Source organism: Phenylobacterium kunshanense (genome assembly GCF_003254525.1).
In the GTDB taxonomy this organism is placed as follows: Bacteria; Pseudomonadota; Alphaproteobacteria; order Caulobacterales; family Caulobacteraceae; genus Phenylobacterium; species Phenylobacterium kunshanense.
Genome location: NZ_QFYS01000002.1, coordinates 1 through 56,438, shown reverse-complemented (window position 1 = coordinate 56,438; position 56,438 = coordinate 1). Strand labels below are relative to the sequence as shown.

The window sequence follows — 56,438 nt, the reverse complement described above, 5'->3', positions numbered from 1 at the left end:
GCGAACGCCACCTTGGCGCCTGGGGCGATGGCCACGCGGTCCTGGCGCTTCATGGAGGCCATGCCGCCGGACATCGTCGTCTGGTGGATCTGGGTCTCCCGCGCCCAGGGCGTCTCGGCGGCCACGAGCGCGTCGGCGGTCTTGTCCGGATTGGACAGGGTCATGAAGCCGCCGCCGGTCGCGCCCTGGGCGGCGGGGCGGCTCCAGGCGCCCTGGACGGCCGGCGCGGCCTGGGCGGCGCCGGCGATGGAGAGGGCCGCGAGGGCGGCGAATGCGAGTCTCATGGTTGGCATCCTAGTGATGATCGTGGCCGCCTTCGGGCGGCGGCGCGGGGATGAGGGTGACGACGGGCGCGGGCTGTCGGGGCCGCGGCCCGCCGGGTGGCGTGGGCTCGCCCCACAAGGTGTCCCTGGCGCCGCAGGTCTGCAACGCCGGGAAGGCCAGGGGCCCGGCGCGCTCCGGCAAGTGGACCAGCATGACGAACTCCTCGAACTGGTCGGCGGGCAGCGGGCCGCCGCGCCACCGGATCGCGCGCACGACATCGCCCTCGCGATCGACCTCCAACGTCCAGCCCGGTTTCGGCTGGGGCCGGGCGGCGAGCGTCCCGGGCGGGATGCGGATGGTGACGGCGGTGGTGGCGTCGCCGCTGCAGCCGTGACCGACGCCGAACCGCAACACCTGATAGGCGCCTGGCGCGGCCGTCGTAGGCTGGATGCTCACATGGGCCTGCGTGGCCCCGGCGGTGAAGGTCGCCAGGGCGAAGGCGATCGGCCTCAGAAGGTCCATGTGACGCCTCCGAAGACGCTGCGGCCGTCGCCGGGCCAGTAGGCGGCGCTGGCCGCGGTGGCCCGGATCTGGGCCTGGACGTTCGAGATGTAGGCCTTGTCGGCCAGGTTCCGGGCGTCGACGAACAGGGCGACCCGCTCGTTCACCCGATAGCCCGCGCCAAGGCCCCAGATGGCATAGGACGGCGCCTTGGTGGTGTTGGCGAAATCGACCCAGACGTCCGACGCCGACCACTCCACCGTCGGAGCGACCCACCAGCCGGCCGGGTGCTCGTAGCGCAGCTCGGCCCGATAGACGTGCTCGGGCACGATCGGCAGGCGGTTGTCGAAATACTGGCTGTCGTTCCGGAAGCGGAAGTCGGACCAGGTCCAGGCCTGGCGCAGGCGCAAGCCCTGGCCGACCTGCCAGTCCAGCGCCGCCTCGACCCCCTGGTGGATCGTCTCGTCGGCGTTGAAGGTCGAGGCAGGACGGTCGGCGGACACCGTGTACTGGAGCAGCTCCCGGTCGAGCCACGCCCGATAGAAGGTGATGTCCCATAGGAAGGGGCCGTGGCGGCCGCGCGTGCCGACCTCGGCGGTCCAGGCCTGTTGCGCCTTCACGGGAGCGAACCCGGTTCCGGTCGGCGAGAGCGAGCCGTTGTTCGGAGGCTCCACGGACTTCGTCAGGTTAGCGAAGACCTGGATGCCGTCCTCGCCTTCCCAGAGCACGCCGATGCGGGGCGCGAGCCAGTCGTAGTCCTTCGAGGCTTTGAGGTTGAACGTCGAGCCGACGCCGGGGATGGCGTACTGCTGGTAGTCGCGGGTGGCTCTGCCCCAGGTGGCGCCGCCGACCAGGGCGAGCCGGTCGGCGACGAACAGGCGGCCTTCGGCGAAGGCGTCGATGGCCTCGGCGTTCTGGCGGGTCCGGGAGGTCGGCGCGCCGCGGGCGCCCTTCACATTGACATAGAAGTTGGAGTCCAGGTCGCCGGCCCGGAGCCAGAGCCCCGCGTAGGCGTCGGCGCGCCGCCCGCCGAGCTCGCCTTGCCAATCGAGGCGACCGAAGGCGCCGTAGTTGCGGCTCTCCTGGTCGATCACCTGGAAGATCGGATGGTCCAGGTCCTTCCAGACGCCATAAACGGCGCCCTCGAAGACGGTGGTTTCGTTCAGGCGCCAGGTGCTCCTGAGCGAGGTGCGCACCCCGCGCTGGTTGCGACCCTGGTCGTTGGCGTAGTTGCCGGCCGTGGCCTGGCGGGGATTGGCGTCGAACTGGGCGCGGGTCAGGGCGCCGGGGATTTCCTGTGCGATGTTGGAGCCGTTGACGACCAGGCGGAACTCCCGGTCATCCCCGAAGGCGCGGCCGATGTTGAGCGTGCCGAACTGGATGTTCTGCTGGCTCTGCGGGCGCCAGCCCTGGCCGGTCTGGTTGGTGGCGGCCGCGTAGAGGTCCCAGTCGCCATGCTGGCGCGCGACCGCCAGGTGCTCCCGCAGCAAGCCGAAGCTGCCGCCGTCGATGCGCAGGCGATTCTCGAAGCCCGCGGTGCGGCCGGTCGGCGCGACCATGTTGATCGCCCCGCCCAGCAGGGCGCCGCCGAAGCGCAGGGCGTTGCCGCCGCGGTAGACCTCGGTGAAACGGGTGTTCAGCGGGTCGGCGATCTGGCTGTCGCCGTAGCCGTCGGCCTCGTTCAGCGGCACTCCGTCCTGGGCGATCAGGAGCCCGCGGTTGTGGTTGGCGTTGCCGATGCCCGACCCTCGGATCGAGATGCGCAGGTCGCCGCCCCACTTCTTCTGGACGTAGACGCCTGGCGCATCCCGCAGGACGTCGTCCAGCGCGACGGCGAAGCGCCGCTCGTAGGATTCCTGGGAGATGACCGAGACGGCGCCGGGGGTTTCGGACAGGCGCTGGCGGGCGTCCTGGACGACCGGCGGGTCTTCGGGGTTGCGGACGCCGGTGACGATCACCGAGTCGACGGTGTTGGCGGCCTCGTCGGCCGCGAGCGCGCCCGTGGGCGCGGCGCAGGCTGCAAGCAGCAGCGCGCGAAGGGTGGTTCGCATGGGAGATGATTTCCAGACACGTGAAGACAGGCGCGCACAGGCGGCGCGCCGGCGAGGTCGTCAGGCGTCGGAGGAGGGAGGGCCCTGGCCCGGCGGGCGCGGTGGTGCGCGGGCCGGCGGGGTGAGGAAGCGCGGCGGCGTCGCAGGATCCGCCGCCTGGGCCGAATAGGCCACGCGCTGGACCGTGGCGGTCGGCGCGGGCGCGATGGCCGAGGCGGGGCAGACGCAGTGGTCGCAGCTGTGATCGCCGTCATCCGCGGGGGTGGGCGCGCCCGAGGGCGCCATTCCGCCGTCAGCGCAGATCAGCAGCGACCCGTCGGGCAGGCGGGGGCCCGACGCGGCGAAGGCCGGGGCCAGCATCTGGACCAGCAGGATGAACGCCGCGCATAGCGCGATCATCCCGCGCCGCTCGGCGCGCCCGGCCCTGGTCCCCGCGTGTCCCACGCACGGCCTCCTAAACCGATCCCGGGATTCCGCAAGCCGGCGGCGCAGGCCATAGTGGCGGCGACAGCGAAATCGGAGACCTGATGGAAGGCCACGTCGAAACCGGCGCGTACAAGGATGTCGTCCTGTTTCTCGCGACGGCCGGGGTCGTGGTGCCGCTCTTCCGCCGGTGGAAGATCAGTCCAATCCTGGGCTTCCTCGGCGCCGGGGTCGTGCTGGGCCCCTATGGGCTGGGCAGCCTGTCGCATGATGTGACGTGGCTGGAAGCCTTCACGATCGACAATCCCGACGAGCTGTCGCAGCTCGCCGAACTCGGGGTCGTCTTCCTGCTGTTCATGATCGGGCTCGAGCTGTCGTGGGAGCGTCTCCGTGCGATGCGACGCTATGTGTTCGGCCTGGGCGCGCTGCAGGTGGGCCTGTGCCTGTCGGTGATCGCCGGCGCCGCGGTCGCCATCGGCCAGCCGCCGTCCGCGGCGCTCGCCCTGGGGGCGGCGCTGGCCCTTTCGTCCACCGCCATCGTCATGCCCATCCTGGCCGAACAGAAGCGCCAGCATGCCCAGGCGGGGCGCGCGACCTTCTCGGTGCTGCTGTTCCAGGATCTGGCCGTCGCGCCCATCCTCGTGACCCTGACGCTCCTGGGGCGCACCAGCGGCGACGCGCCGTTGCTGAACTTCGCGCTGTCCCTGGCGCCGGCGATCGTCGGGCTTGGCGTCCTGTTCGTGCTGGGGCGGGTGCTCCTGCGACCCATGCTGCGCTCGGTCGCCCGGGCGCGCAGCGAGGAGCTGTTCCTGGCCGCGTCCCTCCTGGTCGTCGTCGGCGCCGGCCTGGTCAGCGCCCTGGCGGGGCTCTCGATGGCGCTCGGCGCCTTCGTCGCCGGCCTGCTCCTGGCCGAGACCGAGTTCCGACACGAGGTCGAGGTCCGCGTCGAGCCGTTCAAGGGGCTCCTGCTCGGCCTGTTCTTCATCTCCGTCGGCATCGGCCTCAACGTGCCGCTGCTGCTCGAACGTCCGTGGGCGATCGTGGGCATCGCCGCGGGGCTGCTCGTGTTGAACACGGCGGTGGTCTTCGGCCTTGCTCGTGTATTCGGCCTCAAGACCCGAAGCGCCATCGAGGCCGCCCTGCTGCTCGCCGGCGCAGGCGAGTTCGCCTTCGTGATCCTCGGCCAGGCGATGACCGAGCGCCTGGTGGAACGGTCCGTCGGCGAGACCGTACTCGTGGCCGCGACGCTGACGATGTTCACCATCCCCCTCCTGTCCCAGCTCAGCCTGCGCCTGAGCGGGCGCCAGGTGACGCCAGCCGAACTGCCCCCGGAGCCTCCGGGGGGCGAAGCCGCGACCGACCCTGGCGTGCTGGTGATCGGCTATGGTCGCGTGGGCCGGCTCGTGGGCGACATGCTGCGGCGGCACGAGATCGCCTGGGTCGGGGCCGACCTCGACGCCAAGCTGGTCGAGCAGGGTCGTCGCGCCGGCGAAAGCATCTACTTCGGCGACGCCTCACGGGCGGAATTCCTGCTGCGGTGCGGCCTGGCCGAGGCGCGGGCGCTGGTGGTCACCATGGACAACCCCGAGGGGGTCGAGGCCATCGTGGCCGTCGCGCGAGAACTGCGTCCCGACCTGACCATCGTCGCCCGGGCCCGGGACGCCCGTCACGCCCAGCGGCTCTATGACCTCGGCGCCACGGACGCCGTACCCGAGACCGTCGAAGCCAGCCTGCAGCTATCCGAGGCCGTTCTGGTCGAGATCGGCGTGCCGATGGGCCTCGTCATCGCCTCGATCCACGAGCGGCGTGACGAATTCCGCGCCGCGCTGAACCGCCCGGACTCGCTCGGCGGGCGTTCACGCCGATTCCAGCGTGACCGAAGCGGCTGAACGGCGCCGGAAACGGGGCGGCGAAGAAAAATTTCATCGGCGGTTCATGCGGGCGGAACCAAGCGTGACCTTGCTGCGTTGGGCAGCCAGACGTCGGGCGGCCGAGGGTCGGGGAATTGCGCATGTCACGAAGCGAGCAACCGTTGGGGGCCGGTTCCGGCTCCCCCGGACACTCCGGGCAGGCTGCGTCACCCGGCCGTCTATTCAAGAATTGCCAAGGGCTTGCGTCAGAATACGACGGACGCGGCGCCAGCGGCGCTGCAGAATCGGCAATGTCTTCGCTATGACGGCGAGGCTGGCGCACACGACGCCAGACGGGGCGATCCGGGCCACTGTGCCTGCGCATCGTTCGCAAACGGCGTCGTTTGCGGGCGAGGCGCCGGGCGGCGTCCTGGCTAAGCTTGGGAAGGCAGGCGAATTTGCGCTGCGAGTGTGGCTCTGGCGACACTTTCGCAACGGGTCGGCCTTGTTATAACGGCGGCTGGGTCAAACGGCCGCACCACCTGAGGGCAACGAGAGGGCTCTGATTATGAAGTTGAAACTCCTGGCAGGGGCCGCAATGGCAGCGGCGTTCGCCGCCTCCGGCGCGTCCGCGCAAGAAGGCTGGTACGGCGCAGTCGACCTCGGATATCACTGGCCGCAGGAATTCGAGCTCAAGTCGGCGAACAACGCGCCGAACGGCGTCCCCTATGACTGGGAATTCAACCAGGAAGAGGACTGGGCCGGCTTCGCTCGCCTTGGCTACCAGCTCAACAGCAACTGGCGCGTCGAGCTCGAGCTCGGCTACCGCGGCGGCGACATCGAGTCGATCCGCGGCGGCGGCAACCAGGCTGTCGTCGGCCTGTGCACCCCCGGCGTGACCCGCACGGCCGCGTCGCCGGCCTGCGGTTCGCCCGACGGTGACGTGACGTCGTGGAGCCTGATGGGCAACATCATCTACGACATCCTGCCCGACTCGACGATCAACCCGTTCATCGGCGCGGGCATCGGCGTCAATCACGTCAAGGTGGACGTGACCGGCCAGTTCTCGAACGTGCCCGGCGCCACCGCCGCCACGGCGATCCAGAACCTGACCGTCGACGACGACGACACGGCTTTCGCCTACCAGTTCATCGCCGGCCTCGCCTGGAAGGCGACCGAGCAGCTGAGCGTCGACCTGACCTATCGCTATCTGTCGGGGTCTGATCTGGACTTCGCGTCCTCGAACAGCCTGGCGACGGGCCTGCAGCCCGGCGTGTTCTCGGGCGCCTATGAAGACCAGGCGGTGACGCTGGGTCTGCGGTACCTGTTCGCGGCTCCCCCGCCGCCCCCGCCGCCGCCCCCGCCGCCTCCGCCGCCTCCCCCGCCGCCTCCGCCTCCTCCGCCGCCGCCTCCGCCGCCGGCCTATGAGGCGAAGCAGTTCATCGTCTACTTCCCGTTCGATCAGTACGTGATCACGCCGGAAGCCCAGGCGGTGATCACCGACGCGGCGAACTACGCCAAGGCCGGCAACGCCACCCGCGTGGTGGTCGTGGGCCACGCCGACACCTCCGGTTCGGACGCCTACAACGTCCGCCTGTCCGAGCGCCGTGCGAAGGCCGTGGCCGACGCCCTGGTGGGTTCTGGCGTGGGCGCCGGCGCGCTGTCGGTCGACTGGAAGGGCGAGTCCATGCCCGCGGTCGCCACCGGCGACGGCGTGAAGGAACCGCTGAACCGCCGTTCGACGATCGACATCAACTTCTAAGTCGATCCACGACTGCGAATGAGATCGGGGCCCGGTGGAAACGCCGGGCCCTTTTCTTTTCCCTCCCCATCAGAGGCGGGATTCAGATCGGCAGCTGCGTCGTCGACTTGACCTCTTCCAGCACGGCGTAGGTCCGCGTCTCGCGCACGCCGGGGATCCGCACCAGGACCTCTTCCAGGAACACCCTCCAGGCGGGCAGGTCGCGCACTCGCGCCTTGATCAGATAGTCGAAGCCGCCCGCCACCATGTGGCACTCCAGGACGTCGGGCGAGCGACGGGCCGCCGCCGCGAAGGTCTCGAAGACGTCGGGCGTGGTGCGGTCCAGCAGCACCTCCACGAAGATCAGCACGCCGCGCTCCACCAGCGCCGGATCCACCAGCGCCGCGAAGCCGGTGATGTAGCCGCTATCGCGCAGCCGGCGGACCCGATCGGAGCAGGCCGAGGGCGACAGGTGGCAGCGCTCGGCCAACTCGGCGTTGCTGATGCGGCCGTCGGCCTGCAGCACCCGCAGCAATCGCCGATCGGTGTCGTCCAGCCGCAGGATATTCGCCATAGTGTCTGTCCGCAGGAGAAGCTTCGGCTGAAGGCCCGTTCTTACGTAGCACATTCGCCGAAATCTGCCCTACGCCGAATGCTTACGGATGTGGAGGCGTGGATGTCGTTCGATCACCTGGATGCGGCGAAGTTCGCCGATGAACGTACGGCCATTGCGGCCCTGCTCGCCGCCAAGCCCCTGTCGCAGCAGGACCGCGACGCCGTGCAGGGCGAAGCCGAGGCCCTGGTCCGGGCCGCCCGCCAGAGCGCCCGCCGCCAGGGCGTGGTCGAAAGCTTCCTGCAGGAGTTCAGCCTCTCCACCCGCGAGGGCCTGGCGCTGATGTGCCTGGCCGAGGCGCTGCTCCGCACGCCCGACGAGGAGACCCGCGACCGCCTGATCGCCGAGAAGATCGCCTCCGCCGACTGGGCCAGCCACGCCGGCCGCTCCGACAGCCTGCTGGTCAACGCCTCCACCTGGAGCCTGATGCTCACCGGCAAGATCATCGACCCGGACGAGGAGGCGCGGAGCGATCTGCCGGGCTTCGTCCGGCGGCTGGCCGGGCGGCTCGGTGAGCCGGTCATCCGCAAGGCCGTGGGCGCCGCCGTCCGCATCATGGGCGAACAGTTCGTATTGGGCGCCACCATCGAGAAGGCCATCAAGCGCGCGGGCGGCGACGGCTTCGTCTGCTCGTTCGACATGCTGGGCGAGGGCGCCCGCACCGACGCCGACGCCGATCGCTATGAGACCGCCTACGCCCGCGCCATCCAGATCGTCGGCGGACACGCCAAGGGCCAGGGCCCCGAGCGCGGCCACGGCGTCTCGGTGAAGCTGTCGGCCCTCTCGCCGCGGTACGAGGCGCGCCAGGCCGAGCGGGTGTTCGCCGACCTGTACCCTCGCATCCTGCGCCTCGCGGTCATGGCCGCCGAGGCCGATATCAACCTGACCCTCGACGCCGAGGAGGCCGACCGCCTCGTCATCTCCCTGGAGCTGCTGGACCGGCTGGCGCGTGAGCCGGCGCTGGGCGCCTGGCGCGGCCTCGGCCTCGCGGTGCAGGCCTACCAGAAGCGCGGGCCTCAGGTGATCGACGCCGTCGCCGGCATCGCCCGCGCGTCCGGCCGCCGGCTGATGGTGCGCCTGGTGAAGGGCGCCTACTGGGACTCGGAGATCAAGCGCGCCCAGGTCGCCGGCCTGCCCGGCTATCCGGTCTACACGACCAAGGCGGCCACCGACGTCAGCTACCTGGTCTGCGCCCGCGCCCTGCTGGCGGCCGCGCCGGCGCTGTACGGCCAGTTCGCGACCCACAACGCCCACACCCTCGCCGCCGTCCGGGTGATGGCGAGCCAGATGGGCCTAAGCCCCGAGTTCCAGCGCCTGCACGGCATGGGCGAGGCGCTCTATGGCGGCGCCAAGGACCGCTACGGCGACTTCCCGCTCCGGGTCTACGCCCCGGTGGGCAGCCACGAGGACCTCCTGCCCTACCTCGTCCGTCGCCTGCTGGAGAACGGCGCCAACACCTCGTTCGTCCACGCCCTGCTCGACGAGAAGACCCCGGTGTCGAAGGTCGTCGTCGACCCGATCACCGCCGTCGAGGCCGCAGGCGCCGGCCCGCACCCGCGCATCCCGCTGCCGCGCGACGTCTACGGGCCCGGCCGGAAGAATTCCGAGGGCCTGGACCTCTCCATCAAGGCGGTGCGCGACCAGCTCACGGCGGCGGTCGCCAAGCTGGATAGGGAGGAACTGGAAGCCGGGCCGATCATCTCGGGTCGACTGGAAAAGGCGGGCGCCTTCAAGCCGGCGCTGTCGCCGTCCCACCTCTCCCGCACGCTCGGCCGCGCCTGGCAGGCGACGCCCGCCCAGGCCGATACGGCGTTCGCCGCCGCCCACGCCGCCCAGCCGGGCTGGGACCGCCGCGGCGGGGAGGGCCGCGCCAAGGTGCTGCGGGCTATGGGCGACGCGCTGGAAACCGACCGCGAGCGCCTGATCTCCATCTGCGTCCGCGAAGCCGGCAAGAGCTACGCCGACGCCATCGCCGAGGTGCGCGAGGCCGTGGACTTCTGCCGCTACTACGCCCTGCTGGCCGAGCGGCAGTTCGCCAGCCCGGAGACCCTGCGCGGCCCGGTGGGCGAGACCAACCAGCTGTCCTTGCGCGGCCGCGGCGTGTTCGTCTGCATCAGCCCGTGGAATTTCCCCCTGGCCATCTTCACCGGCCAGGTGGCCGCGGCCCTGGCCGCCGGCAACGGCGTGCTGGCCAAGCCGGCGGAGCAGACCCCGATCATCGCCAGCGAGGCGGTGAAGCTGTTCCATGCCGCCGGCGTGCCGGAGGGCCTGCTGCACCTGCTGCCCGGCGACGGCGCGACGGTCGGCCAGGCCCTGGTCTCGCACCCCGGCTGCGACGGCGTGGCCTTCACCGGCGGGACCGACACGGCCTGGGCGATCAACCGGACGCTCGCCGCGCGTCAGGGGCCCATCGTGCCCTTCATCGCCGAGACCGGCGGGCTGAACGCCATGTTCGTCGACACGACCGCCCTGCGCGAACAGGTGATCGACGATGTGCTCGCCTCGGCCTTTGGATCGGCCGGCCAGCGCTGCTCGGCCCTGCGGATCCTGTTCGCGCCGCACGAGACCGCCGACGCGCTGATCGACGGCCTTAAGGGCGCCATGGACACCCTTGTGGTCGGCGATCCGGCCGATCCGCGCACCGACATCGGACCGGTGATCGATACCGACGCCAAGGCCGTGCTCGACGCCCACGTGGAGCGGCTGGCGGCCGAGGGCCGCGTGCTGCGAAGGCTGGAGGTTCCGGCCGGCGGCCATTTCTTCGCCCCGACCCTGGCCGAGATCCCCGACGCCGCCTTCCTGCAGAAGGAGGTCTTCGGCCCGGTCCTGCACGTGGTCCGCTACGACCCGGCCAAGCTGGCCGAGGCCGCCGCGCCGCTGGTGGCCGCGCGCTACGGCCTGACCCTCGGCGTTCACAGCCGCATCGAGGCCTTCGCCGACGAAGTCCGTGAGGCCGTCCCCGCCGGCAACGCCTATGTGAACCGCTCGATGATCGGCGCGGTGGTCGGCGTGCAGCCGTTCGGCGGCGAGGGGCTGTCGGGCACCGGTCCCAAGGCCGGCGGGCCGCATGCCCTGCTGCGGTATGCGGTGGAGCGGGCGGTCAGTGTCAACATCACCGCCCAGGGCGGCGATCCGGCGCTGCTGAACCTGGACGCCTGATCGGCCGCTCATCGCGCCAGCGGCGCCTTTGGCCGAGCGCCCTTTGACGCGCGCGGGCCAGACCCGTGTACCGGGCGCACCGGTGGCGGAAGACGACGCAATGCGGATCCTGGTGGGAACACCGACTTACAATGGCCAGCTGACGACCCACTACACCGGGTCGCTGCTGTCGCTGTGGGCGGAAATGGGCGACCGGCTGGACTGGAAGACCACCAGCGGCACGCTGCTGGCGTGGGCGCGCAACGCCCTGGCCAGCCATGTGCTGGAGTCCGGCCACTCCCACCTGCTCTTCATCGACAGCGATATCGACTACCCGCCCCACTTGATCCGTCGGATGCTCGACTTCGACTCGCCGGTCGTCTCGGCGGTCTGCCCGCACCGGGTTCTGGACGTGCCGCGTTTCCACGCCATGTCGCGGATGCACGACAACCCGGGCGGCGCCTGGGCCCGCTCGCTCAGCTTCGTGATGGAGCTGGAGACACCGCGCGTGGAGCGGAACGGCTTCTACAAGGCGCGCCGCACTGGGACGGGCCTCATGCTCATCAAGCGGCAGGTGTTCGAGACCCTGCGCGACGCCCATCCCGAGCTCTATCGCCCTGCCGCCGGCAGCTACTACGAGCACCAGGGCCTGAAGAACGTCCTGCAATGCTTCGACCCCGACTACGACGAAACCGGCGTCGCCATGGGCGAGGACGTCTCGTTCTGCCGGCGGTGGCAGGCCACGGGCGGCGACATCTGGGTCGTCTTCGACGAGGCCGTCGGCCACGTGGGGCCCTTCGTCTTTCGGGCCAGCCTCTGACGTCTTGCCCATAGCGCAGCCTGTTCGGCGCTCATGCGTTGATGCTCCCGGACGCCGGCCATGGGGTCGGTTCGAGGGACGACATGACACTGCAGCAGGCCCTGGCCTTCGGGCTGGTCGGCATGACCATCGCCGCCTTCATCTGGGGGCGCTGGCGATATGACGTGATCGCGCTCGTCGCGCTGGTCCTCGGGGTCGCCATCGGTGTCGTGCCGGCGAAGGCGGCGTTCTCCGGATTCGCCAACGACGTCACCGTGATCATCGCCTGCGCGCTCGTGGTCAGCGCCGCCTTCGCCCGCTCCGGAATCGTCGAGGCGGCGTTGCGGCCGGTGCTTCCTCGCCTGACGGACGCGCGGACCCAGGTCCCGCTGTTCACCGCCGCGGTGACCGTGCTGTCCATGGTGACCAAGAACGTCGGGGCGCTGGCCCTGATGATGCCGATCGCCCTGCAGGTCGCCCGGCGGACCGGCACGTCTCCCTCTCGCCTGCTGATGCCCATGAGTTTCGGCGCGCTCATCGGCGGAACGGTGACGATGGTCGGCACATCGCCGAACATCCTCGTCTCGGAGGTGCGTGAGCAGATCCTCGGGCGGCCCTTCGGCATGTACGACTACGCGCCGGTCGGGCTGGGCCTCACGGCGCTGGGACTCGTGTTCCTGGCGTTCGGCTACCGGCTGCTGCCCGAGCAGCGGGTCGCGGCGGAGACGCTCGACGCGGCGATCGAGACCGCGCCCTACCTCACCGAGGTGGCCGTTCCGCCGGACTGGTCGCTGGAGAAGCGCACACTGCGCCACCTGCAGACCCTCGGCGAGAACGAGGTGACCATCATGGCCCTTGTCCGCGATGGCCAGCGGCGAAAGGCGCCGCACCTCAACACCCGCGCCCGGCCTGGCGACATCCTGCTGGTGGAGGGCGACCACGAGGCGCTGGACCGGATGATCAGCCGCGCGCGCCTGCGGCTCACGCGCTCAGACCGGCCGATCGCCATGGACGAACCCACCGAGGAGGTGCGGGTGGTGGAAGCCGTGGTCAGCCAGGACTCCCTTCTGATCGGCCGCTCGGCCGGCCAGGCAGACCTCTACGGCCAACACGGGGTCAACCTGCTGGCGGTGAGCCGCGCCGGCTACCGCACCCCCGCCGCGCTCACCACCATGCGCCTGCGGTCGGGCGATATCGTCGTGGTGCAGGGCGCCGAGAGGACCCTGCCGGGCGCGTTGAAGACCCTGGGCCTGCTGCCGCTGGCCGAGCGCGAGGTGCGGTTGGGCGGCGTGCGACGGCGCGTCGTGCCGGCCCTGATCCTCGCCGCGGCCATGATCCTGGTGGCCGCCCAGGCCGTGCCCGTAGCCATGGCCTTCTTCGCCGCGGCCGTGGCGATGGTGGTGTCGGGCGCGATCCGGATGCGCGAGGCCTATTCGGCGTTCGATGGGCCCGTCCTGGTGCTGATCGCGGCGCTGATCCCCGTCAGCGACGCCATCCGCGCCACGGGCGGCGCAGACCTGATCGCGCAGACGCTGGCCTTCGTTTTCGAGGGGCAGGCGCCGATCCTGGCCCTGGGTGCGATCATGGCCGTCGCGATGGCGGCGACCCCTTTCCTCAACAACGCAGCCACCGTGCTGATCGTCGCCCCCGTCGGCGCCGCGCTAGCGAAGCTGTTGGGCCTCAACCCCGACCCGTTCCTGATGGCGGTGGCGGTCGGGGCGGCCTGCGACTTTCTGACGCCGGTGGGCCACCAGTGCAACACGCTGGTCATGGCGCCGGGCGGCTATCGCTTCTCGGACTACCCGCGTCTGGGCGCGCCGCTGACTCTGCTGGTTCTCCTCGTGGGGACGCCGTTGATCGCCGCCGTCTGGCCGCTCGGATGAGTGTTCACATGGTCGTGAGCGCGACGCCCGGTTAACCCCCGGCGTCGAGTGCGCCATCCTCGGCGTTAAGACCTCGTTAGCGAAAAAGTTTGGGGACGGACAGGCCGCCTCATTGACGACTCCCGGGGGCTCATGTGTCCATATGTGGGTTGGTTCGGGGGCTGGACCACAACATATGGGGCTGAAGGCCAAGGGGCCTTCTTCGAGGGGCAAGGCAGGGACATGAGCGAAGCGGCGAAGGTTGGGATTGCCGAGACTTCTGAACGTGTTGCGCCGGCGCAGGCCCGGCCGCAGCTGCAGCTGGTGCGCAAGGTCGAGGTCGACCGCGAGCGGGACGCGCTGCTGACCGATTTCGGCAAGACCACGCTGGAGGACCGTTACCTCCTGCCGGGCGAGAGCTACCAGGACATGTTCGCCCGCGTCGCCACGGCCTATGCCGACGACGCCGAGCACGCCCAGCGGATCTACGACTACATCTCGCGCCTGTGGTTCATGCCGGCAACGCCGGTGCTCTCGAACGGCGGTGCAGGCCGCGGCCTGCCCATCTCCTGCTTCCTCAACGCCGTGCCCGACAACCTGGAAGGCATCCAGGGCGTCTGGAACGAGAACGTGGCCCTGGCGTCGAACGGCGGCGGCATCGGCACCTACTGGGGCGGCGTGCGCTCCATCGGCGAGAAGGTGAAGGGCGCCGGGCAGACCAGCGGCATCATCCCCTTCATCCGCGTGATGGACAGCCTGACCCTGGCGATCAGCCAGGGTTCGCTGCGCCGCGGCTCGGCGGCCGTCTACCTCGATGTCCACCACCCCGAGATCGAGGAGTTCCTCGAGATTCGGAAGCCGTCGGGCGACTTCAACCGCAAGAGCCTCAACCTCCACCACGGCCTGTCGATCACCGACGAGTTTATGGAGGCCGTCCGCGACGGCGCCATGTTCAGCCTGCGCTCGCCGAAGACGGGCGAGGTGATCCGCGAGGTCGACGCCCGCTCGCTCTGGCAGAAGATCCTCGAGATCCGTCTGCAGACCGGCGAGCCCTACCTGATCTTCTCCGACACGGTGAACCGCGCCATGCCGCAGCACCAGCGTGAGCTGGGCCTGTCGGTGCGCCAGTCGAACCTGTGCTCAGAGATCATGCTGCACACCGGCAAGGACCACCTGGGCCTGGAGCGGACCGCGGTCTGCTGCCTCAGCTCGGTCAACGCCGAGACCTTCCTGGAGTGGCGCGACCACCCGACGTTCATCGAGGACGTCATGCGCTTCCTCGACAACGTGCTGGAGGACTTTATCAACCGGGCCCCGCCCGAGATGAAGCACGCGGTCTACGCGGCCCGGCGCGAGCGTTCGGTGGGCCTCGGCCTGATGGGCTTCCACTCGTTCCTGCAGGCCCAGAACGTGCCGTTCGAGAGCGCCATGGCCAAGTCCTGGAACATGCGCCTCTTCAAGACCCTGCGCCGCCAGTGCGACGCGGCCTCCCGCAAGCTGGCCGCCGAGCGCGGCCCCTGCCCGGACGCGGCCGAGCGCGGCGTGATGGAGCGGTTCAGCCACAAGCTGGCCATCGCCCCGACCGCCTCGATCTCGATCATCTGCGGCGGCACCTCGGCGGGCATCGAGCCGATCCCGGCCAACATCTACACCCACAAGACCCTCTCCGGGACCTTCGCGGTGAAGAACCCCTACCTGGAACGGTTGCTAGACGAGAAGGGCCAGAACACCGCCGCGGTCTGGGACTCGATCCTGGCCAACGAGGGCTCGGTCCAGCATCTGGACTTCCTCAGCCAGGACGAGAAGGACGTCTACAAGACCGCCTTCGAGATCGACCAGCGCTGGGTCGTCGAGCTGGCGGCCGACCGTACGCCCGACATCTGCCAGTCCCAGTCGGTGAACCTGTTCCTGCCCGGCGACGTCAACAAGTGGGACCTGCACATGCTGCACTGGCAGGCGTGGGAGCGGGGCTGCAAGTCGCTCTACTACCTCCGCTCCAAGTCGGTGCAGCGGGCGGCCCATGCCGGGGGCGAGGAGATCGCCGCCCAGATCCAGGTCGAGGGCAAGACCGACTACGAGGAATGCCTGGCCTGCCAGTAGGCCATCGTCGCTACGTCAGGAGCGGACGCACGTCCCAGCCGGGCTCGAACGGATAGCGTTCGGCCCACAGGGCGGCCAGGCGCGGTTCGGTGTCCACGCGGCGGGCCACCTCGCCAAGGCGAGGGGCGACGGCCGCGAACGCCTGCCGGCGGGGGCGGAAGCGGCTGACCACCGCGACGTAGAGGTCGAGCACGGTCAGGGCCTCGCCCAGGATGTAGCGGCCGACCGGCGCGGCGCCCGCCTCCATCACCGCCCAGCACTCCAGGATCCGCGCCTCGATGCGGCGGTCCACGTCGGCCCACAGCGAGGCGTCGGCCACCAGGCGCGACGGGTCGTCCTTCAGCCAGTAGTGGGCGTAGATCGCCGAGCTCACGAAGCTCATCCACCGCAGGAAGGCCGCGCGCCGAGGATCGTCCAGCCGGGGCGCGAGGCCGGCTTCCGGGTGCAGCTCCCCCAGCCGCACCAGGATCGCCGCGCTCTCGGTCATCACCTCGCCCGACGGCAGCACCAGCGCCGGGACCTGCCGGAGCGGATTGGCGGCCAGCACCCGGTCGCCCGCCTCCGGGGCGTCGAAGGCGAAGGTGGGCGCCTCCACCAGCGCGTACGGCTGGCCCATGAGCGTCAGGGCCGCCTCCACGGCCACCCCGCCCGATCCGACGGCGGAATACAAGATGTAGCGGTCAGTCATTGGTCATCCACAACCGATAGCGAATTCATCCCCCGCCGCGACGAAAGTTCCCGGTGCGCGAAACGCGCTTCAGGCTTACCTTTCCCTTAACAGGAAGCGTCCGCTCCCGATTCGTCCGAAGGGTAAGTCCGTGACCACGTCCACCGTCCGCCAGCTTCCCGGCCTGCTCACCCCGTCCTTCGCCTACAAGCCGTTCCGCTACCCGTGGGCCTACGACTACTGGAAGAAGCAGCAGCAGGTGCACTGGATGCCGGAGGAGGTCCCGCTGGGCGAGGACCTGAAGGACTGGGCCACCAAGCTCAACGACCGCGAGCGCAACCTGCTCACCCAGATCTTCCGCTTCTTCACCCAGTCGGACGTCGAGGTGAACGACAACTACATGGAGCGGTACGCCAGAGTCTTCAAACCCACCGAGGTGAAGATGATGCTCTCGGCGTTCTCCAACATGGAGACGATCCACATCGCCGCCTACGCGCTGCTGCTCGAGACGATCGGCATGCCCGACAGCGAGTTCACGGCCTTCCTCGACTACCAGGCCATGCGCGACAAGCACGACTACATGCAGCAGTTCGGCGTCGACACCGACGCCGACATCTGCCGCACCCTGGCCATGTTCGGCGGCTTCACCGAGGGGCTGCAGCTGTTCGCCAGCTTCGCGATGCTGATGAACTTCCCGCGCCACAACAAGATGAAGGGCATGGGCCAGATCGTCTCGTGGTCGGTGCGCGACGAGAGCCTGCACTGCGAGGGGATCATCAAGCTGTACCACGCCTTCAACAAGGAGACGGGCGCGGTGACCAAGGCGGTGGCCGACGACATCGTCGACTGCTGCAAGACGGTGGTGGGCCTGGAGGACAAGTTCATCGACCTGGCCTTCGAGGCCGGCGAGGTCCAGGGCATGACCCCGGACGACATCAAGAAATACATCCGCTTCATCGCCGACTGGCGCCTGAAGCAGCTGGGCCTGCCCCAGGTCTACGAGATCGGCGCCGAAAACCCGCTGCCCTGGCTGCAGTCGATGCTGAGCGGCGTCGAACACGCCAACTTCTTCGAGGCCCGCAGCACCGAATACTCCAAGGCCGCGACCAAGGGTCAATGGCACGGCGACCAGGGCGTCTGGGCCGACTTCGACCGGATGATGGCCAAGCGGGCGGAGACGCTGCCGGCGGAGTGAGGGGGCCGGGGCCGTTGGCGGATGCCCAGCCTCGGCCTTAACGCGAAGTGGTGATTCCAAGCCGAAGTTCGGAAGGTTCGGTGGTCAGCGCCAGGCCAAGCGGCTGCGGTCAACGCGAAGAACTGGCGCATCGCTGCCCCTCCTCCACCGGAGAGAGGAAGGCTTCGATCTCATGGGCGGAGGGGAGCCCTGCGGGGCCGGACACTCAAGGACGGCCCGGGGGCCGCCGCGGGGCGGCCGGCCAGGGGCCGGTGTCGGCGGACTGACCGGACCCGAAGGGCAGGCTCGTCGCCACGAGATTGAAGCGCGAGCGCCGCCGCCGCTGATCCCCCCGCGTCCGCCGATGGATGGCTGGGGGAGGCGGACCTTACCGCGTCGCGAGACGTCCCTGACGCTCCAGGTCGGCGTAGATGCAGTCGCTCTTGGGCCCGTGCCCGAAATCCTCGCCCGGGACGTAGGCCGCCCAGCCGCCGCCAACCTTGGTCGGCTGGACGTTCGGGACCCCGCAGCGGGATGCGGCCTCCACAATCTGGCGTGGGGTCGCCCACCGGTCCGCGTTCTCATCGCCGACAAAGCACGCTGACATGCCGAGGCCCGCGAGCGCCGCGGCGACGGGCGCGACCGCCCTGCGGCATAGGTGGGATGCCATTCGCATGAGTTCCTCGGAGCCTGTCCGTCGCACCTTGGTCTCGGCGCGCTGAACAGTCCGTCAAGGGCGGCGCATCCCCTCCGGTGTCATCCCGGTTTCGCCGCAGGCGAAGACCGGGACCCAACCCGCCGAACGCTGCATGGACTGTCTGCGGTCTCCGCGCCGACGCTCCGTTCGGCGCCCCCAGGCGCGTGGAGCGGCGTTGGGTCCCGGTCTTGGGCGTTCGCCCAAACCGGGATGACAGCCGAGAGGGGGGCGGAAAAGGGTCCGGCCTTGCACGACCAGGCTCACCGACGGCATCCTGCCCGCGGGGGCGCGTGTGGCGGACCACGAGAAGATCGGTACGGTCTGGACCGACGATGAGCTCGATCTCATCGTCGCCGACCATTTCGCCATGCTGGAGGCCGAGCAGGCTGGCCGCAGCTATGTGAAGTCTCGCCATGCGGCCGAGCTGATGGCGCGGATCGGGCGGACTCATCGCTCGGTCGAGTTCAAGCACATGAACATCTCGGCGGTGCTGGAGGAACTGGGGCACCCCACGATCCGCGGCTACAAGCCGAAGCCCAACTATCAGCGCACGATCCTGGACGCGATCGAACGCTATCTGTCGTCCCGGCCGGTCACGCTCTGGCGGCCGGAGGCGGTGGAACTGGCCGAGCCGGGCGGTCTCTTCGTGGAGCCGCCACCGCCGTTGCAGCCGGCACGCGACCGTCCCAAGGAGCTGGAGCGCCTGGTCCGGAAGTTCGACGCCGGCGAAAGGGACTTCCGCAACCGGCAGCTCGGTAAGGCAGGTGAGCGGGCGGTGTTCGAGTTCGAACAGCATCGATTGCGCGCCGAGGATCGGCCGGACCTGGCTCGCAAGGTGCGCTGGGTGGCGGAGGAGGATGGTGACGGCGCCGGCTATGACATCCGCTCGTTCGACCGATCGGGGCGGGAGCGCCTGCTGGAGGTCAAGACCACGCTGGGCGGGCGCACCACGCCCTTCTACCTGACGCGCAATGAGTGTGCGCTCGCCGACGAGCGGGCGGACGCCTTCAGGCTGCTACGGCTCTACTCGTTCGCCCGCGAGCCGCGGATGTTCGAACTGGAGCCGCCGCTGGCCGACGCCGTGCGGCTATCGCCGCACACCTATCAGGCGAGCTTCGCGTAGTGTTGGCGGTGAGTGGCCAGGGTTCAGTTCTCGCTACTGAGTTGACTGACGTAGAGGTTGTCGCCGAGGGCCGTGGAGCGGCCCTTGGCTGTGTCGCCGCTTAGGGTCTTGCCCTCGAGCGTCACGATCCAGGGCAATTGGCGCTTGAGGCCTCGCGTGGGGGCGTGCCGCGTCACTTCGACTGTGATGGACTTGAGCGCGACGCCGGGTCCGAAATGCGGTTGCAGATCATCCGGATCGACCTCCGTCACCGATTGCGGATCCTGCGGATCGCGAAACGTGACGAGGAGCGGAAATTCCGCAGGGGTCAGTTCGACGGGGCGCCCGGGTTTCCTCCGCCAGGATGCGCGGTCGGCGCCAAACACGCGGCGAAACGCGGCGTCGGGAGTCCAGACGTCGCTCTCCACGTACCAAGCTTGAAGGTCACGGTTGAAAGTCTTGTAGGCCAGGGTCGCGAGCAAAGGACCTTTCTCGAGAGCGACAAGCGTGGCTTCGCCCCGCGTCCGGTACGAAGACACGTCCATGAAGCCGAGTTGCTCGATGCCTTGATGCCAGCGCAGGCGGCGCACGTTGGACCCGACAATGGTCTCGCCGCCCCGGCGCACGGAAACGGTGACCCTGTAGTTGAACGCCACATCGCCCGCGCATCCGCCCAGGGGCAGGGCGCCAGCGAGGCCTGCGGCCACAAAACCCCGTCGGCTCCAAGGCTCGACGAGGCCGGGTGGGCCTGGCCTCATTGGCTGGCGCCTCGACGGTCCGAGCATTCGGGCATCTCATTCTCCGCACACGCCCTGCGCGCATTGCAGCGAAACAAGATCAACGTCCAGTAGATGTGTTGGTGGGTTGCGGCGTGATCAGGAGGTGAACGGTGTCCGCCTTCCGGCCGGCAGCCAAGCGCCGCTTGCGGCGCATAGGGGGCGGCGCATCCCCTCCGGTGTCATCCCGGTTTCGCCGCGGGCGAAGACCGGGACCCAACCCGCCGAAAGCTGCATGGACTGTCTGCGGTCTCCGCGCCGACGCTCCGTTCGGCGCCCCCAGGCGTGTGGAACGACGTTGGGTCCCGGTCTTGGGCGTTCGCCCAAACCGGGATGACAGCCGGTAGGGGGCGGAAAAGGGTGCGCGCTACCATGGGCGCCGCCAACCGCCTCACCGCCTTCAGCGGAGCTCCCTGGGGCCGTCGCTAGGCGTGGGCGACGCCGGTGCGGCGGGCTCTCAGGGCCGTGCCCGCCAGGCCGAAGCCGGCGATCATGATCAGCCAGACACTGGGTTCGGGAACCGGCGCGGCAGGGTTGAAGGAGGGCGCGAAAGCGAAGCCGTTGTAGGCGCTGGCCTTGAGCGGATCGGCGGGGGCCCCGCCAAAGGTGGTCGTGAGCGCAATCCCGTCCTCATAGAGTCCCGTGGTCAGGTTGTAGCGGTTCAGGAGGGCGTCGCCGCCGAACGTCTGCTGGCCGAGCCAGAGCGAGCCGTCGGGCGCGAAGGCGAAGCCGCTGTAGGCGCTGGCCTTGAGCGGATCGGCGGGGGCCCCGCCGAAGGTGGTCGTGAGCGCGATCCCGCCCTCATAGAGTCCCGTGGTCGGGTTGTAGCGGTTCAGGAGGGCGTCGCCGCCGAACGTCTGCTGACCGAGCCAGAGCGAGCCGTCGGGCGCGAAGGCGAAGCCGTTGTAGGCGCTGGCCTTGAGCGGATCGGCGGGGGCCCCGCCGAAGGTGGTCGTGAGCGCAATCCCGCCCTCATAGAGTCCCGTGGTCGGGTTGTAGCGGTTCAGGAGGGCGTCGCCGCCGAACGTCTGCTGAGCGAGCCAGAGCGAGCCGTCGGGCGCGAAGGCGAAGCCGTTGTAGGCGCTGGCCTTGAGCGGATCGGCGGGGGCCCCGCCGAAGGTGGTCGTGAGCGCAACCCCGTCCTCATAGAGTCCCGTGGTCGGGTTGTAGCGGTTCAGGAGGGCGTCGCCGCCGAACGTCTGCTGACCTAGCCAGAGCCCGGCCGCTGCGGGCGTGGAGAAGAAGACGATGGCGGCGGCCAAGGTCGCCCAAATTGCCCGCATGCCCGCTCTTCCTTTCCTGGCGTTCCCGTCCTGGATCGCGGCCCACATGGGGTTGGCGCGCGCCGGGACGGCGAAGGTCAGAAGACCGGCGATGGCGGCCACACCGGCCAGCCAGGTGCGAGCAGGCATTGATCTTTCCCCGTTCCGCGCGCCGGCAGGTCAGCCAGGCCGCGCTATCCCGATACCGGCCCCACGCCAGCAAGGGGCCGGGATACAGGGCATTCCGCCGCCGATCTCGTCGTTCCGCGAACTCGGAACGGGCATTTTGGGAACCGTCGCGACGGTCTTCCAGGCGACCTTTCCGGAAAACGGCGATCTCGTAGTAGAGCTGTCGGATCACGCTGTGGGGGCAGGATCAGATGGCGCTCGACGTCCTTCGGCTCTCGACGTCGTCCTTTCCGGAGGGGGACCGCGACGAGGTGATCCGCGAGTACTACGGCAAGATCGCCCAGCGGATGGAGATCGAGCCGGCCGCCGGCCGCCCGTTCCACATGGATGTCGCGGCCATGCGCCTGCCGGGGGTGATGGTGGGCCATGGAACGGTGAGCGCGCTGGCCGGCAGCCGCACCGCCGCCATGCGGTGCGACGGCGCGTCGGACATCATCCTGTCGTTCCAGAAGCAGGGGGCCGTACTGCGGGAGGGCGAGCGGGAAACGGTCGTCCGGCCGGGGGATGTCTCCCTGACCGCGCTGGATCGCCCGACCACGCTGTTCATGTCGGAGGAGCGGAACCGCTTCCTGACGGTGCAGATCTCCCGCGCGTCTCTCGCGCCGCTGCTCGCGAATGTCGACGATCTGCTCCGCGGGTCACTGCAGATCGGGCGGCCGGGTCTGCGCCTCCTCGAGGCCTATGCATCCAGCCTGTCCCCGGAGGACCTTCAGGACCCCGACGTGCAGATGCTCGCGGCCCGACACCTGGTCGAGCTGGCGGTGATCGCCCTCGCGTCGACGCCGGATGGCGTGCGGAAGGCCGGCGCCGGGGGGCTGCGGGCGGCGCGAAGAGAGGCCGCAAAGGCCATCGTCATGAAGGCCATCGACTCGCCGCACCTGTCGGCGGCTTGGGTGGCGGCCCGCCTGGGGGTCACGCCGCGATATCTTCACAAGCTGTTCGAGGATCAGCCGCAGACGTTCGCGCGGTTCGTCACCGACACGCGCCTCGCCCGCGCGATGCGGGCGCTGTCCGATCCGCTCCAGCGTGACCGCCGGATCGTCGATATCGCGCTGCAGGCGGGATTTGGGGACGTGACCACCTTCAACCGCGCCTTTCGGAGGCGGTTCGGCAAGTCGCCGTCGGAATGCCGGCCCTGAGGACGCGCGAGCCCGGCGTGGAGACGTGGCGCGGCCGGGCGCGTGAGCGCCCGGCCGGCTCCGATCAGAACGTGTAGCGCAGGGTCGCCGAGGCGGTCCGGCCGAGGTAGGCGCGACCCGCGACAACGCCGCTGGCCGGGATGGCCGCCTGTTCGACGTCGGAGAGGGCGAGCTTGTTGAACAGGTTGTTGACGTTGACCATCAACTGAACCCGCTCGGTCGGGCGAACCTGGACGAAGGCGTTGACCAGGGTGTAGCCGGGCAGCTTCAGCTGGTTCGTGTCCTGCGCGTAGCTGCTCGTGGTCCCGATGAAATTCGCGCCGAGGGTCGCGTACTCCAGCTCGACCTGCGGGGTGACCGAGAAGATCAGGTCGGCCTGGTGGCGCGGCTTGTTGCCGATGAACTCGGGATGGGCGGCGTCCTTGGAGATCTTGGCGTCGGTGTAGGTGGCGCCGCCGGTGACGCTGAACGGCCCATGGCGGACAGCCGCCTCGACCTCGACGCCCTTGGCCTTGTAGCCGCGGACGATGTTCTCGACCTGGATGTCGCCGGCCGCGTTGCTGTTGACCTGGGTGTTGCGCTCGCCGGTCTTCGCCGAGAAGGCGGTGACGTTGAACGTGACGCCCGAGATCCGGTACTTCAGGCCGAGCTCGATCTGCTTGACGGTGTCGTAGGCGCTCTTCGAGTCCACAAGCTTGCCGGTGCTGTAGTTGACCGCCGGGGTGAACAGGATCTTGTCGGCGGAGGCGCGGCCGCCGCGGCTGTAGCGGCCGAAGACGGCCAGCTGCTCGGCGATGCGGTAGTTCACGCCCGTCGAATAGCTGAGGTAGTCGTAGTCGTAGTCCACATTGCCGGGCTGGCCGAGCGGCAGCGAGGCGACCTGGGTCTCCGCCAGGGAGATCCGGCCATCGCCGTTCATGTCGACCGTCGTGACGCCGACCCGGCCGCCGCCGAGCTCGCCGCCGTAGAGCGTGCCGTTCACCTTGCCGAAGTCGTAGCGCAGGCTGCCGCCCACCGCGATCTTGCCCACGTGGTAGTTGATCGACGCATAGGGCGCATCGACGCCGTAGTTCATGTCGTAGGTGCGGTGGTAGAGCGCGCCGCCGATGCCGTAGGCGAGGTAGCCGTCCTGGGTGACCGGGACGCCGGCGGCGGTCCTGATGTCGACCAGCGCCGAGTCGCCGTCGCCGCGCACGTCGGTCAGGACGTTGAGGAACGACAGGTCCACGCCGTAGTCCTGCGAGGACTTGTAGTAGCCGACGGTCGTCGTCAGGTTGCCGTCGCCCACCTTCCAGACGCGGCTCGCGCGGATGTCGTTGGTCGCGTTATCGAGGCTGTTGAGCTTGGTGTAGAGGAACAGCGACGAGGTCAGCAGGCCGTTGCCGTTCAGGGCCGCGGCGCTGGGGATCGCCTGGCCCGCCTGCGGACCCGTGGCGAAGCTGAGGGTCCCGCCCGGCCCGCCGTAGACGAAGGCGAGCGCCGCCGCCGGCGCCACGGCGATCGGCCGGACGGTCATGTTGCTGCCGCCGATATCGGCGACGCGGAACTTCTCGGTGATGGTCCAGCCGCCCACGTCGAACTGGGCGTCGAGGCCGATCGACTTGACCACGGAGTGCTGCCCGCCGCGGACGTCGTCCCGCACGATGTTGTTGTCGCCATCGAGCGTCAGGATGTTGCTGTTGTAGGGCGACAGCAGCGAGTCGGTCTTCAGGTTGAAGTTGGTGGGGCCGGTGAACGTCGGGTCGGCGTTCGTGCCCGTGACCCGGATCGGAACGAACTGGTACGAGGGCGTGCGGTCGTCCAGCCACTTGCCGTGGATGCGCACGTAGCCGTTCTCGAACTGCTTGGTGATGTTGGCCTTGATCTGGCCGCCCTTGTAGGCGGTGAAGCCGACATCGCGCGGACCTTCGCCCTGGCGGTAGAAGCCGCCGATGTGCATGCGCAGGGTGTCGTTGATCTTGTAGCCGTAGTCGCCCTCGACGCGCTTCTCGCCGTAGCCCAGGCCGTAGGTCGCCTGGACGGCGCCGCCTTCGGTATCGCCGGTCTTGGAGATCAGGTTGATCACGCCGCCGGGCGAGTTCGAGGCGAAGGTCGAGGCCGAGCCGCCGCGGATGGTTTCGATCTGCGCCAGGTTGAGGTCGGCGCGCATGAACGTGTCGGAGCCGGCCAGCTGCATGTCGCCGAATTCCAGGACCGGCAGGCCGTCCTCCTGGAGCTGGACATACTTCGAGCCCGTACCCGACAGCGGCAGGCCGCGGATCGAGTAGTTGGCGTTGCCTTCGCCGCCGGCGTATTCGGCGCGGATGCCGGGGATGTTGCGCAGCACTTCGCCCAGCGCGCGCGCGCCCAGCACTTCGATCTCCGAGTCCCGCAGCGCGCTCGTCGAGGTGGCGCTGTCGAGGCGGTCGCGGCCCTTGGCGACACCGGTCGAGAAGACCGCTTCGCCCTTGGCGGGCTTCGCCGCGTCGGCGGTCTGCGCGGCCGCCGGCGTGATCAGCAGGAATGGCGCGATCGCCGCCGACATGTAGAGGTGCTTCATTGAATATATTCCCAATGTTCTTGTTCTAGAACGGTTATTGGTCGCCGTAATTTTGCCGCCCGAGTCTAACGAGAGTGTAAATTGCGAGGTCGCATGTAAGGCGCTGACATGCGACATATTGTACGGGTACCTGTGGTATATTGTATTCGCGTCATCGCAACTATCGCGCGACCGAGTTTTCGCGGAAATTGGGCGGCCGTTTTATTCTATCGGCGCTGAAAGGTGTTGAGGTTCAGGTCGGGAGGGGGCGGCAGGACGGCCTGAAGGCCGCCGAGCGGATCACGCCGCCGGCGGCCACGAGGCGCCCTTGGCCGTCACCGTCCGGCGGCTGCCCGCCTGGGCGCCATTTGAGCCATCGGCTCGTCCTCGTGCCGATCCATCGTGGCCGCGGAGCGCAGCCGGAACCGGGCCACCAGGGTGCTGAGCTCGTCGGCCTGGTCCGCCAGGCTCCGAGCCGCCGCCGTCGCCTCGTTGACCATCGCCGCATTCTGCTGCGTCATCCGGTCCATACTGGCCACGGCGCTGTTCACCTGCTTCAGATTCTCGGCCTGGGTCTCGGTGCTTTGCGCGATCTCGTTGATGAGGGCGTTGGTGTCCCCGATCTTCGCGCCGATGAGTGCGAGCACTTCTCCGGTGTGTCCGACGCGGCCCACGCCGCTGGCCACCTGCTCCGAGGACGCGTTGATCAGGGCCTTGATGTCGCGCGCCGCGTCGGCTGAGCGTTGAGCCAGCGCGCGGACTTCCGAGGCCACGACCGCGAAGCCCTTGCCCGCGTCACCCGCGCGCGCCGCCTCGACGCCCGCGTTCAGGGCCAGGAGGTTGGTCTGGAACGTGATGCTGTCGATCAGGTTGATGATCTGGCTGATCTCTTCCGAGCTCGCCTGGATGGCGTCCATCGCCGAAATCGCTTCGTTGACGATCGCGCCGCCTTCCGCTGCATTGCCGTTCGCCACCTCGATCGCGGTGCGGGCGTCGGCGGCCCGTTGCGCGGTCTCGCCGACCATGACGGTCACCTGCTGGGAGGCGGCCGTGGTCTCCTCGAGGCTCGCGGCCTGCTGCTCGGTCCGTCGCGAAAGATCCTCCGAGGCCGCATAGATCTCGGCGGCGCCCGAATGCACGCTCCGGGCGGACTGTACGACCCCCGAGATGCTCCGCTCGAGGCCTTCCACGGCGCTGTTGAACGACTGGCGCAGCCGTTCGTATTCGGGTTCGAACGGGCTGGTGATGACGTGGGTCAGATCGCCTGAGGCGAGGGCGGCCAGCGCCGTATCCAGCGTTTCCACCACGCGCCGCTGGGCCGCCTCGGCGACGACCCTGGCCCGGTCCGCCTCTTCCTTCGCGCGGTCGGCGTCGGCCTTGGCCCGATCCGCCTCGGCCTTGGCCAGGGCGGCGTCGCGGAAGACGAGCACGGCCCGCGCCATGTCGCCCAGTTCGTCGGCGCGGTCGGCGTCGACCGCGATGTCGTTGTCGCCCTCGGCAAGCTGGGTCATCGCCTGGGTGAGGGTGGTGATGGGGCGAGCGATCGTCCGGCTCAGCATGCGAGAAAGCGTCATGGCGATCGCGATCAGGGCGATGCCGCCGATGGCGAGCGCGACCATGGCGATCACGATGGCCATCTGCTGGCGCGCGCCGTTCTCGGCGATGTTCTTGGCTTCGGCGCTGCGCACGTCGCGAAGCGGCAGCACCGCCGCGCTCACCAGAACCTTGCTGCCCGCGTCACGCACTTCCTGCTGGGCCTCATCGCGGAGCCCGGACCCGACGACCTTGATCAGCCGGTCGCCCCAGTCCTTCCGCCACGCCACCGTCGCGGTGCGCGAGGCCTCGATCGCCTTCAGCATGGCGGGGTCGGTGAGCGTCGAGGTCAGCTTTTGCGCGACCTGATCGTACTCATCCCGGCCCTCGTAGTACGACTTGAGGTAGCTCTTGTCGCCCGTGACCAGGTAACCACGAAGCTGGCTGTTCTGCCGTAGAATCGCCGTCTCGAGCGCCAATGCGTCGGCGTGAATCGCCTGACTGCGGTTGCTGCTCTCTGTCGACGCTCGGATCATCAAGATGGTCGCGAGGAGCACGACCATCATCACTGCCGCCGAAACGCAGATGAAGACGAAAGACAAGCTGAGCTTCTTCGGGATGTTCATTTCGAATTTCATCATTCCACTACTGGCTGTGCGGGCCGCATACTCGAGACACTGGCGATTGTTCGAGCGTTCCGCCGCGCAAGGCCGCCGAATGAGCTCAAAAACGCCGTTTTGCAGATCGCCACACAGCTAGGCCGCAGTGCTTGCCCGGGCATTAACGGCGATTTCCGACCGTCACATTCGACCTGCGACATATAGTCCAGCAGAGATAAAGGGGCCGGTTTAGTCCGCCTTAACGGGCCCCATTGCTCAGTGGGGATCTCAGCGATGAGAAACGATCAAATCGCAGGATGCGCCCCCACTTGGCGTGACCGCCAGTGAACTAGTCGGTCCCCACCTATGCGGGACTCAATACGTGTGTAGGTTGTGATTTTCATGAAGATGCTAGCGGCCGCTGACGCAAGAGATGCATTTGCGCGTCAGGCCGAAAGCTGCCGTTCGTCCGGCTCGGCCTTCGTGGCGGCCGTGCTCGAGGCCGTGGATCGCCATCTCCCCCTTGCTCCGATAAGCAGCCGCATAGTCCAGGGGTGGACGGGAGATCCGGCCGCCGCGGCCGTCGCCCTGCGGGTCAACGGGGCGCTCCATGCGCTCGCGCGTCGGGGCAGTCCCCCCTATCTCGCGGCGCTTTACAATGGAGACCACGACGACTTCGACGGCGCTGTCGCGGCGGCGCTGTCGCAGGAGGATCAGTTCATCGCCGACTGGATCCGCCACCCCACCCAGACCAATGAAGTGGCGCGAGGGGCGGCGATCATGTCGGCGCTCATGGCGTTCGCGGCAGAGCGGCCCATGCCGTTCCAGATACTGGAGATGGGGTCGAGCTGCGGCCTTAACCTCAATCTGGCGCGTTACGCCTATCGGCTAGGCGGGGTGTCCGCCGGCGACCCCTCGTCCTCCGTTCGCATCGAGCCGCAATGGCGTGGCGCCGATCCGCCCGTCGCGCCCGTGACGATCGTGGCGGCGCATGGCGTGGATCTGAATCCGCTCAGCGCCCTCGACCCCGCTCATCGCGAACGGTTGCTGTCCTTCACCTGGGCCGATCAGCCTTCGCGATCCCGACGGCTCGAGGCCGCCCTGGATGTCGCCATTGCGCACCCGCCTCAGGTGCACCGGGGCGATGCAAAGCTGTGGCTCACCCAGCGCCTGGCCGAACGTCAGCCCGAGGGGGTCTGCCGCGTCGTCGTGCACACGATGTTCCTCCAGTACCTGAGCGACCGTGACCGGCAGGAGATCGCCGGAATGATAGCCGCGGCCGGCGCCGGCGCCACGGCGGATCGGCCCCTCATCGAGATCGGCCTCGAATGGACAACCGACCGGCGCGAGGTTCAACTGGGCTTCACGCGCTGGCCGGACGGCGAGAGCGCGGTGCTGGCGACTTGCCACCCCTATGGGGATTGGGTGTCGTGGCGCGGCTCCGTTCCCGGCGCCCGCCACGCTGACGCTCCATCGGACAGGCGAGGGGCCTCGGCGCTCGTTCAGGCGAGGTCGGCGGCCTCATAGAGGGGCCGGAGCTCGAGCTCGCTGGGGCCGGGCATGGGGTTGGGGCAGCGTCTGGCCCAGGCGAGGGCCTCGTCCATGTCGGCGACTTCCCACAGCCAGAAGCCGGCGACCAGTTCCGTGGGATTGGGGAAGGGGCCGTCGATGACCGTGCGGGCGGCGCCGTCGAAGGCGACGCGCTTGCCGGCGGACGAGGGCTTCAGGCCATCGCCGGCGATCAGGACGCCGGCTTCGGCGAGCGCATCGTTGAAGCGGCCCATGGCCTCCATCATCGCCGTGGCCTCCGGCGTCGGCCGGAAGCCCTGTTCGCTGTCGGGGGTGGCCTTCACGAGCACCATCACACGCATCGTCTCGCTCTCCTTCGCGGCGGTCATGGTAACGACGATCGAGGCGGGGCGTCTGCGACAGGACCGTAAGAATTTTCGCGGCGGGTGTGTCGGTCGCGGTGGGGACGGGTCGTCCTGGGGTCGGAGCCTGCGACCAGAGAGGGATGAATCCATGACCGATGCGCCAAGCGCCACGGGACCCGCCTCGTACTTCCCATCGATCGAGAAGACCTACGGCCGCCCGATCGCGGCGTGGCAGGCGCTGGTCCGCCAGCACTGTCCCGCAAAGCACATGGAGCTTGTGGCGATGCTCAAGCGCGAGCACGGGATGGGCCACGGGCATGCCAACGCCATCGTGGCCCACACCCTGGCGGAAGACCGCCTCTGAGCAGCCGGCGGGACGTGCTCTAGCCGGGGAAGGCGCCCCGGACTGTCTCGCCGCCCTTGTGGTCGCGGCGCTTGCTGAGCTCCTTGTCGAGCACGCGCGCCAGCTTGCCGAGGGCCGAGGTCACGGCCTCGTCGATGGACGCTCCGCGGTCGCTGGCGGCGAGGGGATCGGCGCCCCGGGGCCTGGCCTCGATGGAGCAGCGCTTGTCGCCGGGACCGGATTTTGCGGCGTTCTCGTCGGCGAGGAAGACCTCGACGTGGGTGATGTGACTCTCGAACCGGCGGAGGCCTTGTCGGACCGCCGCCTCGACCCGGCTGGCCACCGCCACGTTGCCGGGAAGGTGGTTGTCGGTGTTGACCAGCACCTGCACGCCACGCTCGGAGCCCGGGGGCCCGGACGGCTGGTCTGCGGCCGCCCGCTCTGGCGGGGTCGCCTCGAAACCCTGATGCCCAGCCGCCTCGGCGTCCGCGAGGTCTGACTTGTCGGCGGCGATCGCGCCCTCGGGGCTGGGGGACATGGGCTTGCTTGCGTCTTCGTGGCTGGCCCCGGGGCCGCCCCAGCGGACCGTGTTGGGATGCTTCTCGGGCATGTCTCTTCCTCTTCTGTCTTGGGGGTCCCCAATCGAACGCCTGGGCGTTGGCGGGGTTCTGCGAGATCGGCCGGGAAGGGGGCGCCGGCGCGCGCGCCGGTTTGATGACGCAGCGTCGCTCGGCTAAGGCCAGCGGATGTCACTGCTTACGACCACCGACTATTTCCCCGTGACGGCCGTCGGGCCCGGGCGCTGGACCCTGCAGGCCGGGCCGGAGTGGAAGAACCCCAACGGGCCGCTGTGGGGCGGGTTTCCGATCGGGCTGGCGCTGAGCGTGCTGGCGGCCGAGCCGGAGGCGGTGGGCGAGCCCCTGTCGATCACCCTGACCTATGTGGCGGCGCTGGTGGAGGGCGAGATCGACATCCGCACCCGGCGGCTGCGCCAGGGCGGGTCGATCGGGGTGTGGGAGGTGGACCTCCGGCCGGCCGGCGCCGAGGGGACCAGCGTGCACGCCATCGTCACCCTGGCGCGCCGGCCGGACACGCCGCCGTTCGCCTTCGCCAAGATGCCCGAGGCGCCCGATCCGGACAGCCTGCCCGAGCCGGCGAGCCCCGGCGGGGCGCGGCACTTCGGGGCGCGGGCGTTCGAGCGGCGGACGACCGAGAGGTTCCCGATCCAGCCGGCGGCGGACTCGCGATCGGTCGCCTGGGTGCGGCCGCGCGAATGCGCCTGGAGCAAGCCCCTGTTGGGCATGGTGACCGACAACTCGCCGCCTCGCGCCTTCTATGCGTTCGGCCACAACGTCATGACCACGACCCTGTCCCTGACGGTCTATCTGCACGCCTCCGCCGACGAGGTGGCCGCGGCGGGGCGCGACTTCCTGCTGGTGGAGTACGAGGGGCGTGTCGGCGGGGGCGGCGCCTCGGATGAGCGCTCCAGCTACTGGCGGCGGGACGGCAAGCTGCTGGCCACCAGCGAGCAGCTCGTCTGGTACCGGACGGTCCCGCGGCAGGTTCCGGAGTAGGGCGCGGATCGAGCGCCGCTACAGCTGGCGGCCGAGGCGTTTCTCCACTTGGCGACGTTCCCAGTCGGCGCCGAGGAAGGGGATGAACTCGAAAACGGCGGCGCCGTGGGCCGCCACGCCGAGGCCCCAGCCCAGGGCGGGCCAGACGAACCAGAGATACTGCGGGTAGCCGACCAGGTTGATGGCGGCCAGGATGGCGATGACCACCACGTACTGGGTCAGGTGGACGTAGAAGGCCTTGATCTTCCTGACATGGGCGAGGGCCAGGGCCTCGTCCGGGCGGACGGCGTCGGGCTGGGCGGCGTGGGGCATATCCATCGGGGGCTCCTTCAGGCGGTCGAGGTCGATCTCGAAAACCGCCGCCAGGGCGTTGAGGGATTCCAGGCTGCCGGGATGGCCGCGCTCGAGCCGCTGGATGGTGCGCACGCTGAGGCCCGAGATCTCGGCGAGCTGCTCCTGGGACCAGCCCCGTTGCAGCCGCATCTTCTGGATCAGAATGCTCACGTTCCTAGTCCTCACGTCCTTGCGGTGATCGCCACAAGCCTGGACGCGAGCGGCATTGGGACGCCACGACGCCGACCCGTCAACCGCCTGACACGGGGCCGCCAGGAGGCCGACGCCGAGCCGCCAGCGCCGCCGGCTATGCGGGGTGTGGCGTGGGTGGCGTCGGGCGGCCGCCCAGCCGGTCGGCCAGGGCGAAGACGAAGGGGTTGAGGCTGATCGACAGGAGCGCCGCGGCGAGGATCAGGTCGTGCGTCTCGCGGCTGAGCGCGCCCAGGGTGACGCCCAGGCCGGCCAGGATGAACGAGAACTCCCCCACCTGGGCCAGGCTGGCGGCGACGGTGACGCTGGTGGCGCGGTCGAGGCGGAAGAGGGTGGTGATCGCCAGGGCGGCGACGGACTTGCCGATGACTACGATGCCGAGCACGGCGGCCACGGCCAGCGGCTCGCGCAGCAGCACCGTGGGGTCGAACAGCATCCCCACCGACACGAAGAACAGCACCGCGAAGGCGTCGCGCAGGGGCAGGGAGCGCTCGGCGGCGTTGTGGCCCAGGGGCGAGCCGTTGAGCACCAGCCCGGCCACGAAGGCGCCAAGAGCGAAGCTGGCGCCGAAGACCTCGTAGGCGACCCAGGCGATGCCGAGGGCGATGGAGAGGACGCCCAGGGTGAACAGCTCGCGCGAGCGGGTGTGGGCGATGCGGACCAGCAGCCAGGGCAGCACCTTGCCGCCGACGATCAGCATCAGGGCGACGAAGGCCGCGACCTTGGCGAGGGTCCAGCCGATCTGGCCCCAGACGGCGGCGGGCTCGCCCGAGCCGGCGCCGATGAGCAGCGGCAGCAGCACCAGGGCGACCACGATCACCAGGTCCTCGACGATCAGCCAGCCGACGGCGATGCGGCCGATCTCGGTCTTGATCTGCTTGCGCTCCTCGAGGGCGCGGATCAGGACGACGGTGGAGGCGACCGAGAGGGCGAAGCCGAGCAGCGCGGCCTCCACGTGCGGCAGGCCCATGAGCCGGCCGAGACCCCAGCCGAGCGCGGTGGCGGCGGTGATCTGGGCGATGGCGCCCGGGACCGCGAGCTTGCGGGCCTGCATCAGGTCCTTGGGCGAGAAGTGCAGGCCGACGCCGAACATCAGCAGGATGACGCCGATCTCGGCGAGCTGGGGCGCGAGCTCGGTGTCGGCCACATAGCCGGGGGTGAAGGGGCCGACCACGACACCGGCCAGCAGGTAGCCCACCAGGGGCGACAGCTTCAGCCGGTTGGCCAGCATGCCGAGGACGAAGGCGAGGACGAATCCGCCGACGAGCGTGAGAATCAGGCTGTCGGCGTGCGGCATCCAGGCTCCGGTGCAGGTGAGGTGAAGTCCCTTAATTGGACTTCCCGGCCGGGCTTACAACCCACCTACGGGAACTTGATGCGGAAATTCGCCGGCCGGCCTCAGCGGCCGCGGCGAATCTGGGCCGACTCCTCCGCCAGGCTCTTGATCTCGCGCAGCGCCTCCTCGGCCCGTTCCATCAGGGCGTTGAAGGCCGCCTCGTTCAGGGGGCCGGAGGTCATGCTGAGGACGGTGTTGCTGTTGGCCGCGGTGATCTCGAAGGACTCGGAGAACGCGCAGCCGTCGGCGACCAGGGCGTGGGTGTAGTCGAACTTCAGCAGACGCTCGGGCTGGAAGGCGGCGACGGCGCCGCTGGCCCGCGTGCTGCCGTCGGGCGAGCGCCAGACGACGGCCTCGCCTTCGCGCCAGGAGGTGCGGATGGAGAGTCCGTCCTCGTAGGCGGCGGCCCACTCGCGGACCAGTTCGGGGTTGGTGAGAACGCGCCACACTTCCCGCGGCGGGGCGTCGATCTCGAGGGTCTTCTGCAGGGTGCGCATGGCGGCCTCGCGGACTGGGGGAGCGACCCCCGGAGAACCCTGGCCGGGGCCCTCCGGATCCGCGCCGACGCGCGCGGGGGTTGAGTCGCCAGCCTGATTACCCAACGGGTTGCGCCACTTGCGGGCTAACGAATTCAACCGTCGGGATCATGTGCAAGCGTTATGGGCGCCCCCTGCCCCCCGCGACCTGACACATTGTCGCAGTCAAGCTTAACGCGGCGGGCTAGGCCCAGGGCCCGGGCCGCCGCGCGCCGGTCACGGGGACCGCCGTGCCGCGCCGTTCCCGGTCGCGCGAGGCCATGTCGCGGGGCGCGGACGCGTTTCCGGCGAGCTGCATCAGGGCGGCGACCCGGTTGTGCGTGGCGGGGTGGGTGGAGAACAGGTTGTCGCCCTTGCCGCCGGCCAGCGGGTTGATGATGAACATGTGCGCGGTGGCCGGATTGCGCTCGGCGTCGGGGTTGAAGTAGCCGCCCCGGGCGTAGGCCTCGATCTTCTGCAGGGCCGAGGCCAGGGCCTGAGGGTCGCCCGACATCTCGGCGCCGGCGCGGTCGGCCTCGTACTCGCGGCCGCGGCTGATGGCCATCTGCACCAGCGAGGCGGCGATCGGGCCGACGATGGCGATGACGATGGCGCCGATCAGGCCGGTGGCCCGGCCCTCCTCGTCACGCCCGCCGAAGAAGAAGGCGAAGTTGGCCAGGGCGCCGATGGCGCCGGCGATGGTGGCGGTGACCGTCATGGTCAGGGTGTCGCGGTGCTTCACGTGCGCCAGTTCGTGGGCCATCACGCCGCGGATCTCGCGGCGGTCGAGCATGGCCAGCAGGCCGCGCGTGGCGGCGACCGCCGCGTGCTGCGGGTCGCGGCCGGTGGCGAAGGCGTTGGGCTGGGCCTGGTCGATCACGTAGATCTTCGGCGCCGGCATGCCCGCGCGGGCGGCGAGTTCCAGGGTGTCGTTGACGTAGTTGCGGATCAGCGGCTCGGGGTGCGAGGCGTCCACGGGCTGGGCCCGGTACATGGACAGCACGATCTTGTCGGCGTTCCAGTAGCTGATGAGGTTCATCGCGCCGGCGAGCACCAGCGCGACGACCATGCCGGTCGCGCCGCCGATCATGTAGCCCGCGCCGACGAACAGCGCCGTCAGGGCCGCGAGCAGGGTGAAGGTGCGAAGGTGGTTGCGCATGGTCCTCAGTGTGGTTCGAAACCGTGCGCGGAATATGGTGATGGTCGAGCGCGCCAGGAAGTGGCGCCCGCGCCGGCCCGGTCAGATCGCGACGGCGAGCCGCTCCTCGGGCGCGTTCATCTCGCGCAGCAGGCTTTCCATGTCGTCGGCGGGCATGGGCCGGGCGAAGTAGTAGCCCTGCATCCGGTCGCAGCCGGCCGAGCGCAGGAACAGGGCCTGGGCCTCGTGCTCCACACCCTCGGCGGTGATGCGCACGCCCAGGGCGCGGGCGGCGTGCAGCAGCGAGGCGACGAGCTTGGAGACGCGCGGGTCGCGGCCGACATCATCGATCAGCGAACGGTCCAGCTTCACCGTCTGGATCGGCAGGTGCATGAGCGCACGCAGGTTGGAATAGCCGGTGCCGAAGTCATCGAGGGCCACGTTCACGCCCTTGGCGGCCAGCCGCTCGATGTGTCGGCGGGCAAGGCCCAGGTCGCTGAGCAGGAAGGTCTCGGTGATCTCGACCGATAGCGCGGTCGCCGGCAGCGCGGTGCGGGCCAGCCGGCCGATCAGCTTGCGGGAGAAGCCGGGGTCCAGAAGGTCGCGCGGGCTGACGTTGCACGCCACCACGTCGATCAGGCCCTCGGAGACCCAGGGCGCGGCGCGGGCGCAGGCGGCCTCGAACACCGCCTCGTCGATGGCGCGGATCAGGCCCAGTTCCTCGGCCATCGGCACGAAGGCGGCGGGCGACAGCAGCCCCTGCTCGGGATGACGCCAGCGGGCCAGCACCTCGACCCCGACCATGCGGCTGGTCATGGCGTCGACGATCGGCTGGAACCAGGGCTCGATCTCGCCCGCGGGAATGGCGCGGCGCAGCTCGGCCTCGAGGGTGCGGCGGCGCTCGCTCTCGGCGCGCAGCTCGGCGTCGAACAGCGACCAGCGGCGCCCGCCGCCGGCTTTGGCCCGGTAGAGCGCCATGTCGGCGAACCGCTGCAGGTCGGCCGCGTCCTGGGCGTCCTTCGGAAACATCGCCACGCCGACGGAGCCGCCTGGGGACAGGGCCCGGCCATAGATCGTCTGCTGCTGCCCGAGGATCGCGACCAGGCGCTCGGCGCGCAGGGCCATGTCGGGATTGTCGGAGACCACCGCGAATTCGTCACCGCCGAGGCGGGCGATCAGCTCGCCGGGCTCGGCGTCCTCGCGCAGCCGCTGGCCCACCTCGGCCAGCAGCAGGTCGCCGGCATGATGGCCCAGGCTGTCGTTCAGGCTCTTGAACCGGTCGAGATCGATGACGAAGAGGGCGACGCTGGTCCCGCTTGCGCGGGCGGCCTCAAGGCGCTCGCACAGGCCGGAGGTGAAGGCGCCCCGATTGACCAGGCCGGTCAGGGAATCGGTCTGCGCGAGCCGAAGGGTCATGGCCCGTTCGGCTTCCAGCTCCGCCACACGGGCGGCCAGTTCGGCGAGACTGTTGGAAAGGGGCGGCACGTCTGGGCGGCGTCTGATGGGTCCTGATCAGACGCCAGCTTCCCCCGGATTGGGCTAACACCGGGTTGAGCGACAGGGTTTACAGACGTTAGGACGCAGGCGCCCGTGAGGCGCCCGCGCCCGGCAGATCAGACCGCGGCGCGGTTGGCGGGCGGCTCGACCGACCAGATCTTCTCGATGTTGTAGAAGCTGCGGACCTCGGGCCGGAACAGGTGCACGACCACGTCCCCGGCGTCGATCAGCACCCAGTCGGCGCTGGGCATTCCCTCGACGCGGCAGCGGCCGTAGCCGGCCTCTTTCAGCGCACGCAGCAGGTGGTCGGCCATGGCGCCGACATGCCGCTGCGAGCGGCCGGACGCCACGATCAGCCCGTCGGCGACGGGGCTCTTGCCTTTGAGGTCGATGAAGACGACGTCCTGGGCCTTGTCGTCGTCGAGCCGGGCGAGGATCAGATCCTCGATGGCGGTGTCCCGACTCTCGTCAGTGGAGGCGCCGGCGTCGGCCGGGGCCTCATGCGTCGCACTGGACGCGGATTCGCGGTTCAGCGGGGTAGCTCCTTTGATGTCCTCGCTGGCGAGACCCTAGCACACCCCGGGGCCCAGGTCAGGCGCCCTCGCGGGTCGCTCAGGCGGCAGAGCGGCGCAGGCGCTCGCGGAGCGCCGTGGAGGACTGGAAATTGAACCGCCCGAACAGGAACACCCAAGCCGGCGTCGGGCTGCCGGCCAGGCGGCTGGCCGCCTGCGAGGGGTGGCGATAGCGCGCGAACCGCTGCGCGGCCGGCGAGAAGCGGCTCTTGAGCGAGATCCAGGGCCGGGAGACCACGGCCATCGGAACCTCGTGCATGATCTGGGTCCAGCCCTTCCAGCGGTGGAAGGAGGCCAGGCTGTCGGCGCCCATGATCCAGACGAAGTGGACGCCCGGGTGGCGGGCCTTCAGCGCCCGGATGGTGTCGATGGTGTAGGCCGAGCCCAGGCGACTCTCGATCTCGGTGACGATCATGCCCGGTCCCTGGGCGATCGCGCGGGCGCCGGCGATGCGGTGGGCGAGGTCGGCCGTCTCGTGCCGGGCTTTCAGCGGGTTCTGCGGCGAGACCAGCCAGATGACGCGGTCCAGGCCCAGGCGCCGCTTGGCCGTCTCGGCCACGTGCGCGTGGCCGTCGTGGGCCGGGTTGAACGATCCGCCGTAGAGGCCGACCTTCATGCCGGGGCGGAGGGCGAAGCCCAGCCGAAGCGCCCGGGGGTGACCAGCGATCGGCGCGCGGCGCGCCGGGCCTGCGAACCACATCCGCGCGGACTCAGCCGGCGCGCGGCGGGGTGGGCGCGCCCCCGCGGTCGAGGTCGAGGTCGGCCTGTCGCACGCGGGCCCGGACGGTGAAGACGCCGTCGCCGGCCAGCACCCCGCCGCGGGCGAACAGGCGGCCGTTCTCCCAGTTGGAGAGGCCGAGCTCGGGTTTGTTGAGCGCGTACTGACCATCCACCCAGCGGGTGAAGCCGTCGCCGACGAAGGGCGCGTCGATGGTGGCGTAGAAGCGGTCGTGCGCCGCCGGATCCTCGGCGATCAGGGCCGCGGCGAAGCGCGGGCTGTAGCGGTTGAAGAGGGCGACGGCTTCGGCGGCGTCGGCGACGATCTTCAGGCTGACCTCAGGGGTCTCCTCCCACTCCCATTCCTCGCCCAGCCGGTCGTCGGCGATGGGTTCGGCCAGGGCCTCCTCTACCGGTCCCTCGGCGCGCACGACGACGCCACGCGCGGTGCGCCAGCGTTCGGGCAGGCGGTCGAAGTCGGCCTCGGCCACATGCAGCTTGCAGCCGCGGCGACGCTGGCCGGCCTTTTCCAGGGCGTCGAGGAAGACGGGGATCAGTTCATCGGCCCGGCTGGCGACGATGCAGCAGGTGTTGAGCGTGTTGCAGACCTTGCGGTCGAGCGAGTGGTAGGCGGCGGCATAGAACCGCTCGGCGTCCGCCGTCTCGTCGGCCACCATCCAGGCGCCGCCCGTGCCGTGCAGGCTGACCGGCGTGCCGGCCTGCCGGGCGATGGCGCCGAGCTGGGCGACGGCGGGGCCCGAGCCGCGCGCCACCGCCAGCGACAGGCGGCTGTCGGCGAACATCGCCCAGCCGGCGGCATGGGCGGCGGAGTCCACCAGGGTCGCCGCGCCCTGGGGCAGGCCAGACTCGGCCAGGGCGGCGTCGAGCGCCTCGGCGACGATGGCGCGGGCGGTGCCGAGCGCGTCCGAGCCGATGCGGAAGACGACGGTATTGCCGGCCCGGATCACGCCCGTCGCGTCGGCGAAGACGTTGGGACGGCCCTCGAAGACGAAACCGACGACGCCCAGGGGCGCCATGACCTGCTCCACGCTCCAGCCGGCGTGGTCCACGCGCTCGAGCACCCGGCCGCGCGGCGGCGCGGCGTCGCGCCAGGCGCGGAGGCCCGCGACCATGTCGCGGCGCATGGCGTCGGTGGCGGCGAGGCGGGTGGTGGAGCGGCCCCGTGCGCGGGCGCCTTCCACGTCGGCGGCGTTGGCGGCGGCGATGCGGGTCCAGACCCCCTCGTCCTCGAGGCGCGCGGCGAAGGCCTCGAAGAAGGCGGTGATGGCGTCGTCGGGGACTTCCCCCATCCGCGCGAAGGCGGCGGTGGCGCGGCCGACGGCCCCGGCCGCGGCGGCCTGCTCGCGGGCCGGGATATGCAGCAGGTCGCCGGTGTCCTGGACCACGACGAGACGGTCGCCGGCCCGGAATGCGGCGGCCAGCTCGGGGCTCACATGGGCGACGCGGTCGCCGCCGAACGGGATCGCCTGGCCCGGCGCCAGCGCCTCCAGCCGTCCTCCGCTCCTCGATGCGCCGCCGTCGTCCACCACGGACCTCTTATGCTCAATCTGAGCCTTACTACGCTCCCGAGGGAGGGTCGGCTACCCCGGCGCCGCTGCGTGAGCCGCCAGCGCCAGGTCATCGGCGTGGATGAGCGGGCCGGAGGTGTAGCCGAGCGCGCCTTCGATGGCGTCGGACTTCAGGCCGCAGATGCTGGCCGCATGGTCGGAGGGATAGCGCACTAGGCCCCGGGCGATCTCGCGCCCCTGGTCGTCGCGGACCACCACGGCGTCGCCCTTGTCGAAGCGGCCGTCCACGGCGCGGACGCCGGCGGCGAGCAGGCTCTTGCCCTTGCGGACCGCCTCGGCGGCGCCCTTGTCGACCACCAGCGCCCCGGCCGGGGCGAGCGAGCCGGCGATCCAGGCCTTGTAGGCGGCGTTGGGGCTGACCGCGGCCTCGATGACGGTGGTCGGCGCGCCCGCCTCGATGGCCGCGAGCGGCGAGGGGCGCTCGCCCAGCGTGATGATGGTGGCGCAGCCGGCGTGGCTGGCGATGCGGGCGGCCTCCAGCTTGGTGGCCATGCCGCCGGTGCCGACCCCGGCGCTGGCGTTGGCGCCGCCCGCCATGGCCTCGATCTCGGGCGTCAGGCGGCCGACGCGCGGGATCAGGGTGGCCGACGGGTCGCGTCGGGGGTCGGCGGTGTAGAGGCCGGCCACGTCCGACAGCAGCACCAGGGCCTCGGCGCCCACGAGCTGCGCCACGCGGGCCGACAGCCGGTCGTTGTCGCCGACGCGGATCTCCTCGGTGACGACGGTGTCGTTCTCGTTGATCACTGGGATGACACCGAAGCCGAGCAGGGTCTCGACCGTGGCGCGGGCGTTCAGCCACCGGCGCCGGACCTCGGTGTCGTCGCGGGTCAGCAGCACCTGGGCGCAGACGAACCCGAGGGGCCCCAGCGCTTCCTCCCAGGCGCGCATCAGGGCCGACTGGCCGGCGGCGGCGGCGGCCTGCTTTTCCGGCAGGGTCAGGGCGCGCTTGCCCAGGCCCATGCGGCGGCGGCCGATGGCGACGGCGCCGGACGAGACGATCAGCACCTGCTGGCCGCGGGCTCTGAGGCGCGCCACGTCGGCGGCGAAGTCGGCCAGCCAGGCGCCGTGGGCCGCGCCGTCCGGACCCACCAGGAGGGCCGAGCCGACCTTGACCACGACCCGCCGGGCGGCGGTCAGCTCATGGACCGGCGCCGTGACGGTCAAGGCGTCCACCCCTCGGGCTCGGCGCCCTCAGCCGCGACCTCGGCCTTGCGCTGGCGAACAAGAGCGAAAGCCTCGCGCAGCAGTTCGGTGACGCCCATGTTGGCCGCGCCGGACACCAGTCGGACCTTTACACCCGCGGCGGCCTCCAGCTCGGCCTTCCGCGCCTCGCGGGTCTCCTCGTCCAGGGCGTCGATCTTGTTGAGCGCCAGGATCTCGGACTTGTCCTCCAGGCCCTCGCCATAGGCTTCCAGCTCGTGGCGGACGGTGCGCCAGGCCTTGGCCACGTCCTCCTGCGTGCCGTCGACCAGGTGGATCAGGACGGCCGTGCGTTCCACGTGGCCCAGGAAGCGGGTGCCGATGCCCGCGCCCTCGCTGGCGCCCTCGATCAGGCCGGGAATGTCGGCCAGCACGAACCGCTCGCCCGCCGACAGGTCGACCATGCCGAGGTTCGGGGCCAGGGTCGTGAAGGGATAGTCGGCGATCTTGGGCCGGGCGGCGCTGGAGGCGGCCAGGAAGGTGCTCTTGCCCGCGTTGGGCAGGCCCACGAGGCCGACGTCCGCGATCAGCTTCAGCCGCAGCCAGATGGCCCGCTCCTCGCCGTCGAGCCCGGGATTGGCGTGGCGCGGCGCCTGGTTCACCGGCCCCTTGAAGTGGGTGTTGCCGAAGCCGCCATTGCCGCCCTTGCAGAGGAGGACGCGCTGGCCCGCGTGGTCCATGTCGACGATGAGCGTCTTGTCCTCGTCCAGGACCTCGGTCCCCACCGGCACCTTCAGCACCACGTCGGCGCCCGCGGCGCCGTGGCGGTTGCGGCCCATGCCATGGACGCCGGTGCCGGCCTTGAAGTGTTGCTGGTAGCGGTAGTCGATCAGGGTGTTCAGTCCCTCGACCGCCTCGATCCAGACATCGCCGCCGCGACCGCCGTCACCGCCGTCGGGGCCGCCGTATTCGATGTACTTCTCGCGCCGGAACGAGACGGCGCCGGCGCCGCCGTTGCCGCTGCGGACGTAGACTTTGACCTGATCGAGGAACTTCATCGGGATACCAATCGTACCGTCAGGGCGGCGGCCAGCGATTTGACGGCCGCGCCGGGCAGGAAGGGGACAACGCCGTCCATCAGGGCGGTCTTCGGGCTCACCATGGCCGCCAGGCCCGCCCAGCCGACGGCCAGGACGATGGCGTGGCCGGCGAGGAACAGGGCCGTGAGGGCGACCCAGCCCTTCGCCCGCTCCGCGCCCCGGCCGCAGACGTAGGCCGCGGCGACCATGCCGGCGAGGAAGCCGGCGGTGGGGCCGGTGAGCGCCTTCCAGCCGCCCGCGCCGCCCGCGAGGACGGGGAGGCCGAACGCCGCCGCCGCCAGCCAGGCCAGCACCGCCAGCGCGGCGAGCCGTCCGCCGAAGAGGCCCGCCAGGACGCAGACGACATAGGTCTGCAGGGTGATCGGCACGGGCCCGATCGGAATCGAGACGAACGAGGCGCCCCACAGGGCCACCACGCCGGCGACGACCGCCGCCGCCTGGAAGGGCGGGGCGTGCGATGCGGATTTTCCTTTGCGGGCGCCGGCGGCGGTCATGAGGGGCGGTTATCACAACTGGCGCTCAGCGCCGTCAAAAATTGGAACCACGGAAGACGCGGAAGAGAAGGCGCTGCGCGTCTGTGTCCTTCCGTGTTTTCCGTGGTTTGGACGAACTGAGGTCGGACGGGCGTCAGGCCAGCCAGACCATCTTGCGGCTCGCGACCTTGCAGTCGCGGGCCAGGCAGTCCTGGGGCTCGACGTCTCCCGTGTAGAGGAAGCCCGCCTTGATCAGCACCTGGCCAGAGGCGGGGTTGTCGGCGAAGTGCCCCGCCCAGACCACGTTGCGCCGCCAGTCGGACTTCGCCCAGCGCAGGGCGGCGGTCAGCGCCTCGGTGGCGTAGCCGCGGCCCCAGAAGGGGCGACCCAGCCAGTAGCCGACCTCGGATCGTCCCGGCTGCTTCTCGTGGAAGCCCAGCATGCCGAGGAAGCCGAAGTCGCGGTGCTCGATGGCGAAGGTCGCCTCGCGTCGCGGGTCTTCGCGGGCGATCCGCGCCAGCCCCTCCTCCGCGTGTTCGACGGCGTAGGGGTAGGGCATGCGCGCCACGTTGCCCGCTACCCCGATGTCGTTGGCGAGTTCGGCCATGGCCGGGATGTCGGCGGCCGTGGGGCCGCGCAGGATCAGCCGTTCCGTCCCGATCGCGGGCCGTATGTCGAGTGCGCACATCTTCCTACCTCCCGGCCCCTTCTGTTGGTGTGTGGGGGCCCAAAACGACAGCGGGGAGCCCGGCTGACCGGACTCCCCGCGAAAGGTCGTCTTGTGTCCGGTCCGCCTTTTTGATGGGGCGGAACCGGATCAGAGAGGTTCCGCCTATTCGGCTGCGATGACCTTCTCTTGCGCCGGGACCACCGTGGCGTAGGTGCGGTTGTTTCGCTTGGTCACGAACTTCACCGCGCCGGTGATGAGGGCAAAGAGGGTATGGTCCTTGCCCATGCCCACGCCTTCGCCCGGCCAGAACTTGGTGCCGCGCTGACGCACGATGATCGAGCCGGCGTTGATGGCTTCGCCGCCGAACTTCTTCACGCCGAGACGGCGGCCCGCGGAGTCGCGACCGTTGCGCGAGGAGCCGCCAGATTTCTTGTGAGCCATTGTGTGCTCCTACCTTTTCCTGAGGGCGGGCCGACTACTCGGCGGCGCCTTCGTCCTTCTTGGCGGCGGCCTTCTTGGCGGCCGGCTTCTTGGCGGGGGCGGCGTCCTCGGCGGCGGCGTCCGCAGCCTTCGGGGCCTTGGCCTTGGCGGCCTTCGGAGCCGGAGCGGCTTCGGCGGCGACCGCCGGGGCCTTCTTCGGCTTGTTGAGGGTCGCGAAATCGAGGCCGCGGGCGCGGGCGTCCAGCTCGGCCTTGGTCACCAGAGAGACTTCGCCGTCCCACTTGGTTTCCTTGCCGCCGGCGGTGATGCCGGTGACGCGCAGAACCGTCTCGGCCTGGCGGTGACCGCGGGTGCGGCGATAGCCCTGGCGGCGGATCTTCTTGAAGATCTTCACCTTCTCGCCCTTGCGGGTCTCGATCAGGGTGGCCGCCACAGTGGCGCCGTCGATCAGCGGAGCGCCGACCGTCACGGCCTCGCCATCGCCGAGCATCAGGACCTCGCCGAACGCGACCTTCGCGCCGGGTTCGCCTTCCAGCTTTTCGACGATCAGCAGGTCGCCGGGCTGGACCCGGTACTGCTTTCCGCCGGTCTTAATCACCGCGTACATCGTTCTCGCCTTTGTATTTCTTCTTGATTGAAAGCGTGTTCGCGCCCCCGAGGCAGGCCCGGGGACGAGGAGGCGCGGTTATACAGACGGGCCGGGGAGAGTCAACGGCGGCGCGCCATCACCGGCCCGCGGGTGCGGCGCCTGAGCGCAGCCGGCCTGCGACACCCCAACATGAGTAATGGGCGCCTGTCGCCAGGGGCGCGGCCGATCTAGCGAACGGCCATGAGCTACACCGTCTTCGGTCTTCGCGGAACGCTGGGGCGCGCCGCCAGCCATGGCACTGTCCAGGCGGTGGTCGACGAGCTCGCCAGCATGCGCGCCGCCGGGTTCGCCGATCTGCAGGTGGGACGGCCCTACAGCCCGATGATGTCCGCCGAGTGCTTCCTCGCCACGGAGACGCGCGCGCTGGACCCCGCCTGAGGGGCGCCGCCGACGTCAGTCGCAGCAGGCTTCCTGCATGTCGGCGAGGTGACCGTCGCCGCCACCGGCCGCCGGGCCGTCGATCATGGGCGGATGGGCGAGGACGCTGATGATCTCCGCCCCGCGCTCGAGGCTGCGGTGGACAGGGCAACGGTCGGCGATCTCCATCAGGCGCGCGCGCTGGACCCCGTCGAGGTCGCCATGCAGCACGATCTCGCGCGCGAAGCGGTCCCGGCCCTCCAGGCCGGTGCGGGCGTGCAGCACCCGGACCTCGGCGCGGTCGAGCGGCCAGCCCTTGCGCTCGGCATAGAGCCGAAGGGTCATCACCGTGCAGGCGCCCAGCGCGGAGGCCAGCAGGTCGTAGGGGTTGGGCCCGGAGCCGAGGCCGCCGGCCTCGACCGGTTCATCGGCCAGGAAGCTCGAGCCCGCGACCGCGACCCGCACCTGGAACCGGCCCGCGCCCGTTTCGGACACGTTGACGACGTCAGGGTCGCTGGCGGGCGCTGTCATGGTCGGATCCTCTGCGGGTAGGGGCTTCCCCAGCCTATCAGTCCGGGCGCGGGTCGCGATAAGGGTTCGGCAATCCCGGTTCGCGGTATATGCGGCGCGATCTCCGCGGAAGGGTGAAGCGGCACGTGGCGGCCTGGCGTCTCAGTCTACTCGGTCAGTGCCAGCTGCGGACGCCATCGGGCGAGCCGGTGAATTTCGCCACGCGCAAGGCCCTGGCGTTGCTGGCCTATCTGTCCCTGCAGCAAAACCGCAGGGCGTCGCGCGAGCGGCTGGCCGCGCTGTTCTGGCCCGAAGGCGATCCCGAGCAGGCGCGCTTGAACCTGCGCAAGGCGCTCTCGATGATCCGGGCGGCGAAGCCGGCCGGCGAAGCGCCGCTGATCGCCACCGAAGGCGAGCTGGTGGGCATCCCCGAGGGCGTGCTGACCACGGATGTGGACGAGCTGGATCGGCGTCTCGCGCAGTCCCCGGCGGATGCGCTCTCGACGTATGCAGGTCCGCTCCTGCAGGATTTCTCGATCCGCGGCGCGCCAGACTTCGACGATTGGGTGCTGCTCCAGGCCCAGGCGCTGCACCAGCGGGTGGTCGAGCGGGTCGTCCAGGCTCTTGATGAGGCGCTCGCGGGTGGCGCGTCCCCGGAAGCGGCCGGCGAGACCGCCCAGCGCCTCCTCGCCCTGGATCCGCTGAACGAGCGCGCGCATCGCGTGGTGATGCGCGCGCAGATCCGCCAGGGGCGCCGGGCGGCAGCCGTCCAGCATCTGAGGGGACTGGAAGACCGGTTGAGGCGCGAGCTGGGCGTCGAGCCTGACGCGGCGACGCGCAATGTCCTCAATGAACGCGAGTCGCCCGCCGCTATCGCTCCCGTGGCGCTGGAGCCCGGCGGCAGATCAAGTGACGAGGACGCCTTCCGCGCTCCCTCGAGGCGGCGGGCGCGCCTCTGGGCCTGGCTAGCGCCGGCTATCGTCCTGGCGTCCGTGGCGGCCTGGGCCGCGTGGACATGGCGCCCGGCCGATCCTCCCGAGCTCGGGGAACTGCGCTCGCTTGCCTCCGTCCGCTTCGACTACTTCCAGCCGGACCTGTCGCCCAAGGGCGACTTCGTGGCCTTCAGCTCGCGGCGGCGCGTCCCGGGCAACGCCGACATCTATATCCAGAGCGTGGCCGGCGCGGCGCCGGTCCGGATCACCACCGATCCCGCAGTCGACGAGAATCCGGCCTGGAGCCCGGATGGCGCCGCTATCGCCTTCACCCGCGTCGAGATGGCCAAGGGTTCGCCCTGCCGAGTCATCGTCGTCGGCATTCCCCGGGGACGGGAGCGCGCTGTGGGGCTCTGCCCAGGCGGGGTTCCGTCTCGCCTAGCCTGGTCCGCAGACGGCCGCTCGTTCTATCTCGGCGGCCGCGCCGGCGTCGGTCGGCCGCGCAGCCTGTTCCGCATGGATGTGGCGACGGGTGAGGCCATTCGGGTCACGACGCCTCCCGAGGGCTACTGGGGCGACGACGAGCCGGTGGTCTCGCCTGATGGCCGCCACGTGGCTTTCATGCGCCGCGTGACCTGGACCTCCGTCGGGGTCTTCGTCCTGCGCACAGACAACGGCGAGGTCCGGCCGCTGAGCGAGGAGAGGGCGCGGCTCTGGGGACTCGCCTGGGCTCCCGATGGGCGAGGCGTGTTCTTCTCGTCGAACAGGCGTGGCGATACCGGGCTCTGGTGGCTTCCCTTGAAGGGCGGTGAGGAACCGCGGCGGCTGGCCGGAGGGTTCCAGGACGTCCACGCCGTATCGACCGCCCGCCGGGCGAACTCTCTGGTGTTCGAGGCCCTCTACAATCTGAGCGACCTTCGCGTTGGGCGGTCGGGGGCGGACCGGACTGGCGTCCCAGGCCTTCCCCCGCCTCAGCCCGGCAAGTCCGACTGGTTCCCGGCGGTCGCCCCCGATGGAGCGCTCGCCTTCGTATCGGATCGGTCCGGGAGCGAGCAGCTGTGGCGGTTCGCCGATGGCGCGCTCGATCGCCTGACGGATCTGCCGGGCATCACGAGTCAGAACCCACGGTGGTCGCCGGACGGACGACAGATCGCGTTCGTGGCCGTGCGCGACGGCCGGTCCAGCCTTTACGTGGTCGGACGCGACGGCGGTCCGATCCGGGTGCTTTCCAGCGGCGCGGTGGAAGAAGGCTCGCCCGTGTGGTCGGCGGACGGCCGGCACATCTATTTCGCGTCCAGACGGTCCGGCGCCTGGCGCATCTGGCGTACGGCGGCCGACGGGACGACTCCCGCTGAGCCGGTGACGGGCGATGGGCCGCGCGCCGTGCGGCTCGGCCCGGATGGCCGGAGCCTCTTTGTGGTCATCGATGGTCGCGCCGGAATCTGGATGGCGGATTTCGCGCAGGGGCGTGTGGCCGGCTCGTGGAACCTCGTCGAGCCGACCCTTGCCTCGGACGACTGGATGAACTGGGACGTCGTTGGCGGCGCCCTCTACTACAACAGGCGGTCGACCGATGGGTCCTCGGGAGAGGTCCGCCGTCGGGACCTCGCCAGCGGCGAGGATGGGCCCGCGCCGGGCGGCGGCGACGTCCCGATGCTCGCCAGTTTCGCCGCGACACCCGACGGGCGGCTGATCCTCACCTATCGCAGCGGCGAGATGCATCTGATGAGCGCCGACCTCCGTGGGGCGGGCCGGGGCCGGCGGTAGGCCGTCAGGACGATTCTCTCGCCCGACGGGCCTTACGAGTCGCTTTTCACGCTGATTTCACGCTCCGCGCCACGGTCGCCGGATCGCCTGCCCGATACGGCTCGGCCCATCGGCAGGCCGACCGCCGTTGAGAGTCGGAGTCCGGGCAGGCGCCTCCCCGCGCGCCCGGCCAGATCCCCAAGGAGTAATCAGTGAACCTCAAGTCCATGCTCTTCGGGGCCGCGCTTGCATGCGGCCTCGTCGTCGGGAGCGCCGCCAGTGCGGCCACCATCGTGACCATGACCACCCGCGACAACGTCGAGGCCGTGACGGGCCTGACCGGCGGCACGGTCATCAACTTCGAGGATATCGCCCCGGGCGCCTACACCCAGCTCACCAAGAACGGCGTGACGTTCTCGGGCACGGGCTCGGTGTCCGTCGATTCCCAGTTTAGCGGGCAGTACAACCTGCAGGGCAAGGCGCTGAAGGGCGTCTCGAACAAGGGGATGTTCTTCGACTTCGACGCGCCGATCACCGGTTTCGGCTTCTTCTTCGGCGCCTCGGACCTGGTCTGGACGCTGGCGGCGTACGACGCGAACGACAACCTGCTCGAGACCCTCCAGATCTCCCCGACCAGGCACAACAATCTCGGCAATTTCTACGGGATCAAGGCCAATGGGATCGCCAGCGCCAGGCTGACGACCACCTCGGCCGACTACGTGGGCATCGACGATTTCCGGACGTCCACCGCGCCGCTCGTGAATCCCGGCGCAGTTCCGGAGCCGGCTTCGTGGGCCCTGATGATCCTGGGCTTCGGGGCCGCCGGCGCGCTGCTGCGGCGGAACTCGGCCTCGCGGCCGGTCGTCGCCTGAGTGTGCACGAAAAAGGCGGCCCGGATCGCTCCGGGCCGCCCGACTTCCGTAGATCCTGCGCGGATCAGTACTGCAGGCGCAGGGTCACGCCGTAGGTGCGCGGGGCGCCCAGGAAGGCGTCGTACACGCTGATGGAGTCGTTGTTCTCGTCCACTTGGTAGGGGCCGTTGAAGCCGACCTGGATGTATTCCTTGTCGAACAGGTTGTTGGCCCAGAGCTCGACCGTGACGCGCTCGTCCTCGGTGCTGAGGCCCACGCGGCCGTTCACCAGGATCATGTCGTCCTGCACCTTGGACGGATGCAGGTCGGAGCCGGTGTTGTACCGCGAGGTGTACTTGCCCGAGAGGTTCGCCTTGAACTTCATCCCGTTGCTCAGCTCGCGCTCGTAGGTGCTGGCCAGGGAGGCCGACCACATGGGCGCGAACGAAAGCTGGGCGCCCGGCAGGCGACGCAGGCTGCCGAACCGGCTCGGGTTGCTGAGATCGGCGGCCGTGAACGGCTTGATCTCGGTCTCGGCGTAGGTGACGCCGCCCTGCAGGGTCAGGCCGTCGATCGGCGGCAGGTAGATGAAGTCGAGGTCGACGCCCTTCGACACCACTTCCGGCAGGGTCTCCACGACGAAGGCCGTGCCGATGAAGGTGTTCAGCTGGAAGTCGGTGAACTTCTGATAGAAGATCGCCGCGTTCAGCAGCAGGGACCGGTCGAGCCAGCTGGTCTTGGCGCCCAGCTCGTAGCTGTCGACGAACTCACCCTTGAAGCCCGTGTCGGCGTCCGGACGGAAGTCCGGGCCCGTGGCCGTGACCACCACGAGGTTCTCGCGGTCGAGGTTGAAGCCGCCGGCCTTGTAGCCCCGCGAGTAGGACGCGTAGGTCATGATGTCGGGGTTCCAGCGGTAGGCCAGCTTGGCCGTGCCGGAGAACTCCTCCTCGGTGCTCTTCTGCGTGAAGCGGCCCAAAGCGTCGAAGTCGTTGTTCTGGGAGTTCAGGCAGAGGCCGCCGACGATGGTTGTGGCGGTGGTCGTGCCGACGAGCCGGGCGAGGTTGGCGAACGCCGCCTCACCCTGGTCGCAGGTCGAGCCCGTGGAGTTGTACTGGGCGCGCAGCTTCTTCTCGTCGCGCGTGAAGCGCAGGCCGACGGTCAGCTCGAGCTGTTCGGTGATCGCGAACGAGTTGTTCGTGAACAGGGCGAAGGTGTCGCCGTTCTGCTTGTAGCGGTCGTCCGAACCCGTGCCCGCCTGCAGCGCCGTCCCGGGGGCGATGCCGATCAGGGCCGGTACGCCGCCGAGCACGCGGCCGGCGAAGTAGGGGTAGTAGTCCGTGCCGAAGCGCAGGACCGAACGGGACTTCAGGTCTTCACCGGCGTAGAAGCCGCCGACGAGCCAGTTCAGCTTGCCGTCCATGGCCTCGCCCGCCAGGCGCAGTTCCTGGCTGATCTGGCCGAACTCGACGAAGTTGGAGCCGTCGGAGGGCCGGTAGGCGATGTCGGCGGCGGTGAAGTCGCTGTCCTGGCCGGTTTCCGAGCGCCAGTTGCGGACCGCGGTGATCGAGGTCAGCTTCAGGCCATCGCCCAGGTCCCAGTTCAGCTCGGCCGAGACGCCCATGTCCTCGACGTCCTGGCTGGTCGCGCGGTTGGCGTAGCCCTGGCGGTCGAACGGGGTCGACGTGGTGTCGAGCGAGCCCGGACGCACGGCGTTGATGAAGTTGGCGCGGCTGTTGGCGGCCTGGCCGACCGACAGCTGGGTGCCGACGCAGCAGTTCTCGTCGCGCTTGGTGTAGTCGGCGATGAAGCGGATGGTCACGTCGTCGGTGGCGTCGACGTCCAGCATGCCGCGGACGGTGTAGAAGTTCTGGTCGTTGTCGCGCGTCTTGGTGCGCGGGCCGGGGCCGGTGATGATGTTCTGGTAGCCGTCACGCTGGCGCGTGCCGACGAAGATGCGGCCGGCGGCCTTGTCGCCCAGCGGACCGCTGACCGAGGCGGTCAGGCCCATCTGGTCGTAGTTGCCGTAGGTCGCTTCGCCCTGGGCGGTGAAGTCGCGGGTCGGGCCGGCGGTGACGACGTTGATCACGCCCGCCGAGGTGTTCTTGCCGAACAGGGTTCCTTGCGGACCCTTCAGCACCTCGATGCGGCTCACCTGGCCGAGGTCGCCGAACGACACGCCGTTGCGGGGGCGGTAGACGCCGTCGATCACCACGCCGACCGAGGATTCCAGGCCGGGGTTGTCGCCGACCGTGCCGACGCCGCGCACGCGGGCGGTCACGACGGTCTCGCTCGAGGTGGAGGTGACGGTCAGGCCGGGCGTCAGCACGGTCAGGTCGCGGATGTCCTTCACGCCCGCGTCCTGCAGCAGCTCGCCGCTGACGGAGGTGACCACGATCGGCACGTCCTGGAGGCGCTGCTCACGCTTCTGGGCGGTGACGACGATTTCCTGGATCTCGCGGCCGGTGTCTTCCTGGGCGGCGGCGTCCTGGGCGGATGCGGCGGACGCGAACGCGCTCGCGAGCACCACGGCGAGCGCCGTCGTGCGATACAGCATTTGGGATTTCATCTCGGTTCCTTCTCCCGGGGCGGCCGGTTTATGGGGAGGTCCGACCTGCTCCGATGGCGCGCCGGCTACGCGCGCGATCCCTTATGTGCAAAGGGATTGCGACGTTCTTCGAACCGCTTTTCGACAGTGTTGCCGGAAGGTCACGTTTCCGTCCCGCCTTGACACGTCCGAGGGCGGCGCGCGCAGTTTTGACAGAACATGAGGTGGGGAATGCGAGTTGGACTGGCGATCATGGCCGCGGGGCTGCTCGTGGCGGCGTGCTCGGGCCGCGAACCGGAAAAGGCCTCGGAGACCGCCGTGGCGCCGAAAGCCCCTCCGGCCGCGGCGCCCGTTCTGACGCCACCGGTCCCCCCGCCCGGGGCGGAAGCGGTCGACCTGGCCCTGAAGGCTGCGCAGGAATTCAACGTGGCGGCGCCGGCCGAACTGGCCGCCATCGCCGAGATCGAGGCGAAGTACGCGCCCGCCGCGCGGCGCGCGCTGGCGGCCGCGAGGACCGGGGACAGCCGGGCGATCCGGCGGCCGATCGAAGACGCCAACGCCGCGCGGAAGGCCATGGAGGCTCGCCTTGCCGCGTACCGCGCCGCGTCGGAGGCCTTGAGCGCCCAGGTGACCGCGGCCAGCGAGGCCTGCGCCGCGACGCCGGAGCTCACGGGGTATGCCGGGTGCGTCGCGCTGGCGACCGAGCAGACGACGCTGACGGGCGCCCTCGATTCCATCACCCAGCGCTTCGAGGCGGCCGAGGCGGCGTGGCGCCAGGAACGGACCCGCCTGGACGAGGCCGCCGCGACCGTCGCGCTGGAGCTTTAGCGGCGCCAGTAGCCCCGCTGTTCGTCCCAGACACCGTAGCGCGGGTCGTAGGGGTAGCCGCCGAAGCCGTAGCCGCAGGGATCGTCCTTCTTGCCGACCTGGCTGCCGATCAGTCCGCCGGCGATAGCGCCGATGGCGGCTCCGGTCTTGTCGTCCTTGGCGATGGCGGCCCCGGCCGCGGCGCCCAGGACGGCGCCCGCCGCGATGGCGGCCGCGCGGTTGCGCTCGTAGTCGCGCTGGCACGCTGAGACCCAGTCGTCGCCGTAGCTGGTGGTGGCGCAGCCGCCGAGGGATCCCGCCGCGAGGGCGCCGACGACGATCAGGGGAACGAGACGCATGGCTTCCTCCGCCGAGCTGTTACGGCACAGCTAACGCGCGGCGAGGAACGGCGTTCCGCGGTGGGGAACTTGGCCCCCCGGGCGCTCTTGAAGTGACGTAACGGCGCCCTACATGAGATCCGATCGCGCTCGGCTCCCCAGCCCCCTCCCAGGACCGAGCGACGGGTGTGCGGCCCTGGCGCCTTAGATGGCCGCCGGGGCCGCCTTCGTTTCGGGTCTACGATGCGGGTTTCACCCCGCCGCGCTCGAAGGTCCCGGCCGCGCCGGGGAAGACCACCGGGGTCTCGTGGCCGTCCGCGCCGATCGCGCTGAGGCCAAAGAACCAGTCGTCGATATTGACCGCCTTCAACACCGCCTGCCCTGTCGGCGGGACCACGCGGGAATAGGTCCACTGCGGGTCGGTCGTGCGGCGCCACCAGACGCGGTAGGCGGCCGCATCCGGCGCCGGTTTCCACTTCACGGTGGTGTCCGGGCTGACCGCGCCGGCGATCTCCACGCCCGTAGGCGGAGCCGGCGCGAGGGCGAGGGCCGCCATGGCCACGACGTTCAGCCGGGTCACCTGGGCGAGATAGGGGAAGTCGACGCCCTCGATGACATCGCCATAGCGGATGCCGTTCTCGGTGCGCAGGTCCTGGTGCTGGCGGGTGTAGTTCTCGGTGGACTCGGTGATGCGCACGGCGGGATAGCCCGCGCGCAGCAGCTCCACCTGGTCGCCGCCGCGGCCGAAGCGGTCGGTGCGGTAGACCATCACCACGTCGAGGTTGGTCAGGTACCGGTCGGCGAGCACGTCGAGGTAGCGGGCGAGGTTGCGCGATGGGCTGTCGACCTCGCCGCCATTGTAGCGCCGGCGGTTGGCCTCCTCGGGCGTCTCGGTCGAGCGGGTGCCCTCCGAGAAGACGCGGACGTGGGTGTTGTCGCGGACGCCGGACATCCCCTCGGTGTTGCCGATGATGTCGTTGTTGAGGTCGGCCTCGACCCGCCAGCCCTTGGCGCTCAGCCAGTCGGCCAGGATCTTGCCGCCCAGTAGGCCCTGCTCCTCGCCCGCCAGCGCGGCGAAGACGAGGGTGGCGGGAAACTGCTGCTTGCAGAGGATGCGCGCGGCTTCGATGACCGCCGCCGTGCCCGAGCCGTCGTCGTTAGCGCCGGGGGCGTCCGAGGTGAAGTCCTTCGGATCGGTGACCCGGCTGTCGTAGTGGCCCGAGATGACGATCACCCGGCCGGGGTCGCTCGTTCCCGGCAGGACTCCGACGACGTTGACCACTTCGGTCGGGCCGGCGAGGCGCTCGGCGGTCATGATCCGCGACGGCGTCTCGACCTGGAGCCGGCCGCCGCAGTCCTTGGAGGCGGCCTGCATCTCGGCGGCGATCCAGCGGCGGGCGGCGCCGATGCCGCGCTTGTCCGACTTCGTGTCCGAACCGGTGTGGCGGGTGCCGAACGAGACCAGCTTCTGGATCGTGGCCCGCTGGCGGGTTTCCGAGACCTGGCCGGCCAGGTCCTTCAGCACGGCGTGCTCGCCGCCAACCGATTGGGGGCTGGCCGACTGGGCATAGGCGGCGGATGACGCAAGGAGAGCGACAGTGGCGAGGAGGGCGATGCGCATGGCGCGGGACCTTGCCCCCGGCCGCGGTTCGTCGCAATACGCCGCGCATGAAGGCGGTCCCCCAATCGGGGGCCAAGAGGGAACTGGGGTGTGAAGCCCCGGCTGTGCCCGCAACTGTAAGCGGCGAGGGCCGCGTCCGATCCTCCGCGTCGATGGAGGACGCCACTGGAAACCCACGAGTGGGGTGGCCGGGAAGGCGAGGGGCGCGAACCCCGTGACCCGCAAGCCAGGAGACCTGCCGTCTTCGATCGTCGCTCGTCCGTGGCCCGGGACCAGGCCAAGGACCGGCAGAGCCGTGAAAGCCGCTCTGACGTCGCAGCGACTCCTGAACGGAGGCTGTAGACCTATGCGTACTCTTCTTCTGACCACGGCGGCCCTGGCGGCCGTCGCCACCGGGGCGCAGGCCGCCACCGCGGTGGACGAGGTGATCGTCACCGCCGCGCGCCTGCCCACCGATCCGAAGGTGATCACCGGCGCCCACGTGATCGACCGCGCCGAGATCGAGGCCCGGAACCTGCCGTTCGCGGCGGATCTGCTCTCGACCGTGCCGGGCGTCGGCGTCGCGCGGACAGGGGCGTTCGGCGGGACCGGCGCGATCCGCATCCGCGGCGCCTCGGCAGACAAGACCCTGGTGCTGGTGGACGGCGTGCCGGTGGGCGACGCCTCGGACCCCAGCGGGACCTATGACGTGGGCGCGCTGCAGACGGCGGACCTGGAGCGGGTCGAGGTGCTGTCGGGGCCGCAGGGCTCGCTGTGGGGCTCGGAGGCGATCGGCGGCGTCGTGAGCTTCAACACCCGCGCGCTGGACGGACTTCGTGCCGACCTGGAGGCCGGGTCGTATGGCACGGTCCGCGGCTTCGCGGGCGTCGGCCGTTCGGAGGAGGTCTATGCTGTCAGCGCCAGCGTGGCCGCCTTCCGCGCGGACGGGATCTCGAAGGCCGACACCGGCACGGAGAAGGACGGCCTGGAGAGCTTGAACGCCAACCTCTCGGGCCGTCTCCGGGTCTCGGAGGCCGTGCGGCTGGACGGACGTATCCGCTATTCCTGGTTCGACGCCGAGACCGACGGCTTCGCGCCGCCGACCTTCGCGCTGGGCGACACCGACAGCCGGGCCAAGAGTCGGACCTGGCAGGGGTTCGCGCGGGCGACGGTCGATGCGTTCGGCCTGACACACGAGGTCAGCATCAGCGCCTACGACCTGCATCGGCGCAGCCTGTCGTCGTTCCCGGCCAGCTTCGACGCCGACCGCCAGGTGCTGCGCTGGACGGCCGCGCGCGGGGACCGTTTCATCGCTGGAGTCGAGCGCCAGGAAAGCGGGGCGGACCTCTCGTCGGGCGCGAGCCTCGATCTCTCCAACACCGCAGTGTTCGCGGTGGGCCGCGTGGACGCCGGGCCGCTGACCCTGACCGGCAGCGTGCGGCACGACGATCCCGAGGCGTATGCGTCGAAGACGACTGGACGGCTGGCGGCGGCGGCCAAGCTGGGCGCAGGCTTCACGGCGGTGGCGTCGGCGGGGACGGGCTTCAAGACGCCCACGATCAGCCAGGCGGTTTGCGACTTCTGCTTCGCGCCGCCGGTTCCGCTGAAGCCTGAACGGGCCGAGGGCTACGACCTGCGGCTGGGCTGGGCCAATGACCGGATCTCGACGGCGGTGACGGCCTACCGGCTGCTCGTGCGCGACCAGATCGCCTATGTGGCCAGCCGCTACATCAACATCGCCAAGACCAGCTCCAGCGGCCTCGAAGCCGAGTTCGACGCGCAGCTCTCCGACTCGCTGCGGCTGAAGCTGGCCTATGCCTGGACCGATGCTGTCGACCGGTCCACCGACCGCAGCCTGCTGCGCGTGCCCGATCATTCCGGCTCGGCGGCGCTGTTCTGGTCCGAGGGCGCCTGGAGCGGGGCGGTCACCGTGCGCGGCGAGTCGAGCCAGTCGGACACGGCCCGCGACGGCTTCAGCCGCGCGCGGCGGGACGGGTTCGTGACGGCCGACGTCTCGGGCGCCTATGCGGTGAACGAGCAGGTCAGCCTGACCGCGCGGGTCGAGAACCTGACCGACCGCCGCTACCAGGAGGTGCTGGGCTACCGGGAGACGGGCCTTGCCGCCTACGTCGGCGTGCGGTTCAGGAACTGAGGTCGACGCCCGGGGGGGAGCGCCGTCCGCTCCCCCCCGATCGGCGGCGGGGTCCTGACGTCCGGCCACGGCGCGGCCTATACACGGACCGCGCAGCAGGAGGAGCCAGGATGAGCGGCATCGGCGGATCGACAGCGGAACGCGAACTTTCCGAGCTGAAGCCGTGGGCGAACCCGGCGCCTGCGATCACGGTGGAGGAACGCCGCGCCCGGATCGCCAAGGCCCAGCGGCTGATGGGCGATCTGGGGGTCGACGCGCTGATCGTCGGGGCCGGCGCCTCGCTGCGCTACTTCACCGGCGTCGCCTGGGGGGCGACCGAGCGGCTGGTGGCGATGCTGCTGCCGCGCGAGGGCGGGCCGGTGATGGTCTGTCCGCGGTTCGAGGAAGGGTCGCTCAAGGCTGGGATGGCCTTCGAGGCGCCGCTCCGCCTGTGGGAGGAGCACGAGAACCCCTATGCGCTGGCGGCCGCGTTGCTGGCCGAATGGGGCGCCAAGTCCCTGGCGATCGACCCGGCCCTGGCCTTCTTCATGTTCGACGGCCTGCGGGCGTCGGCGCCCGGCGTGGAGATGCGCAGCGGCGCGCCGGTGGTCGACGGCTGCCGGATGATCAAGTCGGCGGCCGAGCTGGCCCTGATGTCCCAGGCCAAGGCCATGACGCTGGAGGTTCACCGCCGGGCGGCGCGGATCCTGCGGGCGGGAATCACCACGGGCGAGGTGCGGCGCTTCATCGACCAGGCGCACCGGGCGCTGGGCGCGGACAACGGCAGCTCGTTCTGCGCCGTGCAGTTCGGTGAGGCCTCGGCCTATCCGCACGGCCTGCCGGGCGAACAGTCCCTGAAGGACGGCGACCTGGTGCTGATCGACACCGGCTGCCAGGTGCAGGGGTACAACTCGGACATCACCCGCACCTACGTCTTCGGAACGCCGACGCAGGAGATGGTCCGCGTCTGGGCGGTGGAGAAGAAGGCCCAGGCGGCGGCGTTCGCGGCGGTGAAGCCGGGCGTACCGTGCGAGGAGATCGACGCGGTGGCGCGCCGGGTGCTGGCGGCCGAGGGCTTCAGCCCGGACTACGACCTGCCGGGCCTGCCCCACAGGACGGGCCATGGCATCGGCCTGTCCATCCACGAGGCGCCGTACCTGGTGCGCGGCGACCGGACGCCGCTCGCGCCCGGCATGTGTTTCTCGAACGAGCCGATGATCGTGATTCCCGGGACGTTCGGCGTGCGGCTGGAAGACCACTTCCACGTCACGGAGGATGGCGCGGCCTGGTTCACCGAGCCGCAGGTCAGCCTGGAGAAGCCGTTCGGCTAGGGTCTGTACTCATAACCCTTGCTGAGTGGGGCGACGCTTGATTCAAGGCTACCGAAAGGAGCCTTGGTATGGCGCGTTACGATCTGAGCGAGGCGGAGTGGCGGCTGATCGAGCCGTTGTT

Annotated in this window: 48 protein-coding genes, 1 pseudogene and 1 riboswitch (1 of these 50 running past the window's edge); of the genes and pseudogenes, 18 read left to right on the top strand and 31 right to left on the bottom strand. The window is 70.0% G+C overall.

Features of this window, described 5'->3' with window-relative positions:
* The 4 genes in view from DJ019_RS04530 to DJ019_RS04515 are tightly spaced (at most 60 nt apart) and all read right to left on the bottom strand, a layout consistent with a single transcriptional unit that may run on beyond the window.
* On the bottom strand, positions 1 to 284 hold the 5' portion of the coding sequence (locus DJ019_RS04530) for a copper chaperone PCu(A)C (protein WP_165843895.1). It extends 157 nt beyond the left edge of the window; only the first 284 of its 441 coding nucleotides appear in the window; its start codon is at positions 282 to 284; its stop codon lies off the left edge, out of view.
* Positions 285 to 294: 10 nt separating this feature from the next.
* The gene (locus DJ019_RS04525; protein ID WP_111274818.1) at positions 295 to 786 is read right to left on the bottom strand and encodes a YcnI family copper-binding membrane protein; all 492 of its coding nucleotides are present in this window, start codon (positions 784 to 786) and stop codon (positions 295 to 297) included.
* Positions 774 to 2,816, bottom strand: a complete 2,043-nt coding sequence (locus DJ019_RS04520) for a TonB-dependent receptor family protein (protein ID WP_111274817.1) — start codon at positions 2,814 to 2,816, stop codon at positions 774 to 776. The genes DJ019_RS04525 and DJ019_RS04520 overlap by 13 nt, the downstream gene beginning before the upstream one ends.
* Before the next feature lie 60 nt (positions 2,817 to 2,876).
* Entirely contained in the window at positions 2,877 to 3,215 is a 339-nt protein-coding gene (locus DJ019_RS04515) for a DUF2946 family protein (protein WP_111274816.1), read from the bottom strand.
* 128 nt (positions 3,216 to 3,343) lie between these two features.
* On the opposite strand from DJ019_RS04515, the gene DJ019_RS04510 reads away from it, so the two are divergent.
* Positions 3,344 to 5,128, top strand: a complete 1,785-nt coding sequence (locus DJ019_RS04510; protein ID WP_111274815.1) for a cation:proton antiporter domain-containing protein — start codon at positions 3,344 to 3,346, stop codon at positions 5,126 to 5,128.
* A gap of 529 nt (positions 5,129 to 5,657) precedes the next feature.
* On the top strand, positions 5,658 to 6,851 hold the full coding sequence (locus DJ019_RS04505) for an OmpA family protein (RefSeq protein ID WP_111274814.1): 1,194 nt from the start codon (positions 5,658 to 5,660) through the stop codon (positions 6,849 to 6,851).
* An 82-nt stretch (positions 6,852 to 6,933) separates the two neighbouring features.
* On the opposite strand, the gene DJ019_RS04500 is transcribed toward DJ019_RS04505, so the two are convergent.
* On the bottom strand, positions 6,934 to 7,404 hold the full coding sequence (locus DJ019_RS04500; RefSeq protein WP_111274813.1) for a winged helix-turn-helix transcriptional regulator: 471 nt from the start codon (positions 7,402 to 7,404) through the stop codon (positions 6,934 to 6,936).
* Positions 7,405 to 7,506: 102 nt separating this feature from the next.
* On the opposite strand from DJ019_RS04500, the gene putA reads away from it, so the two are divergent.
* The 4 genes from putA to DJ019_RS04480 all read left to right on the top strand — a co-directional run bounded on the left by putA (position 7,507) and on the right by DJ019_RS04480 (position 15,342).
* Positions 7,507 to 10,602, top strand: coding sequence for a bifunctional proline dehydrogenase/L-glutamate gamma-semialdehyde dehydrogenase PutA (gene putA, locus DJ019_RS04495; RefSeq protein ID WP_111274812.1), 3,096 nt, complete (start codon positions 7,507 to 7,509; stop codon positions 10,600 to 10,602).
* A 112-nt stretch (positions 10,603 to 10,714) separates the two neighbouring features.
* Positions 10,715 to 11,401, top strand: coding sequence for a hypothetical protein (locus DJ019_RS04490; RefSeq protein ID WP_165843894.1), 687 nt, complete (start codon positions 10,715 to 10,717; stop codon positions 11,399 to 11,401).
* Between the two features lie 83 nt (positions 11,402 to 11,484).
* The gene (locus tag DJ019_RS04485) at positions 11,485 to 13,263 is read left to right on the top strand and encodes an SLC13 family permease (protein WP_111274810.1); all 1,779 of its coding nucleotides are present in this window, start codon (positions 11,485 to 11,487) and stop codon (positions 13,261 to 13,263) included.
* Between the two features lie 222 nt (positions 13,264 to 13,485).
* Entirely contained in the window at positions 13,486 to 15,342 is a 1,857-nt protein-coding gene (locus tag DJ019_RS04480; RefSeq protein ID WP_111274809.1) for a ribonucleoside-diphosphate reductase subunit alpha, read from the top strand.
* A 10-nt stretch (positions 15,343 to 15,352) separates the two neighbouring features.
* On the opposite strand, the gene DJ019_RS04475 is transcribed toward DJ019_RS04480, so the two are convergent.
* On the bottom strand, positions 15,353 to 16,030 hold the full coding sequence (locus DJ019_RS04475) for a glutathione S-transferase family protein (RefSeq protein WP_111274808.1): 678 nt from the start codon (positions 16,028 to 16,030) through the stop codon (positions 15,353 to 15,355).
* A 130-nt stretch (positions 16,031 to 16,160) separates the two neighbouring features.
* Here DJ019_RS04475 and DJ019_RS04470 point away from each other — a divergent pair, with 130 nt between their 5' ends.
* Entirely contained in the window at positions 16,161 to 17,204 is a 1,044-nt protein-coding gene (locus tag DJ019_RS04470) for a ribonucleotide-diphosphate reductase subunit beta (protein WP_111274807.1), read from the top strand.
* Positions 17,205 to 17,571: 367 nt separating this feature from the next.
* On the opposite strand, the gene DJ019_RS04465 is transcribed toward DJ019_RS04470, so the two are convergent.
* Positions 17,572 to 17,853 carry a hypothetical protein gene (locus DJ019_RS04465; protein WP_111274806.1) on the bottom strand — a complete coding sequence of 94 codons (282 nt, stop codon included), beginning with the start codon at positions 17,851 to 17,853 and terminating at the stop codon, positions 17,572 to 17,574.
* A 319-nt stretch (positions 17,854 to 18,172) separates the two neighbouring features.
* Here DJ019_RS04465 and DJ019_RS04460 point away from each other — a divergent pair, with 319 nt between their 5' ends.
* On the top strand, positions 18,173 to 19,003 hold the full coding sequence (locus DJ019_RS04460) for a protein NO VEIN domain-containing protein (protein WP_240606370.1): 831 nt from the start codon (positions 18,173 to 18,175) through the stop codon (positions 19,001 to 19,003).
* A 23-nt stretch (positions 19,004 to 19,026) separates the two neighbouring features.
* On the opposite strand, the gene DJ019_RS04455 is transcribed toward DJ019_RS04460, so the two are convergent.
* Together DJ019_RS04455 and DJ019_RS04450 are read right to left on the bottom strand one after the other, a co-directional pair.
* Positions 19,027 to 19,638 carry a hypothetical protein gene (locus DJ019_RS04455; protein WP_133255244.1) on the bottom strand — a complete coding sequence of 204 codons (612 nt, stop codon included), beginning with the start codon at positions 19,636 to 19,638 and terminating at the stop codon, positions 19,027 to 19,029.
* Between the two features lie 545 nt (positions 19,639 to 20,183).
* A complete protein-coding gene (locus DJ019_RS04450) occupies positions 20,184 to 21,170 on the bottom strand; it encodes a PEPxxWA-CTERM sorting domain-containing protein (protein ID WP_205854087.1) in 987 nt (328 codons plus the stop codon).
* 230 nt (positions 21,171 to 21,400) lie between these two features.
* On the opposite strand from DJ019_RS04450, the gene DJ019_RS04440 reads away from it, so the two are divergent.
* On the top strand, positions 21,401 to 22,348 hold the full coding sequence (locus tag DJ019_RS04440; protein ID WP_111274802.1) for an AraC family transcriptional regulator: 948 nt from the start codon (positions 21,401 to 21,403) through the stop codon (positions 22,346 to 22,348).
* Positions 22,349 to 22,412: 64 nt separating this feature from the next.
* Here the strand turns inward: DJ019_RS04440 and DJ019_RS04435 are convergent, their stop codons facing one another.
* Both DJ019_RS04435 and DJ019_RS04430 read right to left on the bottom strand, forming a co-directional pair.
* Positions 22,413 to 24,887 carry a TonB-dependent receptor domain-containing protein gene (locus DJ019_RS04435; protein WP_111274801.1) on the bottom strand — a complete coding sequence of 825 codons (2,475 nt, stop codon included), beginning with the start codon at positions 24,885 to 24,887 and terminating at the stop codon, positions 22,413 to 22,415.
* A gap of 314 nt (positions 24,888 to 25,201) precedes the next feature.
* On the bottom strand, positions 25,202 to 27,040 hold the full coding sequence (locus tag DJ019_RS04430) for a methyl-accepting chemotaxis protein (RefSeq protein ID WP_240606369.1): 1,839 nt from the start codon (positions 27,038 to 27,040) through the stop codon (positions 25,202 to 25,204).
* 360 nt (positions 27,041 to 27,400) lie between these two features.
* Here DJ019_RS04430 and DJ019_RS04425 point away from each other — a divergent pair.
* Positions 27,401 to 28,438, top strand: a pseudogene (locus DJ019_RS04425) (DUF2332 domain-containing protein); the annotation flags it as partial.
* Positions 28,439 to 28,500: 62 nt separating this feature from the next.
* On the opposite strand, the gene DJ019_RS04420 reads toward DJ019_RS04425, so the two are convergent.
* A complete protein-coding gene (locus DJ019_RS04420) occupies positions 28,501 to 28,896 on the bottom strand; it encodes a YciI family protein (RefSeq protein WP_205854086.1) in 396 nt (131 codons plus the stop codon).
* 124 nt (positions 28,897 to 29,020) lie between these two features.
* Between DJ019_RS04420 and DJ019_RS04415 the strand changes: the two genes are divergently transcribed.
* Complete coding sequence (locus DJ019_RS04415) at positions 29,021 to 29,236, top strand: DUF4287 domain-containing protein (RefSeq protein WP_111274799.1); 216 nt, start codon at positions 29,021 to 29,023, stop codon at positions 29,234 to 29,236.
* Positions 29,237 to 29,255: 19 nt separating this feature from the next.
* On the opposite strand, the gene DJ019_RS04410 is transcribed toward DJ019_RS04415, so the two are convergent.
* A complete protein-coding gene (locus DJ019_RS04410) occupies positions 29,256 to 29,825 on the bottom strand; it encodes an HPF/RaiA family ribosome-associated protein (RefSeq protein WP_111274798.1) in 570 nt (189 codons plus the stop codon).
* Between the two features lie 136 nt (positions 29,826 to 29,961).
* Here DJ019_RS04410 and DJ019_RS04405 point away from each other — a divergent pair, with 136 nt between their 5' ends.
* On the top strand, positions 29,962 to 30,789 hold the full coding sequence (locus DJ019_RS04405) for a thioesterase family protein (protein WP_111274797.1): 828 nt from the start codon (positions 29,962 to 29,964) through the stop codon (positions 30,787 to 30,789).
* 18 nt (positions 30,790 to 30,807) lie between these two features.
* Here the strand turns inward: DJ019_RS04405 and DJ019_RS04400 are convergent, their stop codons facing one another.
* From DJ019_RS04400 to rplU, 14 genes are all read right to left on the bottom strand, one after another.
* On the bottom strand, positions 30,808 to 31,293 hold the full coding sequence (locus tag DJ019_RS04400) for a 2TM domain-containing protein (protein WP_205854085.1): 486 nt from the start codon (positions 31,291 to 31,293) through the stop codon (positions 30,808 to 30,810).
* Between the two features lie 136 nt (positions 31,294 to 31,429).
* Positions 31,430 to 32,629, bottom strand: coding sequence for a cation:proton antiporter domain-containing protein (locus DJ019_RS04395; RefSeq protein ID WP_111274796.1), 1,200 nt, complete (start codon positions 32,627 to 32,629; stop codon positions 31,430 to 31,432).
* Between the two features lie 101 nt (positions 32,630 to 32,730).
* Positions 32,731 to 33,165, bottom strand: a complete 435-nt coding sequence (locus tag DJ019_RS04390) for an SRPBCC family protein (protein ID WP_111274795.1) — start codon at positions 33,163 to 33,165, stop codon at positions 32,731 to 32,733.
* 223 nt (positions 33,166 to 33,388) lie between these two features.
* A complete protein-coding gene (gene htpX / locus DJ019_RS04385; RefSeq protein ID WP_111274794.1) occupies positions 33,389 to 34,342 on the bottom strand; it encodes a zinc metalloprotease HtpX in 954 nt (317 codons plus the stop codon).
* Positions 34,343 to 34,423: 81 nt separating this feature from the next.
* Positions 34,424 to 35,806 (bottom strand): putative bifunctional diguanylate cyclase/phosphodiesterase, encoded by a 1,383-nt coding sequence (locus DJ019_RS04380; RefSeq protein ID WP_111274793.1) that lies wholly within the window; start codon positions 35,804 to 35,806, stop codon positions 34,424 to 34,426.
* A 128-nt stretch (positions 35,807 to 35,934) separates the two neighbouring features.
* On the bottom strand, positions 35,935 to 36,351 hold the full coding sequence (gene rsfS, locus DJ019_RS04375; RefSeq protein WP_111274792.1) for a ribosome silencing factor: 417 nt from the start codon (positions 36,349 to 36,351) through the stop codon (positions 35,935 to 35,937).
* A gap of 79 nt (positions 36,352 to 36,430) precedes the next feature.
* Positions 36,431 to 37,090, bottom strand: coding sequence for a nicotinate-nucleotide adenylyltransferase (locus DJ019_RS04370; RefSeq protein ID WP_111274791.1), 660 nt, complete (start codon positions 37,088 to 37,090; stop codon positions 36,431 to 36,433).
* A gap of 10 nt (positions 37,091 to 37,100) precedes the next feature.
* Positions 37,101 to 38,654, bottom strand: coding sequence for an aldehyde dehydrogenase family protein (locus tag DJ019_RS04365; RefSeq protein WP_240606368.1), 1,554 nt, complete (start codon positions 38,652 to 38,654; stop codon positions 37,101 to 37,103).
* 54 nt (positions 38,655 to 38,708) lie between these two features.
* Positions 38,709 to 39,860 (bottom strand): glutamate 5-kinase, encoded by a 1,152-nt coding sequence (gene proB, locus DJ019_RS04360; RefSeq protein WP_240606367.1) that lies wholly within the window; start codon positions 39,858 to 39,860, stop codon positions 38,709 to 38,711.
* Entirely contained in the window at positions 39,857 to 40,894 is a 1,038-nt protein-coding gene (obgE, locus tag DJ019_RS04355) for a GTPase ObgE (protein WP_111274789.1), read from the bottom strand. The genes proB and obgE overlap by 4 nt, the downstream gene beginning before the upstream one ends.
* Positions 40,891 to 41,430, bottom strand: coding sequence for a biotin transporter BioY (locus DJ019_RS04350; RefSeq protein ID WP_111274788.1), 540 nt, complete (start codon positions 41,428 to 41,430; stop codon positions 40,891 to 40,893). Before DJ019_RS04350 ends, obgE begins: the two co-directional genes overlap by 4 nt.
* Before the next feature lie 133 nt (positions 41,431 to 41,563).
* A complete protein-coding gene (locus DJ019_RS04345) occupies positions 41,564 to 42,097 on the bottom strand; it encodes a GNAT family N-acetyltransferase (RefSeq protein WP_111274787.1) in 534 nt (177 codons plus the stop codon).
* A 144-nt stretch (positions 42,098 to 42,241) separates the two neighbouring features.
* Positions 42,242 to 42,520 carry a 50S ribosomal protein L27 gene (rpmA, locus tag DJ019_RS04340; protein ID WP_111274786.1) on the bottom strand — a complete coding sequence of 93 codons (279 nt, stop codon included), beginning with the start codon at positions 42,518 to 42,520 and terminating at the stop codon, positions 42,242 to 42,244.
* Positions 42,521 to 42,554: 34 nt separating this feature from the next.
* The gene (gene rplU, locus DJ019_RS04335) at positions 42,555 to 43,127 is read right to left on the bottom strand and encodes a 50S ribosomal protein L21 (RefSeq protein WP_111274785.1); all 573 of its coding nucleotides are present in this window, start codon (positions 43,125 to 43,127) and stop codon (positions 42,555 to 42,557) included.
* Positions 43,128 to 43,349: 222 nt separating this feature from the next.
* Between rplU and DJ019_RS04330 the strand changes: the two genes are divergently transcribed.
* The gene (locus tag DJ019_RS04330; protein ID WP_111274784.1) at positions 43,350 to 43,547 is read left to right on the top strand and encodes a hypothetical protein; all 198 of its coding nucleotides are present in this window, start codon (positions 43,350 to 43,352) and stop codon (positions 43,545 to 43,547) included.
* Between the two features lie 15 nt (positions 43,548 to 43,562).
* On the opposite strand, the gene DJ019_RS04325 is transcribed toward DJ019_RS04330, so the two are convergent.
* A complete protein-coding gene (locus DJ019_RS04325; RefSeq protein ID WP_111274783.1) occupies positions 43,563 to 44,057 on the bottom strand; it encodes an OsmC family protein in 495 nt (164 codons plus the stop codon).
* Between the two features lie 125 nt (positions 44,058 to 44,182).
* Here DJ019_RS04325 and DJ019_RS04320 point away from each other — a divergent pair, with 125 nt between their 5' ends.
* Together DJ019_RS04320 and DJ019_RS04315 are read left to right on the top strand one after the other, a co-directional pair.
* Positions 44,183 to 46,735 carry an LpqB family beta-propeller domain-containing protein gene (locus tag DJ019_RS04320; protein ID WP_165843893.1) on the top strand — a complete coding sequence of 851 codons (2,553 nt, stop codon included), beginning with the start codon at positions 44,183 to 44,185 and terminating at the stop codon, positions 46,733 to 46,735.
* A 191-nt stretch (positions 46,736 to 46,926) separates the two neighbouring features.
* The gene (locus tag DJ019_RS04315; protein ID WP_111274781.1) at positions 46,927 to 47,586 is read left to right on the top strand and encodes a PEPxxWA-CTERM sorting domain-containing protein; all 660 of its coding nucleotides are present in this window, start codon (positions 46,927 to 46,929) and stop codon (positions 47,584 to 47,586) included.
* Between the two features lie 64 nt (positions 47,587 to 47,650).
* Here the strand turns inward: DJ019_RS04315 and DJ019_RS04310 are convergent, their stop codons facing one another.
* On the bottom strand, positions 47,651 to 50,131 hold the full coding sequence (locus DJ019_RS04310; protein ID WP_111274780.1) for a TonB-dependent receptor: 2,481 nt from the start codon (positions 50,129 to 50,131) through the stop codon (positions 47,651 to 47,653).
* 210 nt (positions 50,132 to 50,341) lie between these two features.
* Here DJ019_RS04310 and DJ019_RS04305 point away from each other — a divergent pair, with 210 nt between their 5' ends.
* Positions 50,342 to 50,938, top strand: coding sequence for a hypothetical protein (locus DJ019_RS04305; RefSeq protein WP_111274779.1), 597 nt, complete (start codon positions 50,342 to 50,344; stop codon positions 50,936 to 50,938).
* Here the strand turns inward: DJ019_RS04305 and DJ019_RS04300 are convergent.
* The gene (locus tag DJ019_RS04300; protein ID WP_205854084.1) at positions 50,935 to 51,276 is read right to left on the bottom strand and encodes a glycine zipper domain-containing protein; all 342 of its coding nucleotides are present in this window, start codon (positions 51,274 to 51,276) and stop codon (positions 50,935 to 50,937) included. The genes DJ019_RS04305 and DJ019_RS04300 overlap by 4 nt on opposite strands.
* A gap of 217 nt (positions 51,277 to 51,493) precedes the next feature.
* On the bottom strand, positions 51,494 to 52,876 hold the full coding sequence (locus DJ019_RS04295) for a M20/M25/M40 family metallo-hydrolase (RefSeq protein WP_111274778.1): 1,383 nt from the start codon (positions 52,874 to 52,876) through the stop codon (positions 51,494 to 51,496).
* 37 nt (positions 52,877 to 52,913) lie between these two features.
* Positions 52,914 to 53,133, top strand: a riboswitch (cobalamin riboswitch).
* Positions 53,134 to 53,222: 89 nt separating this feature from the next.
* Here DJ019_RS04295 and DJ019_RS04290 point away from each other — a divergent pair.
* On the top strand, positions 53,223 to 55,007 hold the full coding sequence (locus tag DJ019_RS04290; protein ID WP_111274777.1) for a TonB-dependent receptor plug domain-containing protein: 1,785 nt from the start codon (positions 53,223 to 53,225) through the stop codon (positions 55,005 to 55,007).
* Positions 55,008 to 55,117: 110 nt separating this feature from the next.
* Positions 55,118 to 56,317: a M24 family metallopeptidase gene (locus tag DJ019_RS04285; RefSeq protein WP_111274776.1), complete on the top strand. Its 1,200-nt coding sequence runs from the start codon at positions 55,118 to 55,120 to the stop codon at positions 56,315 to 56,317.
* Positions 56,318 to 56,438 lie beyond the last annotated feature (121 nt).

Bases quoted from the DNA above. Each gene is read 5' to 3' on its own strand.
- DJ019_RS04525 (WP_111274818.1), bottom strand. From the start codon at position 786: ATGGACCTTCTGAGGCCGATCGCCTTCGCCCTGGCGACCTTCACCGCC.
- DJ019_RS04520 (WP_111274817.1), bottom strand. From the start codon at position 2,816: ATGCGAACCACCCTTCGCGCGCTGCTGCTTGCAGCCTGCGCCGCGCCC.
- DJ019_RS04515 (WP_111274816.1), bottom strand. From the start codon at position 3,215: ATGATCGCGCTATGCGCGGCGTTCATCCTGCTGGTCCAGATGCTGGCC.
- DJ019_RS04510 (WP_111274815.1), top strand. From the start codon at position 3,344: ATGGAAGGCCACGTCGAAACCGGCGCGTACAAGGATGTCGTCCTGTTT.
- DJ019_RS04505 (WP_111274814.1), top strand. From the start codon at position 5,658: ATGAAGTTGAAACTCCTGGCAGGGGCCGCAATGGCAGCGGCGTTCGCC.
- DJ019_RS04500 (WP_111274813.1), bottom strand. From the start codon at position 7,404: ATGGCGAATATCCTGCGGCTGGACGACACCGATCGGCGATTGCTGCGG.
- putA (WP_111274812.1), top strand. From the start codon at position 7,507: ATGTCGTTCGATCACCTGGATGCGGCGAAGTTCGCCGATGAACGTACG.
- DJ019_RS04485 (WP_111274810.1), top strand. From the start codon at position 11,485: ATGACACTGCAGCAGGCCCTGGCCTTCGGGCTGGTCGGCATGACCATC.
- DJ019_RS04480 (WP_111274809.1), top strand. From the start codon at position 13,486: ATGAGCGAAGCGGCGAAGGTTGGGATTGCCGAGACTTCTGAACGTGTT.
- DJ019_RS04475 (WP_111274808.1), bottom strand. From the start codon at position 16,030: ATGACTGACCGCTACATCTTGTATTCCGCCGTCGGATCGGGCGGGGTG.
- DJ019_RS04465 (WP_111274806.1), bottom strand. From the start codon at position 17,853: ATGGCATCCCACCTATGCCGCAGGGCGGTCGCGCCCGTCGCCGCGGCG.
- DJ019_RS04450 (WP_205854087.1), bottom strand. From the start codon at position 21,170: ATGCCTGCTCGCACCTGGCTGGCCGGTGTGGCCGCCATCGCCGGTCTT.
- DJ019_RS04440 (WP_111274802.1), top strand. From the start codon at position 21,401: ATGGCGCTCGACGTCCTTCGGCTCTCGACGTCGTCCTTTCCGGAGGGG.
- DJ019_RS04435 (WP_111274801.1), bottom strand. From the start codon at position 24,887: ATGAAGCACCTCTACATGTCGGCGGCGATCGCGCCATTCCTGCTGATC.
- DJ019_RS04430 (WP_240606369.1), bottom strand. From the start codon at position 27,040: ATGATGAAATTCGAAATGAACATCCCGAAGAAGCTCAGCTTGTCTTTC.
- DJ019_RS04420 (WP_205854086.1), bottom strand. From the start codon at position 28,896: ATGACCGCCGCGAAGGAGAGCGAGACGATGCGTGTGATGGTGCTCGTG.
- DJ019_RS04415 (WP_111274799.1), top strand. From the start codon at position 29,021: ATGACCGATGCGCCAAGCGCCACGGGACCCGCCTCGTACTTCCCATCG.
- DJ019_RS04410 (WP_111274798.1), bottom strand. From the start codon at position 29,825: ATGCCCGAGAAGCATCCCAACACGGTCCGCTGGGGCGGCCCCGGGGCC.
- DJ019_RS04405 (WP_111274797.1), top strand. From the start codon at position 29,962: ATGTCACTGCTTACGACCACCGACTATTTCCCCGTGACGGCCGTCGGG.
- DJ019_RS04395 (WP_111274796.1), bottom strand. From the start codon at position 32,629: ATGCCGCACGCCGACAGCCTGATTCTCACGCTCGTCGGCGGATTCGTC.
- DJ019_RS04390 (WP_111274795.1), bottom strand. From the start codon at position 33,165: ATGCGCACCCTGCAGAAGACCCTCGAGATCGACGCCCCGCCGCGGGAA.
- htpX (WP_111274794.1), bottom strand. From the start codon at position 34,342: ATGCGCAACCACCTTCGCACCTTCACCCTGCTCGCGGCCCTGACGGCG.
- DJ019_RS04370 (WP_111274791.1), bottom strand. From the start codon at position 37,090: ATGTGGTTCGCAGGCCCGGCGCGCCGCGCGCCGATCGCTGGTCACCCC.
- obgE (WP_111274789.1), bottom strand. From the start codon at position 40,894: ATGAAGTTCCTCGATCAGGTCAAAGTCTACGTCCGCAGCGGCAACGGC.
- DJ019_RS04350 (WP_111274788.1), bottom strand. From the start codon at position 41,430: ATGACCGCCGCCGGCGCCCGCAAAGGAAAATCCGCATCGCACGCCCCG.
- DJ019_RS04345 (WP_111274787.1), bottom strand. From the start codon at position 42,097: ATGTGCGCACTCGACATACGGCCCGCGATCGGGACGGAACGGCTGATC.
- rpmA (WP_111274786.1), bottom strand. From the start codon at position 42,520: ATGGCTCACAAGAAATCTGGCGGCTCCTCGCGCAACGGTCGCGACTCC.
- rplU (WP_111274785.1), bottom strand. From the start codon at position 43,127: ATGTACGCGGTGATTAAGACCGGCGGAAAGCAGTACCGGGTCCAGCCC.
- DJ019_RS04330 (WP_111274784.1), top strand. From the start codon at position 43,350: ATGAGCTACACCGTCTTCGGTCTTCGCGGAACGCTGGGGCGCGCCGCC.
- DJ019_RS04325 (WP_111274783.1), bottom strand. From the start codon at position 44,057: ATGACAGCGCCCGCCAGCGACCCTGACGTCGTCAACGTGTCCGAAACG.
- DJ019_RS04310 (WP_111274780.1), bottom strand. From the start codon at position 50,131: ATGAAATCCCAAATGCTGTATCGCACGACGGCGCTCGCCGTGGTGCTC.
- DJ019_RS04305 (WP_111274779.1), top strand. From the start codon at position 50,342: ATGCGAGTTGGACTGGCGATCATGGCCGCGGGGCTGCTCGTGGCGGCG.
- DJ019_RS04300 (WP_205854084.1), bottom strand. From the start codon at position 51,276: ATGCGTCTCGTTCCCCTGATCGTCGTCGGCGCCCTCGCGGCGGGATCC.
- DJ019_RS04295 (WP_111274778.1), bottom strand. From the start codon at position 52,876: ATGCGCATCGCCCTCCTCGCCACTGTCGCTCTCCTTGCGTCATCCGCC.
- DJ019_RS04290 (WP_111274777.1), top strand. From the start codon at position 53,223: ATGCGTACTCTTCTTCTGACCACGGCGGCCCTGGCGGCCGTCGCCACC.
- DJ019_RS04285 (WP_111274776.1), top strand. From the start codon at position 55,118: ATGAGCGGCATCGGCGGATCGACAGCGGAACGCGAACTTTCCGAGCTG.